Origin of the sequence: Dietzia sp. B32, assembly GCF_024732245.1 — a bacterium.
In the GTDB taxonomy this organism is placed as follows: domain Bacteria; phylum Actinomycetota; class Actinomycetes; order Mycobacteriales; family Mycobacteriaceae; genus Dietzia.
The window spans coordinates 854,930-912,475 of record NZ_CP093845.1; the positions used below are offsets into that span (position 1 = coordinate 854,930).

51 protein-coding genes, 2 tRNA genes and 1 pseudogene (2 of these 54 only partly in view) are annotated in these 57,546 nt (G+C 69.3%); 28 read left to right on the forward strand and 26 right to left on the reverse strand.

From position 1 onward, the window contains the following. The 3 genes in view from L8M95_RS04070 to L8M95_RS04080 are tightly spaced (each overlapping or abutting the next) and all read right to left on the reverse strand, a layout consistent with a single transcriptional unit that may run on beyond the window. Positions 1-1,213, reverse strand: the beginning of a protein-coding gene (locus L8M95_RS04070) for an ATP-binding protein (RefSeq protein ID WP_260488163.1). Its footprint begins 2,225 nt before the window's first position; 1,213 of the gene's 3,438 nt are visible here — the first part of the coding sequence; the start codon lies at positions 1,211-1,213; its stop codon lies beyond the left edge, outside the window. Then, positions 1,206-1,811 (reverse strand): DUF4194 domain-containing protein, encoded by a 606-nt coding sequence (locus tag L8M95_RS04075; protein WP_260488165.1) that lies wholly within the window; start codon positions 1,809-1,811, stop codon positions 1,206-1,208. The genes L8M95_RS04070 and L8M95_RS04075 overlap by 8 nt, the downstream gene beginning before the upstream one ends. Further along, on the reverse strand, positions 1,808-3,241 hold the full coding sequence (locus L8M95_RS04080) for a DUF3375 domain-containing protein (protein WP_260488167.1): 1,434 nt from the start codon (positions 3,239-3,241) through the stop codon (positions 1,808-1,810). Before L8M95_RS04080 ends, L8M95_RS04075 begins: the two co-directional genes overlap by 4 nt. 491 nt (positions 3,242-3,732) lie before the next feature. Here L8M95_RS04080 and L8M95_RS04085 point away from each other — a divergent pair, with 491 nt between their 5' ends. Then, positions 3,733-5,055: a phospholipase D family protein gene (locus L8M95_RS04085; RefSeq protein WP_260488169.1), complete on the forward strand. Its 1,323-nt coding sequence runs from the start codon at positions 3,733-3,735 to the stop codon at positions 5,053-5,055. Here the strand turns inward: L8M95_RS04085 and L8M95_RS04090 are convergent. From L8M95_RS04090 to eno, 7 genes are all read right to left on the reverse strand, one after another. After that, positions 5,052-5,888, reverse strand: a complete 837-nt coding sequence (locus L8M95_RS04090; RefSeq protein WP_260488171.1) for a hypothetical protein — start codon at positions 5,886-5,888, stop codon at positions 5,052-5,054. The two genes, L8M95_RS04085 and L8M95_RS04090, sit on opposite strands and share 4 nt — an antisense overlap. Next, complete coding sequence (locus L8M95_RS04095) at positions 5,885-7,195, reverse strand: type II toxin-antitoxin system RelB/DinJ family antitoxin (RefSeq protein ID WP_260488173.1); 1,311 nt, start codon at positions 7,193-7,195, stop codon at positions 5,885-5,887. The genes L8M95_RS04090 and L8M95_RS04095 overlap by 4 nt, the downstream gene beginning before the upstream one ends. Before the next feature lie 271 nt (positions 7,196-7,466). Beyond that, a tRNA-Leu gene (locus tag L8M95_RS04100) sits at positions 7,467-7,540 on the reverse strand. Between the two features lie 55 nt (positions 7,541-7,595). After that, positions 7,596-8,579 carry a Ppx/GppA phosphatase family protein gene (locus L8M95_RS04105; RefSeq protein ID WP_260488175.1) on the reverse strand — a complete coding sequence of 328 codons (984 nt, stop codon included), beginning with the start codon at positions 8,577-8,579 and terminating at the stop codon, positions 7,596-7,598. A gap of 32 nt (positions 8,580-8,611) precedes the next feature. Further along, positions 8,612-9,163, reverse strand: coding sequence for a DUF501 domain-containing protein (locus L8M95_RS04110; RefSeq protein ID WP_260488177.1), 552 nt, complete (start codon positions 9,161-9,163; stop codon positions 8,612-8,614). Then, a complete protein-coding gene (locus tag L8M95_RS04115) occupies positions 9,160-10,065 on the reverse strand; it encodes a septum formation initiator family protein (protein ID WP_260488179.1) in 906 nt (301 codons plus the stop codon). Before L8M95_RS04115 ends, L8M95_RS04110 begins: the two co-directional genes overlap by 4 nt. A 63-nt stretch (positions 10,066-10,128) precedes the next feature. Further along, on the reverse strand, positions 10,129-11,406 hold the full coding sequence (gene eno / locus L8M95_RS04120) for a phosphopyruvate hydratase (RefSeq protein WP_260488181.1): 1,278 nt from the start codon (positions 11,404-11,406) through the stop codon (positions 10,129-10,131). 236 nt (positions 11,407-11,642) lie between these two features. Here eno and L8M95_RS04125 point away from each other — a divergent pair, with 236 nt between their 5' ends. The 4 genes from L8M95_RS04125 (at position 11,643) to L8M95_RS04140 (ending at position 17,364) form a co-directional block, all read left to right on the forward strand. Further along, a complete protein-coding gene (locus tag L8M95_RS04125) occupies positions 11,643-12,644 on the forward strand; it encodes a nuclease-related domain-containing protein (protein WP_260488183.1) in 1,002 nt (333 codons plus the stop codon). 467 nt (positions 12,645-13,111) lie between these two features. Beyond that, entirely contained in the window at positions 13,112-14,839 is a 1,728-nt protein-coding gene (locus tag L8M95_RS04130) for a DEAD/DEAH box helicase family protein (RefSeq protein WP_260488184.1), read from the forward strand. A 1,233-nt stretch (positions 14,840-16,072) separates the two neighbouring features. Continuing rightward, the gene (locus tag L8M95_RS04135; RefSeq protein ID WP_132061785.1) at positions 16,073-16,468 is read left to right on the forward strand and encodes a hypothetical protein; all 396 of its coding nucleotides are present in this window, start codon (positions 16,073-16,075) and stop codon (positions 16,466-16,468) included. Beyond that, positions 16,465-17,364: an alpha/beta fold hydrolase gene (locus tag L8M95_RS04140; protein ID WP_260488187.1), complete on the forward strand. Its 900-nt coding sequence runs from the start codon at positions 16,465-16,467 to the stop codon at positions 17,362-17,364. Before L8M95_RS04135 ends, L8M95_RS04140 begins: the two co-directional genes overlap by 4 nt. Here L8M95_RS04140 and L8M95_RS04145 read toward each other — a convergent pair. Continuing rightward, entirely contained in the window at positions 17,355-17,867 is a 513-nt protein-coding gene (locus tag L8M95_RS04145) for a hypothetical protein (RefSeq protein ID WP_260488189.1), read from the reverse strand. The genes L8M95_RS04140 and L8M95_RS04145 overlap by 10 nt on opposite strands. A 160-nt stretch (positions 17,868-18,027) precedes the next feature. On the opposite strand from L8M95_RS04145, the gene L8M95_RS04150 reads away from it, so the two are divergent. Next, positions 18,028-18,876, forward strand: coding sequence for a hypothetical protein (locus tag L8M95_RS04150; RefSeq protein ID WP_260488191.1), 849 nt, complete (start codon positions 18,028-18,030; stop codon positions 18,874-18,876). Positions 18,877-18,898: 22 nt separating this feature from the next. Here L8M95_RS04150 and L8M95_RS04155 read toward each other — a convergent pair whose 3' ends face one another. Then, on the reverse strand, positions 18,899-20,152 hold the full coding sequence (locus L8M95_RS04155; protein ID WP_260488192.1) for an alpha/beta hydrolase: 1,254 nt from the start codon (positions 20,150-20,152) through the stop codon (positions 18,899-18,901). A gap of 57 nt (positions 20,153-20,209) precedes the next feature. On the opposite strand from L8M95_RS04155, the gene L8M95_RS04160 reads away from it, so the two are divergent. Next, a complete protein-coding gene (locus L8M95_RS04160; RefSeq protein WP_260488193.1) occupies positions 20,210-20,911 on the forward strand; it encodes a hypothetical protein in 702 nt (233 codons plus the stop codon). Between the two features lie 86 nt (positions 20,912-20,997). Here L8M95_RS04160 and L8M95_RS04165 read toward each other — a convergent pair whose 3' ends face one another. The 4 genes from L8M95_RS04165 to L8M95_RS04180 form a co-directional block, all read right to left on the reverse strand. Continuing rightward, positions 20,998-22,803, reverse strand: a complete 1,806-nt coding sequence (locus tag L8M95_RS04165; RefSeq protein ID WP_396119744.1) for an ABC transporter ATP-binding protein — start codon at positions 22,801-22,803, stop codon at positions 20,998-21,000. A 29-nt stretch (positions 22,804-22,832) separates the two neighbouring features. Further along, positions 22,833-24,674, reverse strand: a complete 1,842-nt coding sequence (locus L8M95_RS04170; RefSeq protein WP_260488195.1) for an ABC transporter ATP-binding protein — start codon at positions 24,672-24,674, stop codon at positions 22,833-22,835. Between the two features lie 191 nt (positions 24,675-24,865). Further along, a complete protein-coding gene (locus L8M95_RS04175; RefSeq protein ID WP_260488196.1) occupies positions 24,866-25,615 on the reverse strand; it encodes a lytic transglycosylase domain-containing protein in 750 nt (249 codons plus the stop codon). 92 nt (positions 25,616-25,707) lie between these two features. Then, positions 25,708-26,301: a TetR/AcrR family transcriptional regulator gene (locus L8M95_RS04180; RefSeq protein ID WP_260488197.1), complete on the reverse strand. Its 594-nt coding sequence runs from the start codon at positions 26,299-26,301 to the stop codon at positions 25,708-25,710. Positions 26,302-26,346: 45 nt separating this feature from the next. On the opposite strand from L8M95_RS04180, the gene L8M95_RS04185 reads away from it, so the two are divergent. The 7 genes and pseudogenes from L8M95_RS04185 to L8M95_RS04215 all read left to right on the forward strand — a co-directional run bounded on the left by L8M95_RS04185 (position 26,347) and on the right by L8M95_RS04215 (position 31,840). After that, complete coding sequence (locus L8M95_RS04185) at positions 26,347-27,576, forward strand: oxygenase MpaB family protein (RefSeq protein ID WP_260488198.1); 1,230 nt, start codon at positions 26,347-26,349, stop codon at positions 27,574-27,576. A 164-nt stretch (positions 27,577-27,740) separates the two neighbouring features. Next, positions 27,741-28,589: pseudogene (locus L8M95_RS04190) on the forward strand (HAD-IC family P-type ATPase); the annotation flags it as partial. 49 nt (positions 28,590-28,638) lie between these two features. Next, complete coding sequence (locus tag L8M95_RS04195) at positions 28,639-29,337, forward strand: hypothetical protein (RefSeq protein WP_260488199.1); 699 nt, start codon at positions 28,639-28,641, stop codon at positions 29,335-29,337. Next, positions 29,334-29,774 carry a hypothetical protein gene (locus tag L8M95_RS04200; RefSeq protein WP_260488201.1) on the forward strand — a complete coding sequence of 147 codons (441 nt, stop codon included), beginning with the start codon at positions 29,334-29,336 and terminating at the stop codon, positions 29,772-29,774. The genes L8M95_RS04195 and L8M95_RS04200 overlap by 4 nt, the downstream gene beginning before the upstream one ends. A 35-nt stretch (positions 29,775-29,809) precedes the next feature. Next, positions 29,810-30,514 carry a DUF305 domain-containing protein gene (locus L8M95_RS04205; protein ID WP_260488203.1) on the forward strand — a complete coding sequence of 235 codons (705 nt, stop codon included), beginning with the start codon at positions 29,810-29,812 and terminating at the stop codon, positions 30,512-30,514. Positions 30,515-30,558: 44 nt separating this feature from the next. Then, positions 30,559-31,176 carry a CueP family metal-binding protein gene (locus L8M95_RS04210; protein WP_260488205.1) on the forward strand — a complete coding sequence of 206 codons (618 nt, stop codon included), beginning with the start codon at positions 30,559-30,561 and terminating at the stop codon, positions 31,174-31,176. 67 nt (positions 31,177-31,243) lie between these two features. After that, positions 31,244-31,840 (forward strand): GNAT family N-acetyltransferase, encoded by a 597-nt coding sequence (locus L8M95_RS04215; protein WP_260488207.1) that lies wholly within the window; start codon positions 31,244-31,246, stop codon positions 31,838-31,840. A 1,383-nt stretch (positions 31,841-33,223) separates the two neighbouring features. On the opposite strand, the gene L8M95_RS04220 is transcribed toward L8M95_RS04215, so the two are convergent. From L8M95_RS04220 to mfd, 4 genes are all read right to left on the reverse strand, one after another. Then, positions 33,224-33,355 (reverse strand): putative transporter small subunit, encoded by a 132-nt coding sequence (locus L8M95_RS04220; protein ID WP_260488209.1) that lies wholly within the window; start codon positions 33,353-33,355, stop codon positions 33,224-33,226. Between the two features lie 20 nt (positions 33,356-33,375). Continuing rightward, positions 33,376-35,058, reverse strand: coding sequence for a sodium:solute symporter family protein (locus L8M95_RS04225; protein WP_260489155.1), 1,683 nt, complete (start codon positions 35,056-35,058; stop codon positions 33,376-33,378). A gap of 464 nt (positions 35,059-35,522) precedes the next feature. Beyond that, a complete protein-coding gene (locus tag L8M95_RS04230) occupies positions 35,523-36,482 on the reverse strand; it encodes a MazG nucleotide pyrophosphohydrolase domain-containing protein (RefSeq protein WP_260488211.1) in 960 nt (319 codons plus the stop codon). Further along, on the reverse strand, positions 36,479-40,171 hold the full coding sequence (gene mfd / locus L8M95_RS04235) for a transcription-repair coupling factor (RefSeq protein ID WP_260488213.1): 3,693 nt from the start codon (positions 40,169-40,171) through the stop codon (positions 36,479-36,481). Before mfd ends, L8M95_RS04230 begins: the two co-directional genes overlap by 4 nt. A gap of 129 nt (positions 40,172-40,300) precedes the next feature. Here mfd and L8M95_RS04240 point away from each other — a divergent pair, with 129 nt between their 5' ends. The 5 genes from L8M95_RS04240 to L8M95_RS04260 all read left to right on the forward strand — a co-directional run bounded on the left by L8M95_RS04240 (position 40,301) and on the right by L8M95_RS04260 (position 44,164). Further along, complete coding sequence (locus L8M95_RS04240; protein ID WP_260488215.1) at positions 40,301-40,948, forward strand: vitamin K epoxide reductase family protein; 648 nt, start codon at positions 40,301-40,303, stop codon at positions 40,946-40,948. A 6-nt stretch (positions 40,949-40,954) separates the two neighbouring features. After that, positions 40,955-41,728, forward strand: a complete 774-nt coding sequence (locus L8M95_RS04245; protein WP_260488216.1) for a glycosyltransferase family 2 protein — start codon at positions 40,955-40,957, stop codon at positions 41,726-41,728. Between the two features lie 62 nt (positions 41,729-41,790). Next, positions 41,791-42,810 (forward strand): acyl-CoA dehydrogenase family protein, encoded by a 1,020-nt coding sequence (locus L8M95_RS04250; RefSeq protein WP_260489156.1) that lies wholly within the window; start codon positions 41,791-41,793, stop codon positions 42,808-42,810. Next, the gene (locus L8M95_RS04255) at positions 42,807-43,595 is read left to right on the forward strand and encodes a PIG-L deacetylase family protein (protein ID WP_260488218.1); all 789 of its coding nucleotides are present in this window, start codon (positions 42,807-42,809) and stop codon (positions 43,593-43,595) included. The genes L8M95_RS04250 and L8M95_RS04255 overlap by 4 nt, the downstream gene beginning before the upstream one ends. Next, on the forward strand, positions 43,592-44,164 hold the full coding sequence (locus L8M95_RS04260) for a class I SAM-dependent methyltransferase (protein WP_260488220.1): 573 nt from the start codon (positions 43,592-43,594) through the stop codon (positions 44,162-44,164). The genes L8M95_RS04255 and L8M95_RS04260 overlap by 4 nt, the downstream gene beginning before the upstream one ends. A 13-nt stretch (positions 44,165-44,177) precedes the next feature. Here L8M95_RS04260 and L8M95_RS04265 read toward each other — a convergent pair whose 3' ends face one another. Beyond that, a complete protein-coding gene (locus L8M95_RS04265) occupies positions 44,178-44,843 on the reverse strand; it encodes a TetR/AcrR family transcriptional regulator (protein ID WP_260488222.1) in 666 nt (221 codons plus the stop codon). Positions 44,844-44,958: 115 nt separating this feature from the next. On the opposite strand from L8M95_RS04265, the gene L8M95_RS04270 reads away from it, so the two are divergent. Continuing rightward, positions 44,959-45,525, forward strand: a complete 567-nt coding sequence (locus tag L8M95_RS04270) for an HdeD family acid-resistance protein (RefSeq protein ID WP_260488224.1) — start codon at positions 44,959-44,961, stop codon at positions 45,523-45,525. Positions 45,526-45,608: 83 nt separating this feature from the next. On the opposite strand, the gene L8M95_RS04275 is transcribed toward L8M95_RS04270, so the two are convergent. After that, entirely contained in the window at positions 45,609-46,280 is a 672-nt protein-coding gene (locus L8M95_RS04275; protein ID WP_260488226.1) for a TetR/AcrR family transcriptional regulator, read from the reverse strand. Positions 46,281-46,457: 177 nt separating this feature from the next. Here L8M95_RS04275 and L8M95_RS04280 point away from each other — a divergent pair, with 177 nt between their 5' ends. Both L8M95_RS04280 and L8M95_RS04285 read left to right on the forward strand, forming a co-directional pair. Then, positions 46,458-48,320, forward strand: a complete 1,863-nt coding sequence (locus L8M95_RS04280; protein WP_260488228.1) for an FAD-dependent oxidoreductase — start codon at positions 46,458-46,460, stop codon at positions 48,318-48,320. Between the two features lie 116 nt (positions 48,321-48,436). Further along, positions 48,437-48,508: transfer RNA gene (locus tag L8M95_RS04285), tRNA-Gln, on the forward strand. Here the strand turns inward: L8M95_RS04285 and L8M95_RS04290 are convergent. Continuing rightward, on the reverse strand, positions 48,509-48,679 hold the full coding sequence (locus L8M95_RS04290) for a hypothetical protein (protein WP_260488230.1): 171 nt from the start codon (positions 48,677-48,679) through the stop codon (positions 48,509-48,511). Continuing rightward, positions 48,676-50,481, reverse strand: coding sequence for a thiamine pyrophosphate-requiring protein (locus tag L8M95_RS04295; protein ID WP_260488231.1), 1,806 nt, complete (start codon positions 50,479-50,481; stop codon positions 48,676-48,678). The genes L8M95_RS04290 and L8M95_RS04295 overlap by 4 nt, the downstream gene beginning before the upstream one ends. Positions 50,482-50,616: 135 nt before the next feature. Here L8M95_RS04295 and L8M95_RS04300 point away from each other — a divergent pair, with 135 nt between their 5' ends. Further along, on the forward strand, positions 50,617-51,228 hold the full coding sequence (locus L8M95_RS04300) for a flavodoxin family protein (RefSeq protein ID WP_260488232.1): 612 nt from the start codon (positions 50,617-50,619) through the stop codon (positions 51,226-51,228). Here the strand turns inward: L8M95_RS04300 and L8M95_RS04305 are convergent. Then, complete coding sequence (locus L8M95_RS04305; protein WP_260489157.1) at positions 51,225-52,508, reverse strand: MFS transporter; 1,284 nt, start codon at positions 52,506-52,508, stop codon at positions 51,225-51,227. The genes L8M95_RS04300 and L8M95_RS04305 overlap by 4 nt on opposite strands. A 143-nt stretch (positions 52,509-52,651) precedes the next feature. Here L8M95_RS04305 and glmU point away from each other — a divergent pair, with 143 nt between their 5' ends. The 4 genes from glmU to L8M95_RS04325 all read left to right on the forward strand — a co-directional run bounded on the left by glmU (position 52,652) and on the right by L8M95_RS04325 (position 56,352). Further along, a complete protein-coding gene (glmU, locus tag L8M95_RS04310; protein ID WP_260488234.1) occupies positions 52,652-54,148 on the forward strand; it encodes a bifunctional UDP-N-acetylglucosamine diphosphorylase/glucosamine-1-phosphate N-acetyltransferase GlmU in 1,497 nt (498 codons plus the stop codon). Then, positions 54,145-55,122, forward strand: a complete 978-nt coding sequence (locus L8M95_RS04315) for a ribose-phosphate diphosphokinase (protein ID WP_260488236.1) — start codon at positions 54,145-54,147, stop codon at positions 55,120-55,122. Before glmU ends, L8M95_RS04315 begins: the two co-directional genes overlap by 4 nt. Positions 55,123-55,141: 19 nt before the next feature. Then, positions 55,142-55,483 carry an arsenate reductase (glutaredoxin) gene (arsC, locus tag L8M95_RS04320; protein ID WP_260489158.1) on the forward strand — a complete coding sequence of 114 codons (342 nt, stop codon included), beginning with the start codon at positions 55,142-55,144 and terminating at the stop codon, positions 55,481-55,483. A 236-nt stretch (positions 55,484-55,719) separates the two neighbouring features. Next, positions 55,720-56,352: a 50S ribosomal protein L25/general stress protein Ctc gene (locus L8M95_RS04325; protein WP_260488238.1), complete on the forward strand. Its 633-nt coding sequence runs from the start codon at positions 55,720-55,722 to the stop codon at positions 56,350-56,352. Positions 56,353-56,507: 155 nt separating this feature from the next. On the opposite strand, the gene L8M95_RS04330 is transcribed toward L8M95_RS04325, so the two are convergent. Continuing rightward, the gene (locus tag L8M95_RS04330) at positions 56,508-57,125 is read right to left on the reverse strand and encodes a LysE/ArgO family amino acid transporter (protein WP_260488239.1); all 618 of its coding nucleotides are present in this window, start codon (positions 57,123-57,125) and stop codon (positions 56,508-56,510) included. Between the two features lie 67 nt (positions 57,126-57,192). Between L8M95_RS04330 and L8M95_RS04335 the strand changes: the two genes are divergently transcribed. Further along, positions 57,193-57,546 carry the start of a LysR family transcriptional regulator ArgP gene (locus L8M95_RS04335; protein WP_260488241.1) on the forward strand. The gene runs 543 nt beyond the window's last position, so only the first 354 of its 897 coding nucleotides appear in the window; the start codon lies at positions 57,193-57,195; the stop codon falls past the right edge of the window.

Consider the following 57,546-nt stretch of genomic DNA (forward strand, 5'->3'; position numbering starts at 1 on the left):
CCGCCTCGTCGGTCACCGGATCCAGTCCGGCGCGGTGGAGGGCGTCGGTGAACCGGTCCCGACGACGACGACGCTCCTCGAACTGCTCCCGGGCGGCGGAGGCGTCTCGCTCAAGATCCCCGACGCGGTTGCCGCCGGATTCGGCGCGCACGGTGACCAGGCCATCGCGCTCGGTGGCCAGCTCCTGCGTGCGCTCGCGCATGCGGGCCAGCTCGGCGACGGCGGTGGCGACCTCGTGGCCCAGGGTGTCGATCTCGGACTGGCGCAGGGCCAGCCGGAGTTCGGCGAAGTAGGGCCGGATCGCCATCCGCTCGTCCCGCAGGCGCTCGCGGCGCCGGAGGGCAGCGTCGTAGGTCTCGATGGACTCGACCAGCGGCTCCAGGGCGTCCAGCTGGGTGCGAGCCCGCTTGACGGCGTCGTGGGCGCGGGTGAGGTCCTCGAAGTGCCGCAGGATCCCCTCGATCCGCGCCGAGGCGTCGGCGGGTTCGAGCATGTGGGTGCGGACGAACTCGTTGAGGTCGCCCACCGACTTCATGGAGATGGTCTGGTGGAACAGCTCCATGGCCTGCTCGGACCGGATCCCCAGCAGGCGGCGCATCGCCCGGCCGTAGGTCGGGAAGTCCTTCTCCACCGCGGCGCCGGAGTCCTTGAGCCGGGTGAGCAGCGCGGACAGGTCGGTGCCGAAGTCGGTGAAGTCACCCTCGATCGACAGCGCCCGGTCGGCGGTGACGAACCGGCGCCACGGCTGGCCGGTGGCGTCCTGCTGCTGGAAGACCTGCGCGAGGGTGACCTCGTCGCCGTAGCCCTCGTTGCGGAACACGCCCAGGATCACCGAGTACGAGCGCGCGTCCCGCAGCCCCACGGGCCGGACGGTGCCGGTGGCCTCGTTGCGCTCGGTCTTGTGGTGGCCCTCGACGTAGGACCGCAGGGTGCGCTCCTTGCGGGCGGCGCCGGCGGCCTTGTTGTAGTCGATCCGGTGCGAGGGCAGCATCAGCGTGCTCACCGCGTCCACGAGGGTGGACTTGCCGCTGCCGATGTCGCCGGTGAGCAGGAGCGTCTCCCCCGCCGGGTCCAGGTGCCACACCCGGGAGTCGAAGGTTCCCCAGTTGAGGACCTCCAGGCGGGCCAGGCGGAACCCGGGCCGGCCCTTGACCCCCAGCTCGACGGAGGAGAACAGTCCGCTGGTCGTGGCGCTGGTCAGGCCGCTAGTCATTCTGTGCCCCCGCTTCGGCGTACTCGGCGAGCTTGGCCGAGAAATCGGACAGGGTTTCGGCGTCGACGTACGCCTTGAGGATGCGGCGCACCTCCCACGTGCCCTTGCGGTCCTTGAGCTGGCGCAGGAACCCCATCCCGACCAGGCGGTTGATGGAGGCGTCCACCTGGTGAGCCTCGCGGGCCTCGTCGGTGCTGCGGGCCAGGAAGAGCTGGATTATCTCCACGATCTCGTCGTGGGTGAGCACCAGCTGCCCCGGGTCGCCAGCGGACTCGAACTCGGCGAGACGCTTGCGCAGGAGCACCAACAGCAGGCTGTCGGCGTAGGTCAGGCTGCGGCGGCGGATCACCCGGGGAAGCGCGTCCTCGCCCTCCGGGGTGTCGGCGGTGCGGAGGTAGGCGTAGCCCTCGTCGTCGTCGATCACTACATCCAGGCCGACCACCGCAAAGTGGTCGCGGACGGCCCCCTGGTGGCGCACGAGGTCGTCCCAGGAGTCGGTCTCCTGGTACACGACTCCCTGCATGAGGCGGATGGCGCTGACGGCCACCGCGCGTTCAGGTGCGGCCCGGTCGGATGGGGTGCGGGGTGCGTCGCTCATCGGCGCCTGACCTCCACCCGCGGCATCACCGCACGCATGGACCTGCCGGCCTCGTGGTACTGGATCACGGTCTCCTCGTGCTCGTCGGTGGTCACCTCGAGGTCGTCGTCCTTCAGCGCCAGGTAGCCGACGATCTCGGCCGCCCCGTGCTGCAGGGGGTACATGGTGACGATGTCCTCCAGGCGGGCGGTGCCGCGGACCGGGATCAGCGCCCGGATGCGGGAGGCCAGGCGTGCGGGGTCGACGACGACCTGGTCGGTCAGCACCGAGGTGTCGACGTCCTCGGTGTCCACGGGATCGAGCAGGCTGTTGACCTCCGCGGCGGGTCGTGCGGTGAACAGCGGACGATCGGTGGGCAGGGCCACGTCGACGGCAGTCTCCTCCAGCTCCAGCCCGAGGTCCGGCAGCTCGCCCTCGCGGACCTGCAGCGCCGACGTCTCGATCTGGCGCACCAGGTCCAGCACCCGGCGGTTCTCCAGCCACACCTGGTCGTCGGTGAAGCGGCGCAGCTGCTCGGAGATGTTGCGGACCGTCTGCTGGGTGCGCTCCGCGGCCTCCGCCCAGCCGTGGTGCACGGTGCGCAGGCGCCGGTCCGCGCCGAGCTCGTCGATGCCGGTGAGGCGCTCGAGCAGCATGGACAGCTCCTCCTGGCCCGAGGTGGATAGCAGCAGGTCGTAGAAGGCCTGGAAGCTGCGGCCCTGGTCGGAGGAGTCGATCATGCTGCGGCCGTGCACGAGTTCGGCCAGCAACTCGCCCTTGCTGCCCTGCCACGTGGCGATGCGTTCGCGCGCCGAGCGGTCCAGGGCGCGGAAGTTCTCCTCCACCTGGCGGAAGTCGGCCAGCAGCTCGCGGGCGGTGGTGGCGAACTGCTGGTAGCGCTCGCGCACCGCGGTGCGGTCCAGCAGGCCGGAAGCCGGGTCCTGGCGGAGCTGGTCGATCTCCCGCTCGATGTCCTGCTTGCGGCGCTCGAGTTGGTCCAGGCGCTTGGCGGGATCGGACTCGGTGCCCTGAGCGATCTGGCGCAGCAGGTCCACCGCGGTCTGCAGGCGCGACTCGGTGCCCACGAAGGAGGTCTCGGACAGCCCCTGCACCCAGGCATAGGCCTTCTCCAGAGCCGGGGTGGCGTCGTAGTGGATCTCGTCGGCGCCCAGCGGGTAGAAGCGGCGCAGGAAGCCCGCCTCCGGGCCGGCCCAGTCCGCCAGGTACTCGGCGGCCGTGCGCAGGAAGCGCGGGTTCTGTGGATCCTGGGCGTTGACGGCGTAGAGCTGGTCGTCCAGCGCCGCCACCAGCTCGCCCTCGGAGCTGGCGCCGCGGCCCTCCTCCACGAAGAACCGGCCCAGCACCGTGAGCAGCAGCGGCGCGTGCGTGGCGCGCAGCATCCGCCAGGCGGGATGCCGCTCGCGCAGCGCCTCGATCTGCGCGTACTCCACGTGGGGCTCCTCGGGGTGGCTGGACTGTGGGCGACGGCGGGTCGTGCGCCGAGGGGACAGTCTAGGAGTGCGCGTGCGGGGGCAGAGGTGGTGGGAGGCGGTCACCGCCGTGTGTACGACGACGACAACGTCAGGCCGGCGGGCGCCCACCCGTCGCGGGGCTATGGGCGGGACGGCCCCGAAGTTCGTAATGGATCCCTCCGGAGTCGCCCTCGCCGGCGCGCTGGCCTCGGGCCCCGACTACCGACAATCGGACGTCGCCCACGTCGTTGGCGACCTCCCGGTGACCACCTGGGACCGGCCGGACCCCAGAAGGCTCGCCACCCAGCACCTGCACCGGTGGATCCCAACTACGCACTCTGAATCCCGAGGGCCAATTGACTAGCTGTCTAAATCGCCAAGCCCGAACCCGCGGCCTCCAACCCTTACGCCGACTAAATTGTCCGGGCGTTCGTGCCCCGGCTAGCTTGGTCTCATTTAAGATCGACGCAATGATCCTACTGTCCCAACCCTCTGACGGTCAGCTTGGCGAGTACCTTTCAGAAACCCTCGAATCTGGCGAATTCGACACACTGAGCGTTGTAGTTGCCTTTGCGAAGAACAGCGGCGTCTTGCGGTTGCGGGAATCTATGCGGAGATTCCGAGACAGCGGTGGAGACCTGCACTTCTATGTAGGTCTAGACATGAACGGGACATCATACGAGGCTCTAGTAAACCTGCTCGCCGTCGCGACCAGTCTCCGCGTCATTCATGACGAGAACGGTCAGACTTTTCACACAAAGCTATACAACTTTGAGGCGCCGGAGCGGTCGGTGCTCGTTGTCGGCTCTCACAACTTCACTGCGGGAGGGTTGTGGTCCAATTTTGAGTCCTCGATTCTGCTGAGCCTGGAAAGCGGGACTCCGGATCACTTGCAAATGCGCCGATCTGTCGACGCCCACCTCAAGCGCCTGCGCGCTCTCACGGATACGACTAAGCTAATCGAAAACGAGGAGGACATCCACACGCTGCTGTCCAACCAATACGTCGAAAAGGAAGTTAAGACGCAGATCCGGCGCCGCCAAGCCGCGGAAGCGACGGCACCCGGCCAACCACTCTTCGGTACCGGGCCGCGTGCGTACTTGCCCTCGCTGCCACGAATTTCTCCTACGGCGCAGGAGGAGCGCACGACGGTGCGGGAGAAATCTGTGACCGCGCCCGGGGAGCCCGAGATAGTCCGGGAGGAACCTGCGAAGGTGCGGGAGGAACCTAGGACCGTGCCGGAGGAATCCACGATCCCGGTTCTCGACGCTAACAAGTCCGGCGACCCAACGCTGTGGCTGGAAACGCGAAAAATGACCGGCGGTTCGCGTAACATTCTCGACCTCTCCAAAACCTCGCTTCTGCACAGCGGCGATGTTGCAGGCACACACTATGAACACACTGAGCCGGGCTTTATGCGCGGGGCAGTCGAGTTCTTCGGAGTCGACCCAGAAGACACCGAGCACGAGAAGGAAATAGTAATTAACTTCGAAGGTATTGACTATTCTGGTAACACCATTAAGTTCCCTGAAGGCGAGCACGCCAATGGCACCTGGAGGGTGCAGATTAAGGGCAAGTCGGCCGACGGAGTGAGGATAACCAAGGTCTTTTCTGAGCTTGCCAGCGGCGGCTACTTCCTACCGCAAAAAATCGTGACCTTCACGCGTGTGCGGGACGACTATTATTACCTATCTGTCTTCAGCGAATCTGACCTAAACGATTTCGTAGATGCCGCGGTGGTAACCGCATACAACGGCCGTACCCGAAACGCCAAGCTGCTCGGCATCTTCTAAAAGCGCGTCAGCCACTCGCGGTGTTTGCTGGCACGATTGCCTGATATTCCGCCGTTGGCCCCGCCAAAGCGCAGCTCGACGGCAACCTCGCTCAGCGCACGACCCTCGGAGACAAACAGGGCGGCGTCGGTCCGGGCACGAAAGGCTTGAGTGAAACCAAGAATATCGAAGTCGAAGCCGTAGTTTGTCGTCCCCGAATAGGGCGGATCAATGTAGACAACTGCGTCTGCAGGAACCTCACCGTCCAAGATCGAGGCGATATCCGTGCGTAACCCGGTGACGCCAGCCATGCGTAGCGTGATCTCACGGACCCGCCGGTACAGCTCTTCCGGCCGGGGCTGCATTGGGTTTGCAGGGCTGCGGCGCACGCTCGTGGCAGTGGGTTGCCAATAGTCTCGGAAAAACGCATTCTTCCAGGCGACGCCGTCCCACCAGAGCTGCTTCCCTCCGAAAGAACAAGACTGCAGGATCGGATAGATTTCCGCCTCAAATTCGGCAGGGTGCTGGCGTGACAGCTCTGCCATGTGTGCTTTTACTCGGCACTTTTCCTCGGGGATGCGGGCGAGATGCTTCTCGAACACCTCGATGCGGAACGTACTCGTACCGACCGCAGCCCAGAAGGCGCCCCACGAACTCGAGTCGAGCATCGTGATGCGCTCAGGCGCAACTCCTCGGTTCACTAGTTCGACGGAGATGGCACCGGACCCGCAGCACAGGTCGAAAAACTGGCTATTCGCGTGTGGTGCGGCATTAAGCAATATGTCCGCGATCTGCGCGGCGACGCGTTGCTTGCCCCCTTGATAGGTACATGGGACTTTCAGAGGCGGCGTCAAGCTGCGACCCGACGTACGAGGATGCGCGCGTATGAGCGCTGTCCGTCGATCATCCCGACCCCGCCCTTGTCGCCTGGGTCCGGAACGTACCCTACGGCGCTGAGAGTCTCGGCCGTGACGTTCGTTCTAGCGTTACCGTTGGCGAGCATCACAATCTCGAACTGGCTCGGATTGTATCGGTCAAGGTAGGTAATGGGTACTCCAATAAGCCCGTCGTAGTCCGCTGGAATGTCCATCGTGCGACTTACCTCGATCGCGTCGTAATTATCGAACCGCGGATAATCGGAGGGATTGAACTTTCGGGTCAATATCAATTCTTCGTGTCGCCGCGCGTTATCAAGGTTGGTAAACCAGCGCACGCCCTTAACGCGAATAAAGCGCCTCCCGGACTCATCAATGCCGCAGTTCGAGGCACCCAAAGGATAGGAGTCTGGCACGTGGAACTTCCGGTCTCCCGAACGGATGGACACTCCGTACCAGACTTTATTGTCGCGGAAGAGAGGAAAAACCTCGCGGTACGTCGCCGCGTTCATGTTCCCGAGGATAAGAAACTTTTTGTTGTGTTCGACCAGTTGGGCCATGTACTCACGAAAAAGACTGAATGGCGGGTTGGTGACGACGATGTCCGCCTCCTTCAGAAGGTCGACGCACTCCGCGGAGCGAAAGTCCCCGTCCCCCTCCAACCAAGAAATCTCGTTGCCCTCCATGTCGAAGACGGTCTCAAGGTCGAGCGAATCATCGGGCAGGATTAGGTCTCCGTCTGGCGTTCGCGTCACGACAGCGATGTATGGCCATTGGCCCGTCTCTAGCTGGTACTCCTGCCCGGCCACCGGGGAGGATGAATAGCACGTCGACGTTAGACTTGCGAGCCCCAGCTCGTCGAAGTGCAAAAGGAAATACCGGAAGAATGCGGACTCAAAGGGGTCATCGCAGTTACATAGCACGTGCTTGCCGTTGAACTGGCCAGGGTAGTGAGCGAGTTCTTTGTCAACATCTTCGTACTGCGTATAAAATTCGTCCTTCTTTGCCCGAAACGCGCGGTTGAGTGCAGCATTCCTCGGCAAGTCTGACGAAGAGGGTCGGTTGTGCCCCGAGGTCGATGGCTGTGAGATTTCGAGATCAAAGGGTATGCGACCGGTGCGGACCACTGCGGCGAGGAAGGCGTTTACGGCGGTGCTCATGGTGATCCCCAGCTCTTTGAAGACCGCGTTGGCTTCGAGCTTGAGCGGCGGCGCGATGCGGATGGTGGTGGTCGGGTTGTAGTTGATCGTTCTCTCCCAACGCGAACTAGAAGTCTTGTAGCACATTGTAGCACAGCGTCTCTTGCGGGAGAGCGTCCATCAAGAGACGCCACAGTGAGTTCGGACTTCCTCTGGCCCTTCTGAATTGGACGAGCCCCATTGCGCTAGGCGGGCAGATTTCGGAACGCCTTCGGTGGTTCTTAAGACCAAGCCACCTTCGGCGAATTCCTCGCACTAACCAGAATTTTCGGGGAACGTGTCATGGTCCCGAACTTTGCGAATTGAACGTCACAGCTATCTCAGTTCACAGCATTAACGGTGTGTGTGTGAGATAGAGTGCCCCCAGTCGGACTCGAACCGACACTGAAACGGTTTTAAGCCGTTTGCCTCTGCCAATTGGGCTATGGGGGCTGGTCCGCCCCGCCGGGGCGGGGCCGGGTGGCGCGCAGTGCGCCACGGGCCGGGTTTAGCCGGCCAGCCGGGTCAGCACCGACATCGCGATGCCGTCCAGGATGTCTTTCTCACTCACCGTGAGCTCCGACAGCCCCGCGCGCTCTGCCATCACATCACACAGAGCCTGGACCACGATGGAGCCCCCGCCGATCACATCCGCGCGGCCCGGGTGCATCGGCCCCAGGCTACGGCGTTCAGTGACCGTCGACGCCACCAGGCGGTCGCACACCTCGCGCATGCGATCCAGCGCGATGACGCTGCCGTGGATCCGCTCGGGGTCGTACTCCCCCAACCCCTGCGCCAACGCAGAGAGCGTCGTGAAGGTGCCGGCCACGCCCACCCAGCGGGCGGCGCGGCCGACCGGGACGTCGCCGGCCTCGGCCAGCGCGTCGGCGATCACGGCCCGTGCCTCGGCGATCTCGTCCTCAGTCGGCGGATCCGAGTGCAGCACCCGCTCGGTGATCCGCACGCAGCCCACGTCGAGGCTGCGGGCGCCGAGTATCTTCACCTCGCCGCGGACTAGCTCGCCCACGACGATCTCCGTGGACCCGCCGCCGAGGTCGGTCACCACAAACGGGCCGTCGGTAGGCGACAGGTCCGACACCCCGCCGGCGAAGGTCAGCTCCGCCTCGGTCTGCCCGGAGATCACCTCGGCCTGCGCGCCCGGGAAGTGCTCGCCGAGCACCTCGGCGGCCATGTGGAAGAACTCGTCCTTGTTGTCCGCGTCGCGGGTGGCGGAGGTGGCCACCATGCGCACCGCCTGCACGCCGAGCTCGGCCATGGTCGCCGCGTAGTCGGTGAGCGCGGTGCGGCAGCGGGAGATCGCGCCCTCGGACAGCCGTCCGGTCGCGTCCACGCCCTCGCCCAGGCGGATGATCCGCATCTCGCGCACCACGTCGGTCAGCCCGGCCTCGCCGGGGGCGCCCTCGGCGACGAGCAGCCGGATGGAGTTGGTGCCGCAGTCGACAGCTCCGACCCGAACACGGCCAACTCGCACTGAGCCGCTGCGTTCCTCTCCGGCAGCCGAACTCACTGCTGGTCCATGGCCATGTAGTCCGGGATCCCCAGCTCCTCGGGGGTCGGCCAATCCTCCGGCAGCGCCGTGCCGCGCAGCCCGGCCTCGCAGGCCAGCGCCACGGACTCGTCGCCCAGCCAGACCACGCCGGGCCCCTCCGCGAGCGCGTACGCCATGAGCACGTGCAGGCACTTGACACGCTCAGGCATGCCGCCGCCGCTGAAGTCCGTGCCGAGGTCCTCGATCTCGTTGCGCTTGGCGAGGAACCGCTCGTGCGCCTGCACGTAGTTGGCGGCCAGCTCGGGCTCCTGGGCCAACCTCGTCGTCATACCTCTCATGATCCCCGCGGACTCCTGCCGACTCGCCTCGGCGGTGAGCCGCGGATCGGTGAGGTAGTACAGCGTGGGGAACGGGGTGCCGTCCTCCAGCCGCGGCGCGGTCTTGACCACCCCGGGCTGACCGTCGGGACTGCGGTAGGACACCTCCAGCACGCCCCGCGGCGGCCGGCCCAGCTGGGCCTGGATCGCGTCGAGGTCTTCGCTGGACACGCTCTGCTCGGCGCTCACGCTGGGGGGTCCTCCTGTGATTGATCTTGGACGCCGCCCGGGATGGGGGCGGCGGGGTCGTCGGCACCGGGCACGCCGGGCACGACCGGCACCGGCGGGGTGTCGGGGCCACCGGGGATGGACGTGCCCTGGAGGACCGTCGAATCCTCCGGCATGATCGGCTCCGCGGGCTCGGCGATGGAGTTCCACACACGCGTCTGCCACGGCTGCGCCGCCAGCTCGGCGGCCTTCTGCTCGGCCACGGCCTGCTCGACCGGGTCGACCATGGACACGCGGTACGGGGTCTCCCCCGGCTTCACGGCGCCAAAGCGGATGCGCGCCTGCTGCTCGATGTACGCCGGGTCCGAGAGCATCTGCTCCTCGGCCTCGAGCTCGGCGATCGTCGCCTCCAGCGCAGCCCGCTCCTGCGCCACGGTCTTCTCGTCGCGCAGGAACTGGTAGTGATTGCGCAACGGGAACGACACGGTGACGAGCAGGATGATGGCGACGACGGCGAGGAGTCCGATCCGCCGCGGGGTGTAGTTCCGCGGGCCCAGCAGGGTGTCGGACAGGTCCGTGCGCGTGGTGAGGCGGTGGGCCTCCGGATGCGCGGTGGTGCCGACCCGGCCGGAGCGGGCAGAGGCCGGGACGGGCCGGTCCCGTTCGCGGCTCGGCGTCCGCCGGCGGGTCGGCTCACGGCGGGTGGGGTCAGCGGGCTGGTCGGCACCGCTCTGCCCGTCGACCCCGTCGCGGCCGACAGCACCCGGGCCGCGGCCGGTGCTGCTCCCCCGGTCCGCGGCGGTCCCACGGCCCGTCCCGTTCGCACGGCGACGGATGGCGCCCGACGCCTCCCCGGGCCGCCGGGACGCCGCGCGATCGCGTGCGTCTCCCCGGCGGTCCGAGGGGCGGGGCGGGCGGGCCATGCGCCTTCCTTTCCGACTACGTGCCCGTCAGCGGTGAACTGCTGACGGGCGGTGTTGGTGCCGTCAGGCGTTGAAGCGCGGGAACGCCTCGGCGCCGGCGTACCGGGCGGCGTCGCCGAGCATCTCCTCGATGCGCAGCAGCTGGTTGTACTTGGCCACGCGCTCGGAGCGGGCCGGGGCGCCGGTCTTGATCTGGCCACAGTTGCAGGCCACGGCGAGGTCGGCGATGGTCGTGTCCTCGGTCTCGCCGGAGCGGTGCGACATCATCGAGGCGTAGCGGTTGCGGTGGGCCAGGTCCACGGCGTCCAGCGTCTCGGTGAGGGTGCCGATCTGGTTGACCTTGACCAGCAGGGCGTTGGCCAGGCCCTTCTCGATGCCCTCGGCCAGGCGCTGCGGGTTGGTGACGAAGAGGTCGTCGCCGACCAGCTGGACCTTGTCGCCGATCATGTCGGTCAGGGTCTTCCAGCCGTCCCAGTCGTCCTCGTCGAGCGGGTCCTCGATGGAGACCAGCGCGTACTTGTTGACGAGCTCGGCGTAGACGTCGGCCATCTCGGCGGCGGAGAGCTGCTTGCCCTCGAAGTGGTACTTGCCGCCGGAGTAGAACTCGGTGGCGGCGACGTCGAGCGCGAGGGCGACGTCGGTGCCGAGGGAGTAGCCGGCCTTCTCGATGGCCTCGGCGATGAGGTCGAGCGCGGCGGTGGTGGACTCGACGGAGGGGGCGAACCCGCCCTCGTCGCCCAGGCCGGTCGACAGGCCGCGGTCCTTGATGACGGTCTTGAGGTGGTGGTACACCTCGGTGCCCATGCGCAGGGCCTCACGGAAGGTCGGCGCGCCGATGGGGGCGATCATGAACTCCTGGACGTCGACGCCCGAGTCCGCGTGGGCGCCACCGTTGAGGATGTTCATCATCGGCACGGGCAGCACGTGGGCGTTGGCGCCACCGATGAAGCGGTACAGCTCGAGGCCCGAGGACTCGGCGGCGGCGCGGGCCACGGCCAGCGAGACGCCGAGGACGGCGTTGGCGCCGACGGTCGACTTGTTGGGGGTGCCATCGGCGTCGAGGAGGGCCTCGTCCACGACGCGCTGGTCCTCGGCGGGGATGCCGATGACGGCGGGGGCGAGAACGTCCAGCACGGCCTCGACGGCCTTGGTGACGCCCTTACCCATGTAGCGGTCGTCTTCGTCGCGCAGCTCCACGGCCTCGTGGGCGCCGGTGGACGCACCGGACGGCACGGCGGCGCGGCCGAACGAGCCGTCGTCCAGAAGCACCTCCACCTCGACGGTGGGGTTGCCTCGCGAATCGAGGATCTCCCGGGCTCCGACCTGCTCGATAAGCGCCATCTGTGCTCCTTGGGGGAAGTTCGTGGGTTCGTGTGCGTGGCCGGCGCCGCTGGGCGGGCGCAGTCCGGGGCCCATTGTTCCACGTCGATCTACAGGGCGGGCCGAGGCTGGGCCGGGGGGTGGACCGGCGGGCCCACCGGCGACACCTCCCCCCGAGTCCAAAGTCGCACAACCGCGGATAAGCACTGCGCGCGTGAACTATGTTCCGGGCATCAACTCGATGAGAGGAAAGTCCAGTGACAGAAACTCTTCCGCTCCTGACGCTCGGGCTCCTTGCGGCCATCGTCCTGGGAGTCTTGTGGCATGCGAGTGCTCAGAAGAGATGGCAGGCACAACTCACGGCCATCTCCACGGAACTGTCGCAGGCTGAGCAGCGGCATTCAGCGACGCTCTCTGAGGCACGGGCAGCGCATAGTCGCGCTATTGCGAACGAGCATGACTTCTACCGTCAGATCCGTTCACGTCTTCAACTCTCAGCCGGGGAGAGAACATCTCGCGCGCATATCTTGTCGGCGTGCCGTGAAGCCAGGATTGACGCGGTAGTCATGTCGAACGTGTTGTTCAGACCACCTGAGGCAGCTGATGGCAAGGTATTCCACGCTCAAGTCGACCACCTCGTGGTGACTGAACGCGGCCTGCTGATTGTGGAGAGCAAGTACTGGAAGTACGCCGTATTCGACGGGGTCGACTTCCGCGCGCAATCTGATGCGCTGCACATCTTGTTCGGTGATCTCGTCGGGGACCTGACCCGCCAGCAAGCAGTGCATCTGTACCGCGAAGATGACCACGTAAGGCTCAGGACGTCGAGCCCGGCGGGTCAAGCGCGTCTTCAGGCGCAACGACTCAGCGCTTTCCTCACGACGCGTGGGATCACACCGCCATGGGTTAATACCTGCGTGTATTACTGCCACCCCGACAGCAAGGTACACCACGCCGACTTCAACAACCAGACTGCCATCGTGAGTACCTACCCGGCCCTGGGCCGCACGATCATGTCCACGCAGACCGCGGGAAATGCTCGAGTCAATGTCGATTCGATCGTTAGCGTCCTGGCACCATTGAGCACCGATACAACCGGCACCGGAATTCACAGACACAAGTGGACAAGCATCCTCGACGCGTGCTCAGAAGACGCGTCCGGCGGCACGTCATTCCAGTCATCAAACGTCGGTCGTCACGCTCGCGCGCCGATGTCCGCAATAGCGTCGTCAAGGTCCGAGTCGCCCACATCCACGTAGCGGCCCGCCTCCAAGTCATCCCAGCCCAGCTCGATTGCTGCACGAAGTGTCGCAAGCCTGACTACGTCCTCACTATTCCGGCTCTGCATACTCATCACCCCTGTCGGGAAACTATGCCAATTCTTCGCCTCCGACGAGGTCCTGCGTGAATACGAACCAACCCGCAGCAAGAACTCTGGCCGCGGCGGACCCGCGTCGTCGTCGTGATCGTCATGAACTTCACCCGGAACGCGCGGCCTTACTTCGGTTCCCCACGCTCGCCCCAGCGGTTCGGCGGGGCGCCCACCAGCGGAAACCGGCGTCGACGCACCCGGCCCCTAGAGTGAGCCCGACCCCGCCGGGACCACCCAGGAGAACACCGTGGACTCACTTGCCCTCGCCGCCGCCCGCAACGGCGGCGAGATCTGATGGCTGCCCGGTCCTCGCGCAAGGCCACGACCAGGCGCAAAACGAGTTCCTCGCGGTCGATGGCAGCAAAGAAGGCGGGCTCCACGCGGGAGAAGGCGACCAAGAAGATCAGCGCGACGCCTGCGGTTCCGTCGATCCCTCCCGGCCAGCGGGTGTGGCTGCTGGAGCTCCCCTGGGGAGGGCTCGACGGCGGGATACCGGCCGGGGTGACCTACTACAAGTCACTCACCGCGCACGCCTACGTCGGAACTACCCTGCCGAGCGCACTTGAGGCCTACGCCAGCAAGCCGTACTCCTACCTGCGGTGGCTGGAGGACGAACTCAACGGCAGCGAGGGCCCGGGCGCAACCGCCGCACCGATGACGCTGCGCCCGGAGCAACGCACGGACGTGGACGCGATCGTCGCGGCTGCCGAGCAGCAGTTTCGGCAGGTCCACCTGGCCAACGATGTGGGCACCGGAAAGACCCTGGTGGCGGTGGCCGCGGCGAAAGCCATCGCCAAGATGCGCGGCGCACACACGGTCCTCGTGACTGTGGACCGGCCGGCCCGCATCACCATCCCGTCGTGGCGTCGCACCATCGCCGCGCTGGGCGATGACGGCCTCCGGTGGATCATCATGTCCTCCGACAGCCTCGGCAAACTCATGGCGCGAAACGGGCGCCCGCGGCTCAAGGTCGACGTCGCGGTGATCGACGAGGCCCACCAGTTCCGGCACGCCAGCAAGCGCACCAGCTACATGCGACGTCTGACCCGCATGGACGGCCCGCACGAGAAGGCGCCGTTCGTGCTGTCGATCACCGCCACCCCGGGCCATCACCCGGGCGAATGGGGATACCTGTCGTCGCTGTATGCGCAGGTCCACGGCGATTCCCCGGCCGCGTGGACGGACTTCGGGCGGGCCCTGTCCGAGCGGGGCGTGCCCCTGGAGACCTCGTACGGCAAGTGGACGTGGACCGCGGAGGCCAAGGACTCGCTACCGACGCAGCAGGCCGCGATCAGCGACGTGCGCGACATCCTGCTGCGGCACGAGCCGCCGCTGATGCTCACCCGGTCAGCGCCGTGGGGCCCGCCTCCGTTTGATGTGGACCTGGTGGAGCTGACCCCGGACCAGTGGCGGGCCTACGAGCTGGAGTGGGGCGACTTCCAACGCGAGATGCAGCTGGCCCGGACGGGCAACAACGTCGCCCGCGGGCTGGCCGCACTGGTGAGGCTGCGTCAGAAGGCGTCGATGATCCGGGTCGAGCACACGGTCGCGGCGGCGAAGGCCGAATTCGAGCGCGGCTACCAGGTTCTGATTGCCACCGAGATGGTGTCCACCGCCGCTCACCCTGTGGCCGAGATGCTCGAGGCCGACGGGATCCCGGTCGCACGGATCTATGGCTCGAACCCGCAGGCCGAGTCCGAGCGGATGCGGTTCCAGCGGGGCGAGGCGCCGGTGGTGGTGTTCAACACGCCCACCGCGATCAACCTGCAGGCCCGAGAGCAGTTCGCCGACGGCTCGTTCGCGACCGCCACCCCGCGCAGGGGCTTCTTCCATCAGGCCCGCTACTCGGGGCTGCTGGCGGAGCAGACGATGGGCCGCGCACACCGGAACCATCAGGTCTGCGCCTGGTCGCTTCTGGCGGCGGCCGGCACGATCGAGGAGCGGGCCGGGACGGTGATGCTGTCCCGTCTCATCGCCTCGGCGACCAGCACCGATGCGGACGCCTCCACCTTCTCCGAGGTGGCCCGGGCGTTCGGTATCGACTGGATCCCCGCCGTCCGACTGGCGGACGAGCTCGGCTAAGACGCCGCTTCCGATTCGATCGCGCTGCACCGAGCTGCCTCGGTGCGCCTCACCGATGCCGAACTCGTTTCCGTCATGGCCCGCTCCGAGAGAGCTCAGCTCACCCGGTCTGAGGCGATCCTGTGAAGTGGCTTGAAAGTACTCGGAAACCTGATAGTCACCGGCCCATTACGCTGGGAACGCTACTGTCCATAGATGCCCTTGTCGGATATTACCCGCCCCGCAGTAGACGCCGCGCTCGGCGAATTCGACCGATTGGGGCGTGAGTCGTTCTTGCACAAGTATGGCTTCGGGAAGGCACGAGACTATTACTTAGTTCGAGATGGAAAGCACTACGACTCGAAGGCTATAGCGGGTGCCGCGCATGGGTTTCTCGCGGGACGCTCCGCACTATTGGCGAGCGAATTCTCTGGTGGCGCCGCGACGGTTGCTGCGCAGCTGGAATCACTCGGCTATGTGATGACGTCTGATCGACCGCGAGATTAAAAGGAGTACGTCTCCGTTCGGATCCGCGCAGGGCTGCCCGGTGACACGCTTGGGGAATCCGGCGCACTTTTAACACCGCGACAATTATTCCCGAGGAGACCCTGATGGCATACGGACTGCACAGCGACATCGACGGGGACCTGCACCTGCACTCAAACGACCCCGACAGCGACTCGTGGCTTGTAGAGGCGATCTGGCCTCCCTCCACGGAATTCGAAGTGTGTGAGCACACAAAGAACTGGTCCACCTACGGGATCACGCATGCGCGTAATGCGTGGTACGTCCACCTCTGCTCTACGATTCGCATCACCGACGGGGCCGGGAACACCACCGAGCACACCGTGCATTCGTACCCAGCCATCCGTTCTGGCAACTGGGACTGGCCCCAGCCCTCTGTATCCGAAGACAGGCCGATCAAGCTCAATCGAGCGCCATGGGGCGTCAGAATCCGTCGGGCGGTCCGTCGAACTCGCGGACAATGACCAACTGAGCGCTCACCGTCCTCGGGTGCCAGTCACGACACGCAGACAGGTTCAGCGAACGCCCTCTTCGTCGTCACCTACGTGGTCCTTCCCACAACCGGCGTGATCGGACCCCGGCGGCACTCGTCCGCCTCTCCGATATCGGCCCCGCTTGGGGTGGACGCATTTCCGCGGCCGATAGTTGCACCTCGACCTGCTGGCCGGCACCAGACTTTCGCCCCAATATCGCTGAACCACCCGACGGCACGGCCGATAGACTCCCAGAGTGCGGCTTCGTCCCATCGACCTCGTGGATGTCCTCGCCTATCTCGTCGTCCTGGGCGTGTTCATCCAGCTCTTCCCCGCGGTCCTGTCGGAGACGTTCCTGCTGGCGCTTCTCACAGCGGTCCTGCTCAAGGTCGTCCTGGAGATCGTGCTGCGGGTCAAGAAAGGGCTTGTGGGTCGCATCCGCTCGGACAGGACGCTCCCGGTTCGCGTCGTGAACGTGGCCGCGCTGGTGTTGGTGCTGCCGGGCAGTAAGTTCCTGGTTCTGGAGCTGGTCGCCCTCGCCTTCGGCGACGCCGTCCAACTGGGTGGCTTCGTCGCGGTGACCGCCCTCATCGTGGCACTAATGCTCGCTCGCGGTGGCATGCGGCGGCTGCTTGCGAAAGGTGAACAGTGACCCATCACGAGATTGTTCGAACAAAGGACGGCCGCGACCTCGATGTGCGCGACACGGGTCCGGTCGAGGGATTCCCGCTCGTCTATCACCACGGCACGCCGCAGGGCGCGGTGCCGTTCCCGACCCTGGAACGCGCGGCAGCAGACCTCGGGCTCCGGGTCATCTCCTACTCGCGGCCCGGGTACGGGTCGTCGTCCCCGCGCGGGGACGGGCCGACAACAGCGCAGGTCGCCGACGATGCCGCCGACACCGCCACAGTCCTCGACAGCCTGGGCGTCGGCGAGTTTCTGACGATCGGCTGGTCCGGAGGAGGACCGCGGGCGCTCGCCTGCGCAGCGCTTCTGCCCGGGCGATGTCTGGCGGCCGCCTGTTGCGTCGGCATCGCCCCGGCAGACCAGTACAACGGCGACATCCGCGACGGCATGGCCGAGGAGAACGTCGCGGAGTACACGGCCGCCCTCACCGGCGTCGAGGCGCTCGAGGAGTTCCTGGAGACCCAGACCGGGTTCTTCACCGTGAGCGCCGAGGACGTCGCCGCGGGGCTCGGCGCGCTCGCCCCGCCGGTGGACCGCGCCGCGCTCGACGGGGAGCTCGCCGGGTACCTGGCCGCCTCGGTCAACGCCGCAGGCCATCAGGGCATCGTGGGATGGCGCGACGACGACCTCACCCACACCCGCCCCTGGGGCTTCGACCTGCCGGAGATCACCGTTCCGGTCTCGATCTGGCAGGGCCGGCTGGACGCGATGGTGCCGTTCGCCCACGCACAATGGCTGGCGGCGAACGTCGCCGGCGCCCAGGCTCATCTGGTCGAGGGCGAGGGGCACCTCTCCCTCATCCAGAAGGCCCCGGAGATCCTCGACGATCTCCTGCGGCTCGGTGGCGTGGGTCAGGTCTGACGTCCCCGTCCGCCAGGGCCTCCGAGGATGCGGCGAGTGGGCCGCGCGACCACCAACCCGAGGTTCGCGACGCTCAGCAGGCCGAACACCCACCAAAACCCGTAGAAGAACGTCTTCTGCTCCGACGAGAGCGCTGCGACGGGGGTCCACATGAGGGCGATCTCGCCGACCATCCACCCGAGCTGGGCGAGTGTCACGGCAACAGCGAAGTACCACTGCCAGCTCGAGGGGCCGCCCCGACGCCTCCCCCGCCGCGACGACGCACGCAGGCCTCGGACCAGGAGCGCGGTGAGCATGGCTCCACCCAGGCCGAGGAGACCGAGGACCACGCCCGGGAGGAAGTAGTCGCCGAAGGGCGTGTTCTTTAGCCACGCGGTATCGAAGCCCATGGCGGACCCGTCCGGCGAGAAGCTCAGGCCGACGCTGCCCCCGAACGCCATCACCGTCCAGATCGCGATCCCGGCGGTGAGCGAATACGCGGCCCATGGGCGCTTGGAGGTCACAGCGGCGCTCCTTCCGAATTGCCTGCACGAGCGGGTCGGCTGACTGGACCTCATTGTGCTCCCGGCAGGCGCGGTGAATGATGAGGATCGAGTGAGAAACAGCCGCGACGAGCTGGACTGACGTCACCGGACCCCGCACGATCATCGGAAGGGTCTGCCCATGAACCAGCCGCTTCGGCTACCGGCACTGTGGACCTGGCTCGCGGTGTCGGCAGCGGTCCTGTCCGCAGTGGGCAGCATTCTCGGCTTCCTCATGCCGGAGCGTCTCTACGGGGACGAGACCACCGAGCTCGTCGTCGCCGTCCTCGCCCAGGATCTGGTGAACCTGGTCGTCGTCGCCCCGCTCACGGTCGTCCTCGCCGCGGCGGCCCGGAGGGGCGCGGTCACGTCGGGACTCTGCCTCGTCGGCTTCCTGGCCTTCACCGCCTACAACTACGCGATCTACGCGTTCTCCATCCACTTCGGTCCGCTGTTCCTCCTCTGGGTGGCGGTGCTCGGGATGGCCGTCTTCGCCCTCGCCGGGAGTCTGGCCTCCCTCGCCGGTTCGGCTTCTGCGACTCGTCCCCGCGGCACCGCGGTGCGGGTGTCGGGGTGGTTCCTCGTCGTCGTCCCGCTGGCGTTCGCTCTGCTGTGGCTGAGCGAGATCGTGCCCGACCTGCTCAGCGGGAGGGGTTCGACCAGCGCGACCGCCTGGGAGGTCCCCACCAATCCGGTCCACGTCCTGGACCTGGCGTTCTTCCTCCCGGCAGTCTGCGTGGTGGGCGTGCTCCTGCTCCGAGGTCGCCGGATGGGTGTCGTCGCTGCCCCGGGGTCGCTGGTCTGGCTGCTCCTGACCAGCCTGCCGATCCTGGTCACGCCCTTCGTGGCGCAGGCTCGAGGGGAAGACCCCGGGTGGCCCGTTGTCGTTCCTATCGGCACCGTCGCCCTCGCGTCGGCGGTGGTCCTCTGGAGGTTGGTGCACTCGATGGGCAAGCCTTCGACCGCTCCCCCGAGCCGCGTAAAGGCGTGACGCCCGGACCCGCTTGAGCCGCCTACTGCGCCAGCGGCCGCACCCGCTCGAGCATCACGTCGACGAACACGTCCTTGTTCGCCGCGCTGCCGAGCCCGTGCGCACCCTCGAGCCAGATCAGTTCCTTCTCCGGCGTCTCGAGCACGTCGACGTACTCCTCCACCAGGCTCGGCATCGCGTTGACGTCGTGACGGCCGACGAAGAAGAACACCGGCACCTCGAGCACCGGAGCCTGTTCGACGAAGTCCAGGTTCTCCAGCTGCGGATAGACGGCGTTGAACGAATTGATCAGACCGCGGGTGTGGTTGACCGTGTCGACGTAGCCGTACTCGGGCACGAGGAACCCGAGCAGCGGCACGACCAGCGTGTAGCGGGGAACCCCCATGATTTCGTTGAGGACGTCGAGAAAGTCCACGTACGGCCACACCACCGCGTCGCCGCGGTACGGGGGCGGCCCGTTCTCACGGAGTTTCTCCGCTCGCCCGGTCTCCCCCTGTTCCTCGAGGTGTGCCAGAGCGAGCTCGTAGCCCATCCGATCGTTCTCGCCTGTGTTGACCATCTGACCGCTGCTGATGAACGCATGGAAGAGCTCGGGATGCTCCTGCACCAGCCAGATGCCGATGATGCTCGACCACGACACCCCGTAGAGGTAGATCTTGTCCTGCCCGAACCGCTCACGGAGGTGGTTGGTGAGGGCGGTGGCGTCGTCCACGAACCGCTCCCGGTCGAGCTCGTCGAACGGCACGGCGCCGTAGGACCTGCCGGTTCCGGGCTCATCCCAGTTCACCACCGTGAAGTGCTCCTCCAGCGGCCGGAACTCGCTCGAGTTGAAGAACCCACCGCCCCCGGGCCCGCCCATCCCCAGGTTGAGCAGTACCGGATTGGACTCGTCGTGGCCGCGGATGGTGATCCATTGCTCGCTGCCGTTCAGCTCCACCTTCTCCATCGAGGCGATGCTGCCGGGCACCCGCTCGCCGTCCGGCCCGGTGATCGGCGGCGTCACCGCCAGCGTCTGCGAGGCGACGACCGCCCCGATCGCGGCAAGGGCCACCACTGCTACCGCGGCCGGCCTGACCCATCGGCGTCGGCGCCCGACGACGAGCCAGACCAGCGCGGCCACGGCGAGCACGAGCAGAGGAAGCCACGCCCAGATCGGGACCGAGGTGGTCAGGGGCAACAGGAGGACGGGGAGGAAGACGACGACGGCGACGACCACAGCGGCCGCGGTGACCCACGCGTGGGCCCGGCCTTTCGGTTCCCGCGTGCGACTGGTCACGATGACTCCTCCGCCTACACTTCACACAATACGAGTCCGACAGAGTGGATGTCCGCGATGACGCCGATCGACGATGCCGCAGTCCGCGCGGACGTCCGGAGCTGGCGTGGTCTCGTCCGGACCGGTGCGTGGGCGGCGTTGGCCAGCGTGGGGCTCATCGCGGTGCAGATCATCGTCTACCTCCTCTGGCCTCCCCCGGACACCGTCGAGGGCTTCTTCCTCGTGCTCGCCGACAATCCCGTCGCGGGGCTGCTCATGCTGGACCTGCTCTACCCGGTGAGCAATCTGCTGACCCTCCTGCTCTACGCCGCTCTGGCGGTCGTGCTGTGGCGGGACAGCCGGTCCGCGGTCGTGATCGCGCTGGGGCTGGGCGGGATCGGGATGGCGGCCTACATGTCCTCTCCCCGCCCGATCGAGATGCTCCACCTGGCCCGCGCCTACGCGGAGGCCGGCCCCGCCGGTGAGGCGGCGCTGCTGGCGACCGGGGAGGGCATGCTCGCCACGTGGACGGGCACCGCCTTCGACGTCTACTACGTCCTCAACTTCGCCGCCCTGCTCATCTTCGGCATTCTCATCTACCGCAGCGCCGTGTTCAGTCGCGCCACCGCGGTGTGGGGTCTCGCGGCCGCGGTCCTCATGGCGGTGCCGTCGAATGTCGGCGCGGTCGGGCTCGCCTTCGCCCTTGCCTCGCTGCTGCCCTGGTCGGTGTTCGCCGTCCTCACCGCCCGGCGGCTCCTCGCGCTGTGCCGCGGGCTCTGAGGACGCCGACCGGTTCGAACGATCGCCCTCGTCGTCGTCGTTGTCGTTGTCGTCGTTGTCGCTGACGCCACCGACGCACGCCTACGTCACGCGCCCCCGAACCACGCCCGACTGAGTTCGGCGTACCGCCCGTTCGCCCGGAGCAGCTCGTCGTGCGTGCCGGATTCGACGATCCGGCCGTGGTCCATCACCAGGATCCTGTCGGCGGCCGCCGCCTGGCTCAGCCGATGCGCCACCACCAGACCGGCCCGGTCGCGGAGTACCGCTGCGGCGGCCGCGTCGAGACGGCGGGCTCCGGCGGACCCGGCCTCGGCCGTGGCCTCGTCGAGGATCACCACGTCCGGGTCGGCCAGCTCGACGCGGGCCAGCGCGATCATCTGGCTCTGCATGGGGTCGAGCGCATGTCCGCCTTCACCGATGAGGGTGTCGACGCCGTCGGGCAGGTCGTCGACCCAGTCCGCGCCGACGGTCTCCAGCGCGGCGCGCACCTCGGCGAGGCCGGCCTCGGGCCGGGGCGCGCGGACGTTCTCGACCACGGTGGTCGCGAAGGTGTGCACTTCTTGCGAGACCATCGTGACGTGCTGCCGCAGCTCCACCGGGTCGACGTCGGTCAGCGGGACCCCACCCAGTCGCGCACTCCCCCGCGTCGGAACCACCGAGCCGGCGGCGACCAACGCCAGCGTGCTCTTGCCGGCGCCCGTGGATCCGACCACCGCGACCACCTCGCCCGGCGCGACCGTGAGGTCCACATCGATGAGCGCCGGGGCACCCTCTCCATAGGTGTGGGTGACGCCGGTGAGCTCGAGCGGGCCGGGCCCGGCGGCGGCGGAGTGCAGCGTGGCGGTGCGCTCGGGCACGGGCATGGTGATGACTCCGACCATCCGCACCAGCGAGGCCCCGGCGGACTGGACTTGATCGACCATGCCGACCAGCGCACCGATCGGGTTGAACAGGCGATGGAACAGCAACGCCGCCGTGGTCACGGCACCGGCGGTGATGGCGCCGGAGTCCACGAGGAAGAACCCCACGACCAGCAGCAGCCCGAGGACGGTGACCTCGGCGCGGTTGTTGCGGCTGAAGGCGCGGGTGACGAAGTGGAACACCTGGATGGACAGGTCCCGGGCGCGGGCGGAGGCGGCGGTGATCCGCTCCAGCTCGGAGTCCTGGGCGTCGTAGGCGTGCAGGGTCCGAGATCCGGAGATCCCGCCGAGGAGACGGCTGGCCCGGGTGCCGAAGGCGGCGCGCTCGGCGGCATAGATGGGGCCGGACCGGGGCAGGTACCAGCGCAGGGTCGTCCAGTACATCGGCAGCGCGAGCAGCCCCACCAGCCCGAGCCGCCAGTCGACCGTCGCGAGCCCGACCCCGGAGACGATCACCGTGAACGCCGACTGCACGACCAGCGGGATCACGGCGGTCGCGGCCTGGCTGATCTCGCGGGCGTCCTCGGCGACGCGCGAGACGAGGTCGCCGGTCTCGGTCGTCTCCATCTGCGCCGCGCCCAGGCGCAGGGAGCGGTCCATCACCATCTCGCGCAGACGGGCGACGGTCGGTTCGGTGAGCCGGGCGAGCCAGGCCTGGCCGGCCCAGGTGCAGCCGGCGCCCACGATGCCGGCCATGGCGATCGCGCCCGCGCCGATCCACACGGCGGTGTAGTCCTCGCTGCCGGGCAGGTCGTCGACGAGCCGGCCGATCACCCACGGCGCGACGAGTCCCGCCACGGATCCGATCAGCCCGGCCAGGCACACCAGCGCCAGGTATCCGCGCCGCTGCCGGAGCAGCGGCCACAGGACGGCCAGGGACTCGCGGCCCGTCGCCAGCGGCAGCGCGCCGGAGGATCCTGCCGCGTCCGGGCCGTCCGCGGCAGTGGCGGTGGCGGTGGTGGTGTTCGTCATCTCGCGGGTCGCCCCCGTCTCGGTGGTGCTCATCGGTCGACCGCCGTCCGGTAGGAGGCTGACGCCTCGCGCAGCTCGAGGTGGGTGCCCGTGCGCGTCTCGCCACTGCGGGGCAGGTGGACGACCCGGTCGGCGGTCGCGAGGAACGGCGGCGACGACGTGACGATCAGCGTGGCCTGCCGCGGCCGACTCGTCCGCAGTCGGCGGACGGCCTGGGCGATCTCCCACTCGGTGACGGCGTCGACAGCACTGGTCGGTTCGTGGAGAACGAGGACGTCCGGGTCGGCGTGGAGGGCGCGGGCGAGCGCGATCCGCTGGCGCTGACCGCCGGAGAGGTTCCGCCCGCCTTCCTGCACCGCGTGGTCGAGCCCGTCGGGCAGGTGCTCGATGATCTCCGCGACGGCCGAGGCGCGCAGGACCTCATGAGAGATCGGCGTGGCGGCCTCGCCACTGGCACCGGACTCACCGAGCTCGTCGTCGTCCCCCGGGCCGCCATGTCCCGAACCGCCGCCCCCCGGGCCACCGAGCTCGTCGTCGTCCCCCGCGCCGACGTGCTTCATCGCGATGTTGGAACGGATGGTGCCGACGAACAGGTCCACTCGGTGCGGCGCGGCGACGAGATGCTCGGCGATGGCGGGTGCCAGGTGACTGCGTCGGTGCCCGCCCACCAGGACGGCGTCGGCCCCGTCGCCGTGCCCGGCGATCGCCAGGGTGACAGCGTTCGCGGCGGCGGGCTGATCGGCCACGAGCGCGACGACCTCACCTTCGGCCACCTCCAGGTCGAGCGGGCGGCCGTCGGGCAGCGCCAGCCCCCGCACCTCCAACCGCGCCCCCGCGGGGACCTCGTCGCCCGAGTCGTCGACCGGCGCCGACCCCAGCAGGTCGACCAGCCGCTGCGCCGCGCCGTGGGACCGGGCGGAGATCGACACCATCTGGGTGATCATCCGGACCGGCTCCTCAAAGAACACGGCCACGCCCACCACGGAGACGAGCGTGCCGATCTCCATCTCCCCCGCCAGGACCCGGTAACCGGCGGCCAGCAGGACCAGCGCCAGGACCACGGCCATCCCGAGCGAGCCGATCCCCTGGACCCGCCCCGTCCGCTCGGCGGTGACGATCCCCGCCGCGGCCGCCTCCTCGGACGCCGTGCGGTACTGCTCCGCGGCCCAGCGCTCCCCGCCGCCGGCCTTGAGCACGCGCAGGCCCGCCATGATGTCGGTCGCGCGGCTGCTCGCCCGCCCGATCGCGGCCTGCTGGGCGGTGCTGTGCCGGGAGATGGCGCGGCTGGGCAGGGCCACCAGCACCAGGCTGAGCGGGACGCCGATGAGCACGATGAGCCCGACCAGCCAGTCGGTCCACAACAGGTAGACCGAGATCCCCACGATGCTGATCACCGCCGACCCGCCGAGCGCGATCTGCCGGAAGACCAACGCGGCCACGTCGGCGTCGGCCGAGCACACCGAGAGCACGTCTCCGGAGCTCGCACCGTCCATCGCGCGCCGCCGGGTCAGCGGCACCCGCGTCACCTCGACCCGCAGATCGTGCGCCTCCTCCTGCAGCGCCCGGTTGCTCATCCGGGCGCCGAACCGGTAGCCGAGGCTGAGCACGGTGAACAGCGCGATGAGCCCGACGACCGACCACAGCAGGGCCCACCGGTCGAGCGGGATGATCGCGACGTCGACGATCACACCGATCGCGATGGGCACCAGCGCCTCGCACAGCTGCCACAGGGTCATGAGCACCAGGCCGGGGACCACCAGGTGCCGGCGGCGCCGGACCGCGCGGAGCAGGAGCCCGTTGGCGGTGGTCGGCGCATCCGCCGGGGTCGGGGCGCCCGCGGACTGCCGGCGCGTCGACATCGGTGCTGACATGGGTGTGGGACTCCCGCCGTTGGTGATCTCGCCTGCAAACTCGGCCGACTCAGCAGCGTAGTTCGCGGGGCCCGCGCAGCGGCGCCCACACCTCACCTGTCGGATTGCGCCTCACCTGCGGGGCCCCGTAGGTCAGTCGCATCCCGATGGGTGAGGCAGTCCCCAGCGTGGCGTCCCCCTACTGCGCCCGCCTACGGCGCCGTGGTCCCCACCGAGTAGGCGGCCGCCGCGTCGCGCACGTCCATGACGTATTCGCGCGACGCGTTGTAGGCGAGCACGGCCCGCTGCCAGTTCTCGGCCTGCGAGAGGTCTCCCCCGTTGGTGCACAGCAGGCGCGCGGCGGACACGGCGGCGTCGTCGATCTGGTTCGGATCGGCGCGCCCGTCGCCGTCGGCGTCGACGCCGTACTTGCGCCACGATTCGGGGATGAACTGCATCGGCCCGACGGCCCGGTCGTTCTCGGTGTCGCCGTCCAGCTCGCCGCCGTCGGTGTCGGGAATGTCGGCGAAGCCGGGCGAGCCGTCGAGTTTGATGCCGATGATCGGCGGGAGCGCGTAGCCGTCGTCACTCAATGACGCCCCGCGGTACCGGCCGTGCCGCGTCTCCACGTGCCCGATCCCGGCGAGCGTCGTCCAGGCGAGATTGCACTCGGGCCGAGTCTGCCGCATGGTCTCGGCGGCGTTCCCGTAGGCGGCGAGCGCGGCGACAGGGATATTCATCGGCTCGTTAAGGCCCGCCGCCCACTCGCGCAGCTGGTCGGAGGTGCGGCCGGGCGCGTTGATGTCGATCGTCGGTACCGGGGCACCGGCGGCGGGCGGGATGCCCGGGGGGATGGGCGTCGGCGCCTCGCGGGTGGGCCCGTAGGAACACGACGACGACAACACGGCAACGGCGACCAGGCCCGCGAGACTCGCGGTGGCGCGGGGGGTCAGGGTGGGCATCGCGCTCAAGTCTGCCCGAGCGGGGCCCGGCAGCGCGTCGGGGTATCCCCCGATTCCCGGCGGGCCGGCGCCTCGCGCGTCCGGTGCCGGGGTCAGCCGCGCCCGCCGAATCCCCCGGCCAGCGCGGTGAGCTCGTCGAGCAGTGCGTCCCGGCTGATGGCGGGGCGGTCCAGCACCCAGCGCACGGCGATGTTCTCCACCGCCATGACGATCACCCAGGCCCGGGCCGCGGGATCCCCGGTCGTGGCCCCGGCGGCGGCGAGGTAGACCGCCAGGAGTTCGCGGACCCGCTGTTCGAGGGCGTGCTGGGCCGCCCGGTGCCGCACCGCGGGCAGCTCCTCCCACATGATGCGCAGCAGTCCGGCGTCGGCCTCGAGCGCGGTGAGCAGCGCGTCGGCGATCGACCGGGCCGTCGCCGGGTTGTTCACGTCGACCGGGCCCGTGGCCGAGAGCGACGCCGCGACCCGGTCCGAGATCTCCGCCGACCACCGGTCCATCACCACCGCGACCAGCGCGGACTTGTCCGGGAAGTACTGGTACAGCGAGCCGGGGCTGACCTCCGCCTCGTCCGCGACGCGGTTGGTGGTGAACGACTCGTAGCCGTCGCGCACGAGCACAACGCGAGCAGCCTCCACGATCCGCTCCACCATCGCGCGGGATCTCGCCTGCTTGGGCACCCTTCTCATGAACGCGAATTGTATGCGAGTAAAAACTCGCGTCATAGTCATGGCATGACTGTTACGTCCGAGAAGACAGCCGCCGTGATGCCGTACCCCCAGCGCTTTCGCGAGGGTGAGGAGCGTGGCCGTCGCCTCGGCCGCGCCCTCAAGCCCATCGCCGGCGTGGGCCACCTCGACGAGAAGCTCATGGACAGGATCGGTCGCGACTACTTCGAGCGCGACGATCTGGGCGATCAGCTCGCCCGCGCCATGCGGCTGCGGTCCGGCGAGCCCGGCGCGGTGACCCGCCGCCAACTCGACGAGGCGCTGCACTCCGGCTCGGCCGGCCTGCCCGACGACGCGCCTCAGATCCTGCGGGACTACATCGCGCACCTCGAGAACACCCCGGACTGGGTCGACTGGGAGAAGATCGAGCGGGGGCAGAAGGCCTACCTGCGCTTCGGCCAGAACGCCGCCGACATCCTGCTGCAGCTGTCCCTCATCGGCGGCTACCGGTTCGGCGGCCCCACCGATCTACTGGTGGCCACCGGCGGCCTGACCGGTGAGACCACGCTGCGCCGGCTGGCCGAGACCAGCCACTGGACCATGTCCCTGTCCATCCCGGACGGGCTGCGGCCGGGCGGCGAGGCGTGGCGACTGACCGGTCACGTTCGGGCCATGCACGCGGTGGTCAACAACGCCATGGAGCCGCGCTGGGACAGCCAGCGGTGGGGCCTGCCCATCAACCAGAGCGACCTGGCCTCGACCCTCGGCCTGTTCGACGCCGTGGTCCTGCTCGGGGTGCGCACCCTGGGCGTGGCGGTGAGCCGCAAGGACTCGGACGCGGTGATGCACATGTGGCGCTACGTCGGCTGGCTGATGGGCGTGGCCGACCACTACCTGGTCGAGGGCGAGCGCGAACGCCATCGCGTCAACTACCACATCCTGCTGTCGCAGGCCGGCATCTCCGAGGCCGGACCGAAGCTCACGCAGGCCCTGGTGGAGTCGCAGCGACGCCGCCACCGCAGCGGGCCGCTGCCCCGCCTGCGGGCCCGGATCGGCCATGAACGGCTGCTGAGCATGCTCACCGTCCTGCTCGGCCGCGAATCGATGCACGAGTTCGGCCTACCGGTCCGCCCGCCGTGGGCGCACGCCTACCTGGTCCCGCTCAACACCCTGCGCTACCGCACGCCGTGGGGCCGAGCCCGGCTCGAGTCGTGGGGCGAGAAGGTCCGCGCCCGGGAGCGCAAGGAGACCTTCGGCGACTCCCGGCCCGACATCGGCCGTCCCGCCACCGCCTGACGCCGGCCCGAGACGGGCCCGCTCGTCCCCCGCCGTCGAGGCGGGCCCCAGCCGTCGATGCCGCCCCCCGCCGCCGCGTCCAGAAGACGGTTCGGCACACATCGCCCGAGAAGGGGGTGTGCCGAACTGTCTTGTCGATGGCAAGGCCGGGCAGATAGTTCAGCGCCGCGGCCGTCGAGCGCCACAGCACCCACCCGCTGGCCTCCGCCATCACCTCCGCCGCCCTGCGGCACCGTCGGCGGCCACCTCATCACCGTGGGATCACCGCGCCGGCTCGCCACCGGGGAGCTCACCGAGCAGATCACGGCCCTCGAGCACGAGGGCATGACCGTGGTGGTGGTCCACCGCGACGGCCGCCCGATCGGCGCCATCGGCATCCGCGACGAGTTGCGGCCCGAGGCCCTCGTCGTCGTCGCCACCCTGGCCGACCACCGCATCGGCGTGAGCATGCTGACCGGAGACAACCCGCGCACCGCGGCCGCTCTCGGCGCGCAGGCCGGCATCGGCGACATCCGCGCCGACCTCTCGCCCGCGGGCAAGGCCGACGCGGTCGCCGGACTGGCCCGGTCCCGGCCCACGGCGATGATCGGCGACGGCATCAACGACGCCCCGGCGCTCGCGACCGCAGACGTCGGGATCGCCATGGGCGCGGCCGGATCCGACGCCGCCATCGAGTCCGCCGACGTGGCCTTCACCGGCACCGACCTGCGGCTCCTGCCCCGCGCACTCGCACACGCCCGGCGGGGCCGCCGGATCATCAACCAGAACATCGTCCTCTCTCTGGTCCTCATCACGGCCCTGGTCCCGCTGGCCGTCACCGGCGTCCTCGGTCTCGCCGCGGTGGTGCTCATCCACGAGGTCGCCGAGGTCGTCGTGATCCTCAACGGGCTGCGGGCGGCGCGCACGCCCCCCGCCACCCGCGGTGGCGGGGGCAGGGGCAGGGGCAGGGACGCCGGCACGTGAGGCCTCTCCGCCTCAATCAGACAAATGAGGCAATAACGGCTTATTTGTAAGTTTGAGGTGTTTTGACCTTATGTCCGCGCGGTGTGGCACGATCGCGCTATGTACGTGGTGACCATCGACCAGCGCCGCAGCCGCACCAGCGCCGACCGGGTACCCGCCCTGCTCGACGCCCTGGCGGACGTCCCGACCGCGGCCGCGTTCGAGCGCACGGCCGGCGACGAGGTCCAGGGCCTGCTCGAGGATCCGGCCGCGGTACGGTCCGCGCTGCTCGTCGCACTGCGCGAGGGTGACTGGCACTGCGGCGTCGGGGCGGGAGAGGTCGACGACGAGTCCTACTCCTCCGGGACCAGGGCCGGTCGCGGGGACGCCTATCTCGCGGCCCGCGTCGCGGTCGATGCCGCGAAGGGCCTCCCCGGCTCGGTGGCGATACGGGTGACGGGCGACCCCGGATCACGTGACGACGGCACCTCGGCGACGGCCTGGGCCGCCGACTGCGAGGCGGTGTGGGCCCTCGTCGCGCCGCTCGTGCTCGGCCGCACCGAGGCGCAGTGGCGGGTGGTGGACGCCGTCGACCGCTCCCCCACGCAGGTCGCGGCCGCCGAGGAACTGGGCATCACCCCCGCCTCGGTCACCGGGGCGCTGCGGCTGTCGCGGATCCGGGAGGAGCGCGCCGCCTATCCGGTGCTCGATCGCCTGCTGGCGGGCACGCACGACGCCGCCGTCGGCAGGACCGGCGACGCGGCCGTGGGCAGGACCGGCAGCCCTGCGAGAAGCCAGCACGGGAAGGCCAGCCGATGAGCACCTGGCCCGACTGGATCCTCGTCGCGATCGTGGTGACGCTGAGTCTGATCGCCTCCGCGGCGCTCGGTTCGCCGATCGCGTCGCTCGTCCTGCGCTCGGCGCGGGTGCCCGAACCCCCGACCGTCGAGGTGAGTGGTGACTCGCGCCGGCCCGTGGTGCGCCGACGGGACGACCCCACCCCGGTCGTCCGCGAGGTGCTGCGCGGCGGGATGTGGATCGGGATCCTCGAACGCATCGGGCTCACGGCCGCCATCCTCGCCGGCCGCTTCGAGCTCGCCGCGGTGGTGGTGGCGATCAAGGCGCTCGGTCGCTATCCCGAGATCCGGGAGAATCCCGCGGTCAGCGAGCGGTTCATCATCGGCACGCTCGCCTCACTTCTCGTCGCCGCCGCGTGCGGGGCGCTCGGTCTCGCGATTCTGCATACCCTGGGCTGAGCACGGTACCGATCCCCGAGGAGAGGACACCCGCCATGACCCGCACGAGGATTCTGATCTCCGCCGCAGTGGCCGCCTCCGCGCTGGCCCTGACCGCCTGCGCCGACAGCGGTGACGACCCGGCGGCCGCACCCACCAGCTCCGCCGGCGCAGGCGCAGAGTCCGGCACCAGCGCGGAGTCCGGCGCGCCCGCCGAGTCCGACTCCGACGCCCCCGCCGAGGCCGGGGAACCCACCGCCGCCGACGTGATGTTCTCCCGGATGATGATCCCGCACCACGAGCAGGCGATCGAGATGAGCGACATCATCCTGGCCAAGCCCGACATCCCCGCAGACGTCACCGCCCTCGCCGAGAAGATCAAGGCCGAGCAGGGCCCGGAGATCGAGCAGATGGAGGCGTGGCTGGACGAGTGGGATCAGCCGACCGGACCGCGGGACGGCCACGGTGGTCACGGTGGCGGCAGCCAGGGCGACGGCGGCATGAACATGGGTGAGGACATGTCGATGATGGGCGGCATGCTCTCCGCCGACGAGCTCCAACAGTTGTCCGATAGCGAGGGCACCGACGCCGTACGACTGTTCCTCGAGCAGATGATCGCCCACCACGAGGGAGCCATAGACATGGCCCGGGGCGAGGTGGCGGACGGCGGGTATCAGCCGACCATCGACCTGGCCCGGTCGATCATCGACACCCAGCAGCGGGAGATCGCCACCATGCGTGACATGCTCTCCGCGATGTGAGACCTCACCGTTACCGCGAGACCGGACAAGGAGCCCACCCGGAAATGCCCCCCACCCCTCGCCCGCGGCGCCGCGCCCTGGCCGCAGCCCTCACCGCGAGCTGCCTCACCCTCGCAGCCTGCGGCACCACGCAGTCGAACCCGGGAGAACCGGGCCGGACCGCGGCGGGCCAGACCGCGGCGGCCGAGGTCCTCGACCAGTACGGCCTGGCCGACATGGATGCCCGCGGGGTGATCGAACACCTCGACACGATGCCCGTCGCCGAGCGCCCCACCACGCTCGTGGCCTCGGTCCAGCCGACCGAACTCGTCCTCACCGACAACGCCGGCGGCTCCATCGCGACCCTGCCGATGCCGGACGACGAGTTCTACCTTTCCGTCGCGCCGTACCGGGACCGGACCCATGACTGCCTCTTCCACAGCCTGACCACCTGTCTCGGTGAGTTGGGCGGCGAGACCGTCGACATCACAGTGACCGACGACGCGGGACAGTCGATCCTCGAGGAGACGCGCACGGTCTACGACAACGGCTTCGTCGGACTGTGGCTCCCCCGCGATCTCACCGGCACCCTCACCATCGAGCACGACGGCGCGACCTCGGAGGTACCGATCTCCACCGGTGACGACGACCTCACCTGTCTAACCACCGCGCACCTGACCTAGAGTCCGCCCCGCACCAGCTCCCAGCACCAGCTCCCCGCTCCCCGCTCCCAGCCCCAGGAGACCGCCCATGGTCACAGTCCGTACGGCCACGCGCGCCGATGCCCCCGCGATCGCCCGCATCCTCACCGAGGCCTTCCGCGACGACCCTGCGTGGTCGGTCACCCTGCCCAATGACGAGACCCGAGCCGCCAAGCTGACCGCGTACTACCTCCGCCGCGTGCGGCGACACCCCCAGTGGATCGACGTCGCGATGGACGACGGACGCCTCGTCGGCGCGATCATGTGGGCGCCCCCGGCCGACACCGGTGCCCTCGCCACCGCCGCGCGCGGAATCTCCGGCGCTGCGCGCTGGACCCTGGGCCGGCTGCCCCTCGGACGCGGCACCCGCCACACCCACCAGATCGAGGCCTACCGGCCCACCACACCGCACTGGTACATCCGCGACATCGGCACCGGACCCGAAGCCCGCGGCAAGGGCGTCGGATCTGCACTGCTCGAGCACCGCCTGCGGGTCGTCGACCAATCGCAGACCCCGCTCGCGTTCCTCGAGTCCACCACCCCGGCGAGCCGTCGGCTCTACGAGCGTTTCGGATTCGAGGCGGTGGGCTCCGTGCCGACCCTGCCCGGCCAGTCCTCGACCGCCATGGTGCGCGGGCGCTCTTGAGCCCACTGGCCGGTATTCTGCCCCATCCGGAGGAAGTTCTAGCTCAGCCCCCAGCGCCCGGCTTGAGAGTTCCATCTGGGTTTAGGGCGTTCGGAGCGACTTCCACCCAACGTGCAGGGTTGGGAGTACCCATGAAGGTGCAGCGGAGCTTATTGGGCGACAGTTCGCCGATCCTCGACTGCGGGCAGATATCTCCTGGTCGCGGGTTGGGCGCTGCCGGCGGGGGCGGCAGCGGCGGGAGATGGAACTCCCATTCAAACGGGTATGGCAGCGGGGGAAGCTGCCAGATCGGAATATCGAACGGACGCGGAACAACGATTGCGTCGACTACCGACCCGATGGCTGGCTGCGCGCTGGCGGTGGGCGCCAGCGCTAAAGCCATTCCGACAACAACTGGCGCGAGAACCAAGGTGGTGGCATGGCGCTTCACTGGGACCCCTCTTCATAAGCTCAGGACAGTCCGGATAAGTACCCTTATGAATCGGGTTATCTTATCCACGGCGGATATTAGCAACCCTGAGTAGTGGGAATTCTAGAACTCCGCCAATTGCTAGGGGCTCGCTGTTCTAATTGGCAGCACCCTTAAGGAAAGTGGACTTGCAATGTCACGTACTCGCACATTGTTCGCCGGGTTTGCTGGCGCGATCGCCATCACCGCCACCCTCACACCGACCGCCGGCGGCCAGGTCCTGCCCGGCGGCTCGGTCGAGCTGCCCCCGATGGCGTCGGTACCTGTTCCAGTACCTGCCGGGTCTACAAGCGCCCAGCTGCCGACACTCCCCTACCCGCTCGTCTGGCACGACCTCGTCGCACCGGCACCCCGGGTTCCTCAGTACGTGGCATCGAATTGGGTGGTCCCGTTCAGCTACTGTCCCGCTCCAAACCAGCGAGCATTCGCACAAGATGGCACCCAGCTCTGGTGCGCTCAGTTGAGCCGCACGGATGCCCGCCTCTGGGCGCCGTATCCGACCCCGGTTCCGTACCCGGCTCCCGCCCTCGCTCCTGGCCTGCCGAACTTCACCGAGGTCGCAAATTCGCTCGGTGCTAAACCGTGCCCCAACGTTGGAACCAGGGCAATCGACCCGTCCAACGGGCAAGAGGCATTCTGCGACTACCGGCGCCTCACCCACGTCGGAACCATCTGGCAGTACGAGCCGGGCTCCTAGGAGACGGCCCTGAGCACGCCGATCGGTCCGACCGAACGGTTGCTTAAACGTCTGAGGGGACGACCTGTCAAAGGATCGGGACCGACAAAGTGCGCAGTCGATTTCGACCGAACATGGCGGCTAGGACTGCCTCGAAAGTGGCAGGAGCCGGGCAGCGATCGCATGCTCATGGAGAGCGCGCCGCCAGCCGGCCCCTGCCGGAGGTGATGACGGGCGACTAGATGATCGCCTCGCCGTCGCGCCTGGACTCCGCGACCTCCTTGACGAAGCCACGCACGAGCACGGCCAGGACGCCGGCCACGATCACCGGCCATATGAGCACATAGATGGTGAGAAGAATCGGTGTCATGAGTATCTGACCTGCCTTTCCTAGACCCGAACCAGGTCGTCGTCGTCGTTGTCGTCGTCATCGCGTCGGCGCCGATCACTCCCGGCGGCGACCACGGCTGCGTCACCCTCGGCCTCGGCCTCGAGCTCCTCCGCGACCTCCTCCGTGTCGTAGTCGGCGGTGTCACCGGCGATCGTGGCGAAGTCGAACTCCATCGAGCTACGGAACGACATGCCGGCACAGACGAGCGTGCTCACCGCGTACGCCACGAGCGAGGCGGTCAGCGTGTCGTAGTCGCGCAGGAAGCCGAAGATGAACGGCGAACTGGCCACCGCGGCGATCACCGCGACCACCAGCGCCGGACGGAGCCCGATGAAGCCGAACACCATCAGGCCCAGCACCACGCCTACACCGACCACGGCCAGGGCCTCGATCGCGATGGGCAGCACACCCGTGTCCGGGACGAGCCCGAAACGGGTCGGGATGAACACGGCCAGCGCCACCAGCACGGAGACGGTGAACGCGGAGTTGGTGACCTTCTTCCAGTAGAAGCTCGCGATCACCGGGAACACGAGCGCACCCCACAGGGCGCCCACGAACACCAGCAGGTCCAGGATGTTGAACCGGATGTTCGCGAAGATCAACGCCGCCACCGTCGCCAGGATCATGGTGACGCGGCCGATGATGAGCATCGTGCGCGGGTTGGGAATCCTGCCCCGGCTGCGCAGGCTCTGGCCGTACATGTCGGTCATCGCGATCGAGGACATGGCCGCCAGATCCGAGTCCGCCGTCGAGGACAGCGAGCCGATGATCATGATGAAGAAGACGGCGACGAGCACGCCCGGCAGGTACTCGGCGGCGACCTGCGGGAGCAGGTTGTTCGGGTCGCCGTCGGAGGGATCGATGCCCGCGTACAGCGCCAGCACCCCCACCATGCCGATACCGATGATCGTGGCGCCGTAGCCGATGGTCGCCGTGATGAACGTCGGCTTGATCAGGTCCTCACGCACCGCGAACAGTCGCTGGGCGATGGTCTGGTTACCGATGGCGTAGGCCAGCACGGCCGCGATGTACGGGGCGCCCTGGTTGAGGAACGCATCGGAGGAGAAGAACGACTGCTGCTGCGGCGTGAGGTTCTGGGCGCCGGACTCGAACAACTCGATGCCGCCGAGGAAGAAGAACATCGCCGGCACGATGATGATCACCGCGCCGAGCATCGCCAGCACCTGGCCGAAGTCCGTCAGCACCGAGGCACGGAAACCCGACCACAGGGTGTAGAGCAGGACGCCGCCGGCGATCACGATCACGCCCTGGATGAAGCTGAACGGGCTGAGCATGGAGATCAGCGCGCCGCCGGCGATGAAGTTCGACGTCAGCGAGATGACGGAACCGAGGATGTTGGATCCGGCCAGCATGAGCTGGGAGGACCGGCCGTGGCGGGCGAACATGACCTCCGCGAGGGTGTGCGCCTGGGGCGCGACCTTCCGGATGCGTCGCCCGAAGGGGTAGATGAACAGGATCATCAGGGCACCCCAGAGCCCGTAGTGGATCGGCCCCGAGATGCCGTAGAGGTAGCCCGAGTTGACCGAGGCGTACATGGATGACGCCCAGATCCACGTAGCGGTCATCGATGCCGCCGACATGCCGAACCCGATCTTGTGACCGGCGGTCATGAAGTCGTCGGCGTTCTCGTCCTTCTGCGCGATCCGCATGGAACCGAACATGGTTCCGCCGTAGAACAACAGTAGAAGTAACACGACAGCGGTCGCGCTCAATGCTGTGGTTTCAAGCAACCTTTCTGCCCCTTTCCCTCTTCTTTTGTTAGACCAACGTTCCCACCATAGAGAAGTCTGGGCGGAAACTGAGAATCCTCCCGGGGAGGGCGGTTGTCGGAGAGCTCCAAAGACGGCAACCGATGTGCCGAGATCTCGCCCGGATTTCTGGGGTGCCGATGGAGGGAAGCGCCAAATCCCGTCCCGCACTCAGGCTGCGTTGTAGAAATCTCCCGGCCACCCGCACACACCCAACAATTCTCACCCGAGTGCAACAAATACCGTCTCTGGGCAGGCGAGATGCCCGGTCGGGAAACTCCGGTCCGCGGCCTCGGAACGTCGGCTCACCGGGACGCAGAGACGCGTCAACTTAAGGAAGAGGTCACCGATGGGGCAGGAGGAGCTGAGCGCCCGGCCTAGCTGACGTCGTGCCCGGACTCGGCGGTGTCGTGAACGGCCTGGGCGGAGTGGGCCGAACGCCATGCCTCGCGCCAGTCATCGGCGGTCGCGGCGTCCACGGGCCCCGATAGACGCGATTCGGCTGCACTGACGGCGCTCGCGAACCGCCGGACCACTTTCCGGTACTCGACCTCCGCGGAACCCGAATCGTCCGCGTCGTCCCCGCGAGCGCGGAACAACCCCGTGGGGTCCACGTGGACGACCCGCATCCCGGCGGGAACGAGATCGTCGGGGATCCCGGCCGAGCGGACACGCTCCAGCACCTTCTGCCCCAGCGCCAGGGCGGGCATGTCCCAGGAGATGCCCTCGACCACACCGCGCGGCGGGCGGCCTGCGCGCTCGGCGGCCTTGGCCTGCTGCCACAGACGGTCCTGCTCCGCCGCATTGAGGGACCCGGACCCGTTGCCGGGCGCACTGCCGGGCGCAGCCCCGGGCCCACGACCGGGCTCACTGCCGGGCTCGTCGGTGAACCAGTACGGAGCCCGGCGGCGGAGCTTGTCGAGCAGCGCCCCGGCCACGTCGTGCACGTCGAACGGCTCGGAGTCCCGCTCCGCCCCGATCGCCGCGTGGAACAGCACCTGCAGCAGCAGGTCGCCCAGCTCGGAGACCAGCTCGTCGCGGTCACCGTCGGCCACCGCGTCGACCAGCTCCCACGACTCCTCGAGCAGGTACCGCAGGAGGGAGGCGTGGGTCTGGGCGGACTCCCACTCGCCGTCGCGGCGGATGCGGGCCATCACCTCGACGGCCTCGGCCAGGCGATCGCCGGCGGCGCCCCCCCGAGCGCCCGACGCCGTCGAGAAGACAGTTTCGCGCGCATCTGCCGAGTGGCCTTGTGCGGAACCGTCTTCTCGATGGGGAAGGTGGGCGTCGCGGTGGGGGTCGGGGTGGGCGTCGCGGGCCGAAGCGCCGGAGCTCATCGCGCCGGCGCCGTCTCCGGCTGGATCACCGGGTTCGACCCCTCCGGATCCCCGGCCATCGCCGTGAGGAAGTCGGCGGCGTACTGCAGCATCTCGTCGTCGCGCGCCTTCTCCCCACCGGCACCCGCACGCGCGCCGGCGGCCTTGGGCAGTGGGAGCAGCACGGTCTTCTGCGTGGCCCGGTACTGGGCGGCGGGGTACATGCGCTTGAGCCGCATCTGCTGCGAATCCAACAGGTCGAGCGGGCCCACGCGCAGTCGGGACCCGGCGAGCACGATCTCGCGGACCCGGTACTTCTGCGCGACCAGTCGCAGCCGCGAGACGGACACCACGCGGCGGGCCTCGACGGGCAGCGGCCCGTAGCGGTCGAGCAGTTCCTCGACCACGGCGTCGATGTCCGCGACCTCCCGAGCCTGCGAGAGCTTGCGATAGGCCTCCAGCCGGAGCCGGTCACCGTCGACGTACTCCACGGGGATGTACGCGTCGACGGGCAGCTCGATCCGGATCTCCCCGAGTTCCTCCTCGACCTCCACCGTCTCGCCGTCGGCCACCGCGCGGTACGCCTCCACCGCCTCGCCCACGAGACGGATGTAGAGGTCGAACCCGACGCCCGCGATGTGACCCGATTGCTCCGCGCCCAGCACGTTGCCGGCGCCGCGCAGCTCAAGGTCCTTCATCGCCACGGCCATGCCGGCGCCCAGGTCGTTGTTCTGCGCGATGGTCGCGAGCCGGTCGTAGGCGGTCTCGGTGAGCGGCTTCTCCGGGTCGTAGAGGAAGTAGGCGTACCCGCGCTCCCGGGACCTGCCCACTCGCCCGCGGAGCTGGTGCATCTGGGACAGGCCCAGCTGGTCCGAGCGGTCCACGATGAGGGTGTTGGCGTTGGAGATGTCCAGGCCGGTCTCGACGATGGTCGTACACACCAGAACGTCGTAGTCGCGGTTCCAGAAGCCGCCGACGGTCTGCTCGAGTTGCTCCTCCCCCATCTGCCCGTGCGCCACCACGACGCGCGCCTCGGGCACCAGGTCCCGGATCCTCGCCGCGGTGGAGTCGATGGTCCGCACGCGGTTGTGGACGTAGAAGATCTGCCCCTCGCGCAGCAGCTCGCGCCGGATCGCGGCGGCGACGTGCTTGTCCGAGTACGCGCCCACGTACGTCAGCACGGGCAGCCGCTCTTCCGGCGGGGTGAGGATCTGGCTCATCTCGCGGATGCCGGCGAGCGACATCTCGAGCGTGCGCGGGATCGGGGTGGCGGACATGGTGAGCACGTCCACGTGGGTGCGCAGGGAGGTGATGTGCTCCTTGTGCTCGACGCCGAAGCGCTGCTCCTCGTCCACGATCACCAGGCCCAGGTTCTTCCACTGCACCCCGGTCGCGAGGAGCCGGTGCGTGCCGATCACCACGTCCACCGTGCCGTCGGCGAGGCCCTTGAGCGTCTGCTTGGCCTCGGCGTCGGAGGTGAAGCGGCTGAGTCCCTTGATGGTGACGGGGAAACCGGTCATGCGCTCGGTGAACGTGGCCAGGTGCTGCTGCGCTAGCAGCGTGGTCGGCACGAGCACCGCGACCTGGGTGCCGTCCTGCACCGCCTTGAACGCGGCGCGCACGGCCACCTCGGTCTTGCCGTAGCCGACGTCGCCCACCACCACGCGGTCCATGGGGGCGGTCTTCTCCATGTCGTGCTTGACGTCCTCGATCGCCGTGAGCTGGTCGACGGTCTCGGTGAAGGGGAACGCGTCCTCCATCTCGCGCTGCCACGGGGTGTCGGGGCCGAAGGCGCGCCCGGGCGCGGACTGCCTCTTGGCGTAGAGCTGCACCAGCTCGGTGGCGATCTCGCGGACCGCCTTGCGGGCCTTGCGCTTGGTGTTCTGCCAGTCGGCGCCGCCCATCTTGGACAGCGTCGGGGCCTCGCCGCCGACGTACCGGCTGAGCTGACCGAGCGACTCCATGGGCACGTAGAGCCGGTCACCGGCCGCGCCGCGCTTGCCGGGCGCGTACTCGATGACCAGGTACTCGCGCCGCGACGAGCCGTCGCCGCCGCGCACCTGCCGCTCGACCATCTCCACGAACTTGCCGATGCCGTGCTGGTCGTGCACCACCCAGTCGCCGGCCTTGAGCGCCAGCGGGTCGACCTGGTTGCGGCGCTTGGAGTGGCGCGCCTTGGGGCGGGTGGTGGAACCGAGGCGGTTGCCGGTGAGGTCCGTTTCGGAGACGACGACGAGGTCGTCCGCCACCCCGGCGGCGACAGTGCCCCCGGCAGCGCCAGCGCCGGTGGAGAGCGAGAACCCGCCGTGCAGGACGGCCTCGTAGACCGACACCAGTCCGGCGGCGGGCTCGGATCCCGCCGTCGCGGCCGTGGCGGGGACCTCGGCCTCCGAGAGGCGTTCCAGGATCCGGGTGACGGTGCCGTGGCCGGGCACGACCATCGCGGCCCGTCCGCCGCCGCCGACCAGGGCCCGGAGCCGGACGAACATGGCCTCCATCTCCGAGTCCTTGCCACGAGGGGCGGGCGGGTCGCCGGCGGGGACGGTGACCACCAGTCCGTCCTCGGGGTCGGTGAGGAATCCGGGCGGGACCAACTGCCACCAGGCGCGGCCCGCCTCGGTGGCCTCGGAGCGGACGGCGGAGAAGGTGCGGTAGCCCGACCCGGACAGGTCCAGCGTCTCGCTGTCCACGGGGGCGTCGCCGCCCATCGTGGCGGCGGTCCACGAGGCCTCGAGGAACTCCCGGCCGGCGGAGGCCAGGTCGGCGGCGCGGCGGCGGACCTTGTCCGGGTCGCACACCACCACGCGGGTGTCGGCGGGCATGAGCATCGGGAGGGTCGTCATGTCCTCCGGCACGAGCACCGAGGTCAGTGCCTCCATGCCGTCGCGCGGGATGCCCTCGGCCAGCGAGTCCAGCAGCTCGGCGAGCGTCGGGTTGGCGCGGTGCTCGGCGGCCAGCTCCCCCGCCTTCGCCCGCACGGCGTCGTCGAGCAGCAGCTCGCGGCACGGGAACAACACTGCGGACTCCACCTCGCCGTCGGGCAGGGAGCGCTGGTCGGCCACGGAGAACTCGCGGATCTCGACGATCGTGTCCCCGTCGAACTCGATACGCAGCGGGTGGTCCGCGGTGGTCGGGAAGACGTCCACGATGCCGCCGCGCACCGCCACGTCGCCGCGCCGGGCCACCATGTCCTCGCGCAGGTACGCGAACTCGGCCAGGCGCACCATGAGCTCGGTGGGGTCGACCTCGGCACCCTTGGCCAGCCGCACCGGCTCCCGGCGGGCCGCACCGGGCGAGATCGGCTGCACCACCGACCGCGCCGCCGCCACGACGATCCCCGGGGGCCGCCCGGACATCACCGAGTTCAGCACCTCGAGCCGGCGACCGATCGTGTCCGCCGCCGGCGAGAGACGCTCATGGGGCAAGGTCTCCCAGCTCGGGAACTGCGCGACCTCGTCGTCGTACAGCCCCGACAGCTCGTCGGCCAGCTCCTCACACTCACGCTCCGTGGCGGTCACCACCAACAAGGGGGTGCGCTGCGCCAACGCGGCGACGAGGAAGGGCCGCAGCGCCTCCGGGGCGCGCACCACCGCGGTGTCCCGGTCCAGACCGTCGCGCAGGTCGGCCAGCGCCGGGTTGGCCAGGACCGCACCCGCCAGACCGGACAGGGCGGCGGTCGTGGGAGTGGTGGCGGGGGCGGTGGTGGTCACGCGTGTGGATCCTCCGGGTAGGGGGTTCGTCGAGCCGGGGTGTGCGGAGCGCACGGGTGGTGGGACGCACACCTGAAGGGCCGCAGATCCTCCACTCTAACCGCGCACCCGCCCCGGTAGCCTGTGCCTATGCGCGAGACCACAGACGCCGAGCACGTCGAGACCGACACCGCCCACGACACGATCGGCGCAAGGGTCTTCACCGACCGGTGGATCGGCGTGCTCCTGGCGATCGGTTCGGCGATCGCGCTGGTCGCCTCGTTCCAGCTCAGCCTGGACAAGATCCGGCTGCTGGAGAACCCGGAGTACACGCCGGCGTGCAACTTCTCCATCCTCATGAGCTGCAAGAGCGTCATCAACTCCGCCCAGGGCGAGGCGTTCGGGTTCCCCAACCCCTTCATCGGGCTCGTCGGGTACGGCATCGTCATCGCGATCGGCGTCGCCGCCGCCTCCGGGGTGCGGTTCCCCCGCTGGTACTGGGTGGGCGCGCTGCTCGGACTGACGTTCGCCGCGGTCTTCGTTCACTGGCTCGCGTTCCAGTCGATCTTCTCCATCCAGGTGCTGTGCCCGTGGTGCATGGTCGTGTGGGCCGTGACCATCCCCATGTTCTGGTACACGCTGCTGCACGTGCTGGCGAAGGTCACGCGCGCGGGCTGGGTGCGCGCGCTGCAGCGATGGCACCTGGTGCCCGTGGTGGTCTGGTACCTGGCGGTGGCGGGTGTGATCCTGTGGGCCTTTTGGGACTTCTACTGGGCCGACTTCTTCGCCAACCTCTGACCGGCCGTGGAGTACACCGGGATCGACGTGGTGATCCCCGCCCACGATGAGCAGGACCTGCTCGCGGGCTGTCTCGACGCGCTCGCGGACTGCATCGCCGCCACCCCGGTCCCGGTGACCGTCACGGTCGTGCTGGACTCCTGCAGCGACGCCACCGAGGAGATCGCGCGGGGGCGGGCCCGTCTCGTGCGGACGAGCGCCCGCAACGTCGGCATCGCCCGGGCGCGCGGGTTCGACTCGCTGCGGTGTTCCTCGCCGTCGTCGCCCTCATCGTCGTCGCCCTCATCGTCGTCGCCCTCATCGTCGTCGCCCTCATCGTCGTCGCCCTCGTCGTCGTTGCCAGCGGCGCCCCGCACGCGGCGCTGGTACGCGACCACCGACGCCGACTCGCGTGTGCCCCGCTCGTGGCTCACCGACCAGCTGGCATTGGCCCGCGCCGGCGCCGACGTCGTGGCCGGTCTGGTCGAGGTCGACGCCTGGTCGGACTGGGCCCCCGCCACCCGGTTGCGCTACCTCGAGGGCTACCACCCGGGCCCCGGCCACCGGCACATCCACGGCGCCAACATAGGCCTCTCCAGCGAGGCCTACCGTCGGCTGGGCGGCTTCGACCCGCTTCCCGTCCACGAGGACGTCCGCCTGGTCGGGCGTGCGCAGGACGCCGGTCTGACGGTGGTGTGGTCGACCGCCGCGCCCGTGACGACCTCGTCCCGCCGGTCCGGGCGAGCCCCCGACGGATTCGCCGCCCACCTCGCCGCCATCGAAGGGACCCTTGCGCCATGAGCTCGACCGACGGCTCCACCACGTCCTCCGCGCCCACCGCCTCCCCCGCGCCCACCGGCACCATGGGATCCGCCGACCTCGCCCGCGCGTGGATTCGCGAGGGTCGTGCCGACCTGCCCCTGCCCGCCCGTGGCGACACCCGCACGCGGTGGGCCGAGCTCACCGCGATGTGCACCCACGACATCGCCGCCGGACGCCTCGTCGAAGCCCACGCGGACGCCGACGCGATCCTCGCCGAGATCGAGGGCACCCGCGTGGGGCGCGACGAACTGTGGGGCGTGTGGGCCGCCGAGCCGCCGATGCCGGTGCTCACCGCCCGACGCCCGGGCGACGGCTCGGGCCGCGCCCCGGGTGACGGCTCGGGCCGCGCCCCGGGTGACGGGTGGGTGCTCGACGGGGTGAAGAGCTGGTGCTCCGGCGGCGACGTGTGCACGCACGCCCTGGTCACCGCCCTCGACCGCGACGACGATGACGACGACGAGCCCCGCTTGTTCGCCGTGGATCTGCGTCACCCCGGTGTCGCCCCCCGGGCGGACGGCTGGGCGAACCCGGGGATGGCGGGCAGCCGCACCACCGCCGTCGAGTTCACCGACGTGCCGGCCCGCGCCGTCGGCGACCGTCGCTCCTACCTCGACCGGCCCGGGTTCTGGCACGGCGGCGTCGGGGTGGCCGCCTGCTGGCTGGGCGCCGGGATCGCCGTGGCGCGGCCGCTGCTCGCGAGGGCGACCCGGCCCGACGTCGACCCCCACACCCTGGCCCACCTCGGAGGCGTGGACGTGGCCCTGGGCGGGGCCTCGTGGGCGCTGGACGCGGCCGCCGCGGAGATCGATCGCGACGGACCCGACGCCGACCTCACCGCCGCGCGCCACCGGGCCGTGCGGGTCCGCGCGATGGTCGAGGCCGCGGTCGACGAGACCATCCGGCGCGTCGGCCGGGCACTCGGCCCGGCGCCCCTCGCGATGGACCCCCGTCACGCGCAGAACGTGTCCGACGCCCAGGTGTACATCCGGCAGTTCCACGCCGAGCACGACCTCGCCGGGCTGGGCGCCACCGCCCGTACCCACGGCGGGTGGGCGTGGTGACGGGTCCCGCGGCGGCCGGTTCCACTCAGTGGGCCGGCATCGGACCCGGCGACCGGGGCACTCCCCACGCGAGCTGGGACGCCTGGCTCGGCGCGCGGGCCCCGGATCCGGAGCTGACCGTTCCCGCCGGGACGCGGCGGCTGGTCGTGGTCGCGCCCCACCCCGACGACGAGGTCCTCGGCGTCGGTGTCACCGCCACCCGGTTCGCCGCGGCCGGGGTGGAGGTGGCGATCGTGGCCGTCACCGACGGCGACGCCTCGCACCCCGACTCCCCCACCGTGACGCCCGCGCAGCTCGCCGCGCTGCGGGTCTCCGAGAGCCGCCGCGCCTGTGCCGTACTGGGCCTGCCCGAGCCTGTGCGGGTCGGCCTCCCGGACGGGGGCGTCCATGCGCACGAGGCTCGGCTGGCGGAGGCGATCGTGGAGGCCGTCGGTGGGGTCCCCGGACCGGACTGCGTCGTACTGAGCACCTGGCGCGGCGACGGCCACCCGGACCACGAGGCCTCCGGTCGCGCGGCCGCCGAGGCCTGCGCCGCCACCGGGGCGCGGTTGCTCGAGTACCCGGTGTGGACCTGGCACTGGGCCGAGCCGGGAGATCCGCGGGTGCCCTGGGACCGGAGACGCCGCGTCGTCCTGACGGAGTCCGAGTTCGCCGCCAAGCAGGCGGCCGTCGGCGAGTTCGTCACCCAGATCGCCCCGCTCTCGGATCAGCCGGGGGACGAGGCCATCCTTCCCGACTGGATCCTCGATCGCCTGGTTACCCGCGAGGAGACGGTGTTCTGGTGAGCACCCCCGGCCGTTACTTCGAGGAGATGTACTCCGGGTCGGCAGACCCCTGGGACTTCGCCGGCTCCTGGTACGAACTGCGGCGCTACCGACTGCTCGTCGCCTCGCTTCCCGAGCAGCGGTACCGCGTGGGCTTCGAACCCGCGTGCTCGGTGGGCGTGCTCACCGAGATGCTCGCCGGGCGGTGCGACGAGGTTCACGCGGTGGACGTCGTCGACACCGCTGCCGAGAACGCCCGCCGACGGGTTGAACGTGCGGGGCTGGACCACGTCCACGTCCGCACCGCCGACGCGCTGGATCCGTGGCCGCGAAGGTCCTGCGACCTTCTCGTCCTCTCGGAGTTCCTCTACTACACACCGGTCGACGGGCTCGACGACCTGCTCACGTCCATGCTGCGGCTGGCCGAACCCGGCGGGACCGTCGTGGCCTGCCACTGGCTGGGGCATTCCGACGACCACGCCTGCCACGGCGAGGACGTCCACGCCGCGCTCGCGCGCCGCACCGACCTCACCCGGATCGTCCACCACCGCGAGGAGGGATTCCTCCTGGAGGTCTTCCGCCGCGCCTGATTGCCGGCTGCAGCTAGTCCGGCTCCAGCTGCGGCTCCGGAGCCAACGCCTCAGCCTTGGCCTCGGCCTCCGCTCGAGTGACGAGATGCACTATCGCCTCGGTGTGCAGCCGGAACAACTCCCGGACGTCCGCGTCCCCGGTCAGGGATGCGAGGAAGATTCCGTCCCCGCCGGCGAGGGCGTACGTCGCGAGCACCCGGGCGTCCCCCTCCGGCAGCCCCGGCCGGACCCGGCACAGTTCCGCCGCGATGCGGTCGAGAGCCTCCCGGCGCAGGCGGAGGTAGATGCCGCGGGCGGCCGGCTCCACGGGCCTGCGCTCCAGCGCCAGCATCAGACACAGGCGGAGGAAGTCGGGCGAGTCGCGGAACGTCCTGGCCACCCCCAGGCAGAAGGCGGTCACGCGCTCCCGCAGGTCCTCGCCTTCCCCGCGGGTCACCTGACCCAGCCAGAGTTCGACGCTCTCCTCCACCACGGCCGCCAGCAGTGCGTCCTTGTCCGCGAAGTGCCAGTAGATCGAGCTCGCGGGGAGCCCGCTCTCCTTGCTCACCTGTGCGATCGAGGTTCCCTCGTACCCGCGTTCACCGGCGACAGCGGCAGCGGCGTCGATGATCCTGCGCCGGGACTCCCTCCCTTTGGCCCGGGTGCGCCTGCCCGTGGTCCCGGTCGATTTCTCAGCCATCCGATCCCTCGTTCCTGTGTCCGGCGACTCATTGCGAACTCCCCGCCCCAGACTTACTGTAGTGATCACTACAGTACCGTGCGGCGACCGCCGCCAGCACAGGAAGAGTGGAGAAATGATCGAATCGTTGACCCGGAACTGGTGGGTCCAACTCGTCCGCGGAGCTCTGGCGATAAGCCTCGGCGCGACCGCGCTGGTCTCGCCTGCCACGACCATGACGCTCGCGGTGTTCCTCGTCGCCGCGTTCGCCATCGGCGACGGCGCGATGACCATGACCACCGGCCTCGCGCTGCCGGACCGCGCCCCCGGCCGCGGCGGGATCGTCCTCGCCGGCGCTGGCTTCGTGATCCTCGGGCTGGTCGTGCTGTTCTGGCCCGGCATCTCGGCGACCGCGCTGACCCTGCTCTTCGCCGCCTGGCTGGTCGCCTCCGGCGCCCTCGTCGCCTTCGGCGCGCACACGCTGCGCTCGGCGATCCCCGACCCGTGGGTCATGGTGGCCCTCGGCATCGTCCTGACCGTGGTCGGGCTCGGAGTGGGCGTCGTGGGCCCCGCGGCGATCGGCACGTTCGTCACCTTCGCCGGCTGGTTCGGTCTCGCCGTGGGCGTGGTCATGGTCGCGGTGGCGTTCCGACTCCGTGCCGACTCCGACCGGCTCGAGCGCCGGGTGGCCGTCGCAGCCTGAACCGCGCCGCCCTCATCCACCGGCAAGGGCCGGGTGTCCCAAGTGCGACGCCCGGCCCTTTTGCCATGTGACCGTGCGACCTACTACGGGCTTCCGGGCCCCGGGCGCATGTCGCGACCCTGCGGCGAGCCACCGGGGTGGCTCGGCTCGCCGTACTTCTCGAGGACGTCGACCCCCAGCGTCGGCGAGGGATCGAGATGCGAGAGCCCGTTGAAACAGAGGTTGACTATGTGCGCGGCGACCTCTTCCTTGGGCGGCGTGCGGGCGTCGAGCCACCACTGGGCGGTACCGGAGACCATCCCGACCAGGGCCTGCGCGTACACGCTGGTGGTGATGGGGTCGAACCCACGGGCGACGAACTCCTCCTCGAGGATGTAGGTCACGCTCGCGGTGGCGTCGTTGAGCAGGGTCGAATACGAGCCCCCGCCCACCGGGGACGATTCGCGCACCAGGATGCGGAAGCCGTCCGTGCGTTCCTCGACGTAGCGCAGCAGCGCCATCGCCGCGCGCTCGATGCGCCGCCGCGACCCCTCACCCTGCAGCGCCTCGGTGATCTCCGCACCGAGGTAGGCGAGCTCTCGGTCACACACGACCGCGTAGAGACCCTCCTTGCCGCCGAAGTGCTCGTAGACCACCGGCTTGGACACGCCCGCCGCCGCGGCGATGTCCTCGACGGTCGCGGCGTCGTACCCGTTCTCCGCGAAGATCCGCCGACCGACCTCCACCAGCTGCTGCCGCCGCTTGGCAGCAGACATCCTGGTCCTCGGTGCCGGTACGCCCACGCCCGTCATGTCCCACCCCTTTTTCCGATGACCCGAGAATAACCACCTCTCGATCACGCTCCCCCCGTTCGGCGGCTCACCGACCCCGTCGGCACCCGAACGCATGTATCATTGTTGACGCATCACCAACTTGAGGCGAAGGAGCGAACAATGGCAATTCGACAGCCCGGACATCGCGGCACCATCGGCACCGTGACCGAGCACGGAGTCCCCTCGACCGTGGACATCGTGGTGATCGGCTCCGGCGGCGCCGGCCTCACCGCGGCGTTGACCGCCGCCAGGGACGGCGCGAGCGTGCTGGTCGTGGAGTCCCTCGAGATCGTCGGCGGCGCGACCGGCGTCTCGGCCGGCGCCGCCTGGATCCCCGCCCACGGATATTCGACCAAGGCACTCGGGGTGGACGACTCCCTCGATGACGCCCGCACCTACATCTACGGTGACGGTCGCGGCGAGACGCTCGACCACGAGGTCATCGAGACCTTCCTCCAAGAGGGCCCCAAGGTCGCCCGCTACATCGAGGCCAACACCAAGTTCGGCTGGATCCCCGTGATCTGGCCCGACTACCACTCGGACATCCCCGGTGCCTCCGTCGGCCGCGCCCTGTTCCCCGGGCCGTACAACGCCGAGGGCCTCGGCGAGGCCGCGCAGTACGTCCGCCCGGCGCTGACCTCGGGTATGGCCAAGAACCCGATGCCGTTCTGGGCGCTGGCCGGTCTCACGACCGACGCCTCCTGGATGGCCGGCCCCGCGCTCGTGGGTGCGCTGCTCGAGGCCGGGCTGGTCGCCGGTGTCGAGGTGCGCGTCCAGGCCCCGGCCGAGCGACTGTTGATCGAGAACGGCGCGGTCACCGGCCTGGTCATCTCGGCTGACGGCACCGAGCACACGGTGCGCGCCAACAACGGCGTGATCATCGCCTCGGGCGGCTTCGAGACCTCCGACGAGCTCGCCACCGAGTATCTGGACGGGCCACTGGGCACGCACGTCTCCCCCAAGGGCCACAACGGCATCGCCGTGCAGCTGGCCAAGGAGGTCGGCGCCGAGCTCACCACGATGGACGCCGCCTGGTGGATGCCCGGTGTGCAGATCCCGGGCGAGACCCTGGACGGCGTGCCGTTCGCGCGGCTCCTGCTGGGTGAGCGTTCGCTGCCCCACTCGATCATCGTGAACTCCGCCGGCAAGCGTTTCGCCAACGAGGCCCTGTCCTACGACCAGTTCGGCGGCGCCATGCGCGCGACCAACGACGAGACAGGCGGCAGTAACGACCCGGCGTACTTCGTCTTCGACCAGAACTTCTGGGACAAGTACGGCCTCTTCGGCTCGGTGCCCGGCGGCGAGGTCCCCGAGTACATCCACCAGGCGGCCTCGCTGTCCGCGCTGGCGAAGAAGATCGGCGTGGACGAGGTCGGCCTGCTCAAGACGGTCGACGAGTTCAACCCCGAGGCCGCCGCGGGTCGCGATCCGTGGTTCGGCCGCGGCGAGGCGCTGTTCGACCGGTACTTCGGTGACTACAAGCCGTTCCTCGGTCGCTTCTCCTCCGGGTCGTTCGCCCCGGCCGCGACCATGAAGGCCCAGATCGCGCTCGCCCTGGGAGTCGCGCCGATCGTCAACCGCGCCGCGAAAAAGGTCGCACAGCGCAACGACGCCGAGGCGGTCCGTAAGGCACTCGTCGGGCCGCTGGCCAAGTTCATGAAGCCGGTGCTCTCCTCGCCCCGCTCGTCGACGCTCGGCCCGCTGGAGAAGGGCCCGTTCTACGCGGTGAAGGTGCACGCCTCGGCACTGGGCACGGTCGGCGGTCCCGTCACCGATGCCTCCGGTCGCGTGATCACCACGTCCGGTGCTGTTGTTCCGGGCCTGTACTCGGCCGGTAACGCCGGTGGCGCTCCCACGAAGGGCTTCTACGCCGGAGCCGGCGGCACCATCTCGCTCGGCCTGGTGTTCGGGCACCTCGCCGGCAAGATCGCGGCAGCGACGCCGACGACCCCCGGAGCCGCTTCCGACCCGCAGACCGCGTAACCCCGCGCGGCGGCGATTGTCGCTGCTCGCAGAAGGTTGGGCCCATCGGTGCGCAGGTACGCATCGGTGGGCCCGACCTCATGTGCCAGACTGGTGACGGCCCGTTCGCGGGCCGTTCCCCCGTGGTGTAATCGGCAACACTCCTGATTTTGGTTCAGGCATTTCAGGTTCGAGTCCTGGCGGGGGAGCTAGAAGATCCCGCCGAAGATCCCCAGCGCCAACACCAGCAGCAGGATCGCAATGAGCGCGAACGCCGTCAATGCCGGCTGCCGAGCGCGCCGCGGCGAGCGCTTCACCTCGTCGTCGGGCGGGAAGGTCGGGTCCTGCTCCGGTCGACCGGGTCCGTTCATCCCCGTCACGAGTACCGCTCCTCCTCCATCCGGGCATAGGTCTCCAACAGTTCGAGTGCGTGCTCACCATCGGCACCCTCCGCGCGCAGACCCGTACGCATCGACTCCAGCATCTCCCGGCCGTGCGGGAACGGCGGCAGCAGCGGGACGTCCGGGTCGGTGATCACGTCGATCACGGTCGGTCGATCCGCGAGGAACCCCGCCTCGAGGGCGGGCACGAGCTGGTCGGGCTCCTCCACCCGCACCCCACGCAACCCCAGCAGTTCCGCGTAGCCGGCCATGTCGAACGGCGGCACGTCCTGCGACCGCGCGAACCGGGGCTGCGACTCGCTCTCGCGTTGTTCCCAGCTCACCTCCGCAAGGTCCCGGTTGCTGAGCACCACGATCACCATCGTGGGGTCCTCCCAGCTCGGCCACGCCTCGGACACGGTGATGAGCTCGTTGATCCCCAGCATCTGGATCGCCCCGTCCCCGGCCAGGACCGCGACCGGCTTGGCGGGCGCGGTGGCCTTGGCGGCGATCGCGTACGGGATCCCGCACCCCATCGACGCCAACGTCGACGACAGGTGGGCGGGCACGGACGTCGGCAGGTCCATCTGCCGTACGTAGTGGTAGACGCTGCTGCCCACGTCCACCGCGAGGCGCGCGTCGCGGGGCAGGTGGTCGGCCAGCCGCCGCGCGACCAGCTCGGGGTTCACCCCCCGGGCGGGCAGTTCGGCGCGCTCGCGGGAGATCTCCCGCCACTGTCCCACCCACTTCTCCACCTCGCCGCGCCAGCCGGAGCGGTCCCGCTCGGAGACGCGCGCGGCGAGCTCACGCAGCGCCGCCGCGGCGTCGCCCACCATGCCGACCTCGATCGGATACCGGTTCGCCAGGTGCACCGGGTCCAGGTCGATCTGCACCGCCCGCGCCCGCCCGGGCTCCGGGTAGAACTCGGTCCACGGGTCGTTCGACCCGACGATCAGCAGGGTGTCGCAGTTCTGGAGGATGCGCGCGCTCGCCGTCGTCCCCAGATGGCCCATGGTCCCGCCCACCAACGGCGAGGACTCGTCCACGTAGGGCTTCCCCAACAGGCTCATCGTCACGCCGGCGTCCAGGCGCTCGGCGAGTTCCATCAGCTCGGCCTGCGCACCGGCCACTCCGCGTCCGGCGAGGATCGCGATCCGCTCCCCCGCGTCGAGCACCTCCACGGCGCGCGCCACGTCGTCGTCGCGGGGCACGGTGACCCCGTGGGTCCACTCGGGCGCGGTGACCACCACCCCGTGTTCCTGGTCGAGGTCCTCGCCCAGTTCCGGCGCCTCCGCGTTCTGCACGTCGTGGGGAAGGATGACGACGACGGGCGTCCGGTGCGTCAGCGCGGAGCGGAACGCCCGGTCGATCACCATGGGCGCCTGCTCGGCCGACGCGACCGTCTGCAGATACGGGCCCGCGACATCCGCGAAGACGTTGCCGAGGTTGATCTCCTGCTGGTAGCCCGACCCGAGCACGCTGGTGTGCTGCTGCGCGACGAGAGCCACGACGGGCACGCTGTCGAGTTTGGCGTCGTAGAGGCCGTTGAGCAGGTGGATCGCGCCCGGGCCCTGCGTCGAGGTCATCACCCCGACCGCGCCCGAGTACTTGGCGTCGGCGACCGCCATGAACGCCGCCGATTCCTCGTGGCGCGCCCGCCCGAAGACCGGGGCGATCTCGGAGCGCTGCAGCGCCCCGAGCAGCGGGTTGTTGCCGTCCCCGGCGTAGCCGTAGATCCGTTCGACGTCCCACGCCACCAATCGTTCGACGACGAGGTCGGCCACCGTCCTGTCCGTGGTCATACGCGTGCCCCTTCCGCTCGTCAGCCGTAGTGGCCCTCACCGTAGGGGCCGCACCCGCGGGTCTCCACCGGTCACGGCGGCGCGGGCCCGCGCCAGCGGTTGTCCGGCGGACGGGGCGGATCTATCGTCCGCGGCATGGAGACCGATCTGAAGGCGCTCGCGCTCGTGTGCTCGCTCAAGGCCTCGCCGGCCGAGTCGAGCAGCGACCTCATCGCCCGCCAGGTCCTCGACGAGCTCGCCGGTCACGGCGTGGGCGGGGAAACCGTCCGGGTCGCGGATCACGACGTCCGTCCGGGGGTCGACGACGACATGGGCGACGGCGACGAGTGGCCCGCCATCCTCGACAAGGTCCGAACCGCCGACATCCTCGTGCTGTCCACGCCGACCTGGCTCGGCAATCCGTCCAGCATCGCGCAGCGGGTGCTGGAGCGTCTCGACGCGCAGCTGTCGGCGACCGACGACGAGGGCCGTCCGGCGATGTTCGGCAAAGTCGCCGTGGTCGCAGTGGTGGGTAACGAGGACGGCGCGCACAAGATCGTCGCCGACATGTTCCAGGGCCTGAACGACATCGGGTTCACCATCCCGGCGCAGGGCTGCACCTACTGGAACAACGAGGCCATGAACCCGGTGGACTACAAGGATCTCGCGGAGACGCCGTCGGCCGTGGCCTCGACCATCACCACGCTGTCGTCCAACGCGGTGCACCTGGCGCGGCTCCTGCGGGGCGAGCAGTACCCGGCGGTCTAACCCTTCGTGCCGCGCTCGACCGCGCTGCGGACGGTGTAGCGCAGGAACGCCGGGAAGGCGACCGCGCAGATCACCACGCCGATCACCACCAGTACGCCACCGCCGGACGCGGCGACCGCCGTACCGACAGACGCCGCGGCCACGCCGTGGGCCACGTCGCCGATCCGCGGACCGCCCGCCACCACCACGATGAACACGCCCTGCAGCCGGCCGCGCATCTCATCGGTGGCCGAGTCCAGCAGGATGGCCTGCCGGAATGCCGCCGAGACCATGTCGACCGCTCCGCCGAACGCGAGCGCGGCGAGGGCGAGCCACAGCCACCAGGCCGAGCCGCCGGGCGAGGCCGCCGCCACGAACACGCCGAACGCCACCATCGCCAGGCCCCACAGCGCCACGCACACCAGCACCGCCAGGCCCTGCCTGCGCACGCGCGGGATCCAGCCGGAGAACACCCCGCCGGCCACGGCGCCCACGCTCATCGCGGCGAACAGCAGCCCGAGGGCGGTGCCGCCCGTCGCGGGGTCGCCGAACGACTCGGTGGCGATCTGTGGGAACAGCGCCCTCGGCATGCCGAAGACCATCGCGATGACGTCCACGAGGAACGAGGCCAGCAGGATGCGGCGGGTGGCCAGGTAGGCGAACCCGTCGATCACCGACCTCAGCCCCACCGACCCCCGCTCCCCCTCGACCGGCTGCGGGGGGAGCCGGAACACCGCGTACAGGGTGGCGAGCAGCGCGACCGCGGTGAACAGGTACATCGTCGACAGGCCCAGGACCGGGATGAGGATGCCCGCGGACAGGGGCCCGACGATCGCCCCGAACTGCATCACCGTCATGTTCAGGGCCGAGGCGGAGGCCAGCTGATCGGAGGGGACGATCCTCGGGATGATCGCCGAACGGGTGGGCTGGTTGACGGCGAAGAACGCCTGCTGGACCGACAACAGCGCCATCACCACCCACACGTTCCGGTTGCCCGCCGCGGCCTGCGCCCAGAACAGCAGCGAGGTGGCGATCAGCCCGGTGGTGGTGACCATCAGCAGGCGACGCCGGTCGAGTGCGTCGGCCAGCGCGCCGCCCCACAGGCCGAACACGACGAGGGGCACCAGCGCGAACACGCCGGTGAGCCCCACATACGCCGAGCTGCGGGTGATCTCGAAGACCTGCTGGGGCACCGCGACGATCGACAGCTGCGCCCCGATTACCGTGACGATGTTCGCGAGCCACAGTCTGCGGAAATCCGGCGACCGGAGGGGACGGGTATCCGCCAGCTGGCGCCTCAGAACTGACACGCCGGGCACGCTACCCCGGTCCGGGACGGTTCGATTCGTCGGAGTCACCCTCTATCCTCGGACAGACAGTGCTGCAATTGCACAGACGTTGACCCCCATCCCCCACACGGCGCTGCCACGCCCGAGGAGATTTGATGACCACACCCGAGACCGACCGTTCAGCGCCCGAACATGCACAGACCGCGGTCATCGTCCTGGCCGCCGGATCCGGCACCCGGATGAAGAGCGCGACCCCCAAGATGCTGCACCGGGTATGCGGGCGGACGATGCTCGGCCACGCACTCCACGCCGCGGCGGGGCTCGAGCCGGACGCGATAGTCGTGGTCGTCGGTCATCAGCGCGAGCAGGTCTCGGCCGCGGTCGACGAGTTGTCGGCCGAGCTCGGTGTGCCGGTCTCCACCGCCGTGCAGGAGGAGCAGAACGGCACGGGCGACGCGGTTGCGGCCGGGATGTCGGCACTGCCCGACGGATTCTCCGGAACCGTCCTGGTGACCACCTCGGACATCCCCCTGCTCGACGCCGACACCCTGCGCGAGGTGGTGACGCGCCACGACATGCGCCCCCGCGCCGCGGTCACCGTGTTGACGTCGACGGCACCGGACCCCACGGGGTACGGCCGCATCGTGAGGAACGACGACGGCGAGGTGCTCAGGATCGTCGAGCACAAGGACGCCTCGGAGGACGAGCGGGCGATCGACGAGGTCAACTCCGGCATCTACGCCTTCGACGCCCGCGTCCTGCGGGACAAGCTCGGGCAGCTGGGCACCGACAACTCGCAGGGCGAGCTGTACCTGACCGACGTCATCCAGCTCGCCCGGCGGGACAACGGTCTCATCCGCGGTCACCGCGTCGAGGACCCCGATCTGGTCGCGGGTGTCAACGATCGCGTGCAGCTGGCGGCACTGGCCGGCGAGATGAATCGTCGCCTCTGTGAGTCGGCGATGCGGGCGGGGGCGACGATCGTCGACCCGTCCGGCACGTGGCTCGACGTGGGCGTCCGGACGGGCCGTGACGTCACGATCCTGCCGGGCACCCACCTGGAGGGCGCCACCGAACTCGGCGACGGTGTGACCGTGGGACCGGACACCACGCTCCGGGACACGGTGGTCGGCGAGGGCGCGACGGTCGTGCGTTCACATGCGGTGAGCGCCACAATCGGGGCTGGCGCGGAAGTCGGCCCGTTCGCGTACCTGCGGCCCGAGGCGGACCTGGGCGAGCACAGCAAGATCGGGACGTTCGTCGAGGTCAAGAAGTCGACGATCGGTGCCCACACCAAGGTTCCGCACCTCACCTATGTTGGCGACGCACAGATCGGCGAGCACACCAACATCGGGGCATCGAGCGTGTTCGTCAATTACGACGGCGTGACCAAGAACCGTACAGTGATCGGCGATCACTGCCGCACCGGTTCGGACACCATGTTCGTCGCGCCGGTGACCGTCGGAGACGGGGCCTACTCGGGCGCGGGTACCGTGATCAAGGATGACGTCCCTCCCGGCGCCCTCGCGGTCTCGGGTGGACGGCAGAGGAACATCGACGACTGGGTGATCGAGAACCGGCCGGATTCCGGTTCGGCGGAGGCCGCCCGTCGTGCCCGGAACGACTCCCAGAAGGACGGACTCACGACGTGAGCGACTGGATCGACAACCAGAAGAACCTGATGTTTTTCGCGGGGCGTGCACACCCCGAGCTCTCCGAGCAGGTCGCCGCCGAACTGGGCGTCGAGGTCACCCCGCAGACCGCGCGCGACTTCGCCAACGGCGAGATCTTCGTCCGCTTCGAGCAGTCCGTCCGTGGCTGCGACGCGTTCGTGCTGCAGAGCGCCCCGGCGCCGCTGAACAAGTGGATCATGGAGCAGCTCATCATGATCGACGCGCTCAAGCGGGGAAGCGCCAAGCGGATCACCGCCGTCCTGCCGTTCTACCCGTACGCGCGGCAGGACAAGAAGCACCGGGGCCGTGAGCCCATCTCCGCCCGTCTCATCGCGGACCTGCTCAAGGCCGCCGGCGCCGACCGCATCATCACGGTCGACCTGCACACCGATCAGATCCAGGGCTTCTTCGACGGCCCGGTCGACCACATGCACGCCCAGGGGCAGCTGTCGGACTACGTCCGTCAGCACTACGGGACGGACAACATCGTCGTGGTCTCCCCCGACGCCGGCCGCGTCAAGGTGGGCGAGAAGTGGGCCGACGCCCTCGACGGCGCCCCGCTCGCGTTCGTCCACAAGACCCGCGATCCCAACGTGCCCAACCAGGTCAAGTCCAACCGCGTGGTCGGTGACGTCGAGGGCAAGACCTGCGTCCTCATGGACGACATGATCGACACCGGTGGCACCATCGCCGGCGCCGTCAAGGTGCTCAAGGACGCCGGTGCCGGTGACGTCATCATCGCCACCACCCACGGCATCTTCTCCGATCCGGCCGCCGAGCGTCTCGCCACCTGCGGGGCCAAGGAGGTCATCACCACCGACACGCTGCCCATCCCGCCGGAGAAGCGGTTCGAGAACCTCACCGTGCTGTCCATCGCGCCGCTGCTGGCCCGGACCATCCACGAGGTGTTCGAGAACGGCTCGGTGACCAGCCTCTTCAACGGCTCCGCCTAGCATGTCCGCGGACCGGGCGGTGGGCGCCACCATCTACCACAATCCCCGCTGCTCCAAGTCCCGGCAGGCGCTGGAACTACTGCGCGAGCGGGGCGTGGAGCCGACGATCATCAAGTACCTCGACACTCCCCCGGACGTCGAGCAGCTGCGCACCCTCATCGCCGACGCCGGCCTGACGGTGCGGGAGGCGGTGCGCGTCAAGGAGGCCGAGTTCACCGAACTCGGACTCATCGACGCCTCCGATGATGAACTGCTCGCCGCGATGGTGGCCCACCCCCGCCTGATCGAGCGGCCTTTCGTCGTCACCGACAAGGGCACCCGCCTCGCGCGCCCCACGGCGGCGGTCGAGGAGATCCTCTGACCCGCCGCTCCACACCCGGGGCGGCGGGTCGGGCGATTTTGGGCGCCGCACCCCGCACCGCTAGGCTGGTCGGGTCATCTCGGCGAGGGAGGACCCGCATCAACCCGGGCCACTCCGTTATCGACGCGATCATTGTCGGCGTGGTCCCGGTGGACCGGCCTCGGCGATCGTCTCGATCGCCGAGGAGGTACCACTCGTAGAGCGGCACGCTCTCCCACTCCGACGAAAAGGCAGTCATGGCCAAGGAAATCAACAACCTCAAGACCTCCACCCGCACCGAGTTCGGCAAGGGCTCCGCCCGCCGCGCCCGTCGTGAGGGCCAGGTGCCGGCAGTGCTGTACGGCCACCACACCGAGCCCCGCCACCTCCTGCTCGACGCGCTCGAGTTCGCCGCCGTGCTCCGTGCGCACGGCACCAACTCCCTGCTCACCCTCGACATCGAGGGCGAGGAGCAGCTCGCGCTGCCCAAGCAGATCGACGTGCACCCGCTGACCCGCATCATCGAGCACACCGACCTGCTCGTGGTGAAGAAGGGCGAGAAGGTCGTCGTCGAGGTCTACGTCGTCCTCACCGGTGAGGCCGCCCCCGGCACCCTGGTCACGACGGACGCCGACTACATCGAGATCGAGGTCGAGGCGACCGACATCCCCGAGGAGTTCGAGCTCTCGCTCTCCGGTGTCGAGGCCGGCACCCAGTTCACCGCCGCGGACATCACGCTGCCCTCCGGCGCGACCCTGGTCTCCGATCCGGAGACCCTGCTGGTCAACGTCATCGAGGCGCCGTCCGAGTCCGACCTCGAGTCCGACGAGGAGTCCGCGCCCCAGGGCGAGGCTGCCGAGGACGCCGCGAAGGCCGCCGAGGAGGCCTGATCCTCCCGCGCGTACAGCACGCGCATGCCGCCTGAACGGCGGCGACCGGCCACGGGCCCGGGACGACCACAGTGTCATCCCGGGCCCGTCCCGTACTTCCTAAAAGACCATGCCCCCGTGGCCGCTCGCGCATCAGGATCACGCGCGTATCGGGGTCAGCCGCGGATGAGACCCAGCGCCAGCACCAGCATCATCACGGCGATTCCACCGTCGAGCACCCGCCATGCTCCCGGCTTGGCGAACAGACCCCTCAACGCCTTCCCCCCGAAGCCGATGAGCGAGAACCACATCACGCCCGCGATGAAGGCCCCCGCCGCGAACACCCAGCGCAGGTCGGCCCCCTGCTGGTTGGCGAGCGTGCCGAGGAACACCACGCAGTCGAGGTAGGCGTGCGGGTTGAGCCACGTGAAGGCCGCGCAGGCCGCCACCGCACCGAGCGTGGACGGCACGCGGGCGCTGCCGTTGACCTGTAATCCGTCACCGGGGCGGATCGCGCGGGAGGCGGCGAACGCCCCGTACGCCAGCAGGAACACGACGCCGACCCACTTCATCACGGTGATCGCCGCGGGCGCGGACTCGATGAGCACGCCCACCCCGGCCACCCCGAGCAGGATGAGCGCCGCCTCGGACACCACGCAGAACGCGACGATCGGCACCATCGCCACATCTCCGCGGATCGATCGCTGGAGGACGTAGGCGTTCTGCGCGCCGACGGCGGCGATGAGCCCGAGGCCCATCCCGACGCCCATGAGAAGAGTCGAGGTAGTGGTCACCTGTTCAGATTAGGTCGCCCGATCCAGTAGTGCGACTACACTTTCTGCTCTAGCATTAGTTGCACTTATGAACACTCTCCAGCTCGAGCACCTCCGGACCCTCGCCGCCGTCGTGGACCTCGGGTCCTTCGAGGCTGCCGCAGCCCACCTGCACATCACCCAGTCCGCGGTGTCCCAGCGGATCCGCGCCCTCGAGGAGTCGGCGGGACGGATCCTCGTCCGTCGCGAGCGCCCGATCTCGGCCACCGACTCCGGCGAGATAGTCCTGCGCACCGCACGGCAGATGCTCCACCTGGAGGAGTCACTCGCCGGTGAACTCGACGTCTCCGCGTCCACCCAGGAACACGTGGTGCTGGCTGTGGCGTGCAACTCCGATTCCCTGGCGACGTGGTTCCTCGATGCCATGACCGAGGTCCACGCG

Excerpts from the sequence above, each read along its gene's own strand:
- L8M95_RS04075 (WP_260488165.1), bottom strand. The coding sequence starts at position 1,811 with ATGAGCGACGCACCCCGCACCCCATCCGACCGGGCCGCACCTGAACGC.
- L8M95_RS04085 (WP_260488169.1), top strand. The coding sequence starts at position 3,733 with ATGATCCTACTGTCCCAACCCTCTGACGGTCAGCTTGGCGAGTACCTT.
- L8M95_RS04095 (WP_260488173.1), bottom strand. The coding sequence starts at position 7,195 with ATGTGCTACAAGACTTCTAGTTCGCGTTGGGAGAGAACGATCAACTAC.
- L8M95_RS04115 (WP_260488179.1), bottom strand. The coding sequence starts at position 10,065 with ATGGCCCGCCCGCCCCGCCCCTCGGACCGCCGGGGAGACGCACGCGAT.
- eno (WP_260488181.1), bottom strand. The coding sequence starts at position 11,406 with ATGGCGCTTATCGAGCAGGTCGGAGCCCGGGAGATCCTCGATTCGCGA.
- L8M95_RS04130 (WP_260488184.1), top strand. The coding sequence starts at position 13,112 with ATGGCAGCAAAGAAGGCGGGCTCCACGCGGGAGAAGGCGACCAAGAAG.
- L8M95_RS04150 (WP_260488191.1), top strand. The coding sequence starts at position 18,028 with ATGAACCAGCCGCTTCGGCTACCGGCACTGTGGACCTGGCTCGCGGTG.
- L8M95_RS04160 (WP_260488193.1), top strand. The coding sequence starts at position 20,210 with ATGACGCCGATCGACGATGCCGCAGTCCGCGCGGACGTCCGGAGCTGG.
- L8M95_RS04165 (WP_396119744.1), bottom strand. The coding sequence starts at position 22,803 with ATGACGAACACCACCACCGCCACCGCCACTGCCGCGGACGGCCCGGAC.
- L8M95_RS04170 (WP_260488195.1), bottom strand. The coding sequence starts at position 24,674 with ATGTCAGCACCGATGTCGACGCGCCGGCAGTCCGCGGGCGCCCCGACC.
- L8M95_RS04175 (WP_260488196.1), bottom strand. The coding sequence starts at position 25,615 with ATGCCCACCCTGACCCCCCGCGCCACCGCGAGTCTCGCGGGCCTGGTC.
- L8M95_RS04180 (WP_260488197.1), bottom strand. The coding sequence starts at position 26,301 with ATGAGAAGGGTGCCCAAGCAGGCGAGATCCCGCGCGATGGTGGAGCGG.
- L8M95_RS04185 (WP_260488198.1), top strand. The coding sequence starts at position 26,347 with ATGACTGTTACGTCCGAGAAGACAGCCGCCGTGATGCCGTACCCCCAG.
- L8M95_RS04195 (WP_260488199.1), top strand. The coding sequence starts at position 28,639 with ATGTACGTGGTGACCATCGACCAGCGCCGCAGCCGCACCAGCGCCGAC.
- L8M95_RS04200 (WP_260488201.1), top strand. The coding sequence starts at position 29,334 with ATGAGCACCTGGCCCGACTGGATCCTCGTCGCGATCGTGGTGACGCTG.
- L8M95_RS04205 (WP_260488203.1), top strand. The coding sequence starts at position 29,810 with ATGACCCGCACGAGGATTCTGATCTCCGCCGCAGTGGCCGCCTCCGCG.
- L8M95_RS04210 (WP_260488205.1), top strand. The coding sequence starts at position 30,559 with ATGCCCCCCACCCCTCGCCCGCGGCGCCGCGCCCTGGCCGCAGCCCTC.
- L8M95_RS04215 (WP_260488207.1), top strand. The coding sequence starts at position 31,244 with ATGGTCACAGTCCGTACGGCCACGCGCGCCGATGCCCCCGCGATCGCC.
- L8M95_RS04220 (WP_260488209.1), bottom strand. The coding sequence starts at position 33,355 with ATGACACCGATTCTTCTCACCATCTATGTGCTCATATGGCCGGTGATC.
- L8M95_RS04225 (WP_260489155.1), bottom strand. The coding sequence starts at position 35,058 with ATGTTCGGTTCCATGCGGATCGCGCAGAAGGACGAGAACGCCGACGAC.
- L8M95_RS04230 (WP_260488211.1), bottom strand. The coding sequence starts at position 36,482 with ATGAGCTCCGGCGCTTCGGCCCGCGACGCCCACCCCGACCCCCACCGC.
- L8M95_RS04240 (WP_260488215.1), top strand. The coding sequence starts at position 40,301 with ATGCGCGAGACCACAGACGCCGAGCACGTCGAGACCGACACCGCCCAC.
- L8M95_RS04250 (WP_260489156.1), top strand. The coding sequence starts at position 41,791 with ATGGGATCCGCCGACCTCGCCCGCGCGTGGATTCGCGAGGGTCGTGCC.
- L8M95_RS04265 (WP_260488222.1), bottom strand. The coding sequence starts at position 44,843 with ATGGCTGAGAAATCGACCGGGACCACGGGCAGGCGCACCCGGGCCAAA.
- L8M95_RS04270 (WP_260488224.1), top strand. The coding sequence starts at position 44,959 with ATGATCGAATCGTTGACCCGGAACTGGTGGGTCCAACTCGTCCGCGGA.
- L8M95_RS04275 (WP_260488226.1), bottom strand. The coding sequence starts at position 46,280 with ATGTCTGCTGCCAAGCGGCGGCAGCAGCTGGTGGAGGTCGGTCGGCGG.
- L8M95_RS04280 (WP_260488228.1), top strand. The coding sequence starts at position 46,458 with ATGGCAATTCGACAGCCCGGACATCGCGGCACCATCGGCACCGTGACC.
- L8M95_RS04295 (WP_260488231.1), bottom strand. The coding sequence starts at position 50,481 with ATGACCACGGACAGGACGGTGGCCGACCTCGTCGTCGAACGATTGGTG.
- L8M95_RS04300 (WP_260488232.1), top strand. The coding sequence starts at position 50,617 with ATGGAGACCGATCTGAAGGCGCTCGCGCTCGTGTGCTCGCTCAAGGCC.
- glmU (WP_260488234.1), top strand. The coding sequence starts at position 52,652 with ATGACCACACCCGAGACCGACCGTTCAGCGCCCGAACATGCACAGACC.
- L8M95_RS04325 (WP_260488238.1), top strand. The coding sequence starts at position 55,720 with ATGGCCAAGGAAATCAACAACCTCAAGACCTCCACCCGCACCGAGTTC.